We start from the raw sequence: 56,753 nt of genomic DNA, 5'->3' as shown, positions 1-56,753 counted from the left end.
AGTTTTAAAAATCGAATCAGAAAGTTTGAGGACTATCATCTAATTCGTTCAGAACATTATTCTAAGGGTTTTGAAGGGGAACGTTTTAAATTCTTGGCAATCGGAAGTAAGGCTGTTGATGTATTAATAGAAAGTGGACTTCTAGACGAATCATACAACAAACCAAAAATATATAAATTTAATCAAAAGAAAAACTTGTTGCACTTTATTGCAACACAACAAGCAGCACTAAATATATTAACAACCTTTAATAAGAAAGCTATTAAAGATCCAAATACAAATAAAACAAAGTATCCAATCATTTATAATCAAACTTCATTTTCCTATTCACCAGCAATGTATCCATATACCGAATGGGTAAGAAAACATAAAAATCTACATCGACAAAATAACGGAGCATTTCATGCGGAAATAGCAAAATATATGACTACAGGAAGTAAAGCTGGTAATAAATTAAATGGAGCTACGATGACAATAGTAAAACCAGACTGGATTATTAAACTAAAAGGAACACCAGAAGTAAGGGACGCTATAATAAATATTGAGATGGATATGGGAACGGAGCCTATCGAAACCCTAGCTCAAAAGTTATTTAAATACGCAATCCTTGCCGAAAAGAATCCAGAAGTTCTTCATATCATGGATATTGTTATTGTCGATAACAGCTTATCAAATCGTTCTAGTTTTAGTGATGGAATTGGCAGAACGAAAAATATACTACAACGATTTAAGTCAGACTCAGCAGTTATAAAGAGATTAAAAGAATCTGGATTAAAACTTATCGTTCACCCTTTAGGACTAAATGTAAATCAATTATATAAAACACTACGTAAATACTGATTATCACTTTTCACGCACAGTCATTCATTTGGAATGACTGATACATAAAACATCATTGGTAACCATTATTGGATACTATAAATAAAGACTATCATATCAACACTTTCCCTTCAGTTACATCTCTCACCTTGCTATTCACTTTTACTATTAGTTACGATTAATAGTAACCATTATCCAGAGTAATACACTCATTTGATAATCGTTAACATCAAAATAGCCATTAACATATGAATGGTAACCATTAATAGAAACCAAATCAAACATTGACTGGCACTGTATTTCACTAATTTTATTGCTCTATTACTCTGCATAGTATCTTTTATTGGTAACTAATAATAGTTACCATATATTATATTATCTTTAATAAACCACTGTATTAAATTCTAATGTTGTACATAAAAGTTACCCATGTTAGAAGAATATTAAAGCTAGAATAAAAAAAACAGTAAAGAATGTTTATATCCTTACTGTCTTTACGTATTCGTAGTAGTACGAGATCATTTAATCAATATCTTTAACATTCTCTCCGGATCAAACCCGCTTATCCACTCTCCATTTATATTGGTTTGCGGAACCGTCAATCTTTTCGTTTTTCCTATTACTTTCATCCTTGCTATAGGATTTAAGTCTACAATTACTTCTTTATAAGTGATATCAAAGGAGTCTAGAAAGCTTTTTACCATTCCACAGACAGGGCAGAAGCTTGATGTATATACCGTGACAGTTTGATTCATTTGAACATAACCTCTTTTACTAAATGAAAATCCTGTTGAACTTCACTTGATTACTTACTTTTATCAATACAGGCAATCAGTCTTTCTTCAATGTCGGTTGCAATTTCCTTTAATTCTTCATCTTCTACCATTTGAATTAGAGCAGTTGGTTTTGGTAGCCCTATGTTAGTTTTCCCTTCATTATCCTCGTAAACAACGATTTTACATGGAAGGAAATATCCAATTAGCTGATTCGTTGACAACACACGCTGCGCTTCTATAGGATTACATACTTCTAAAACAGTAAATGGATGGTCTAGTTCATATCCTTTCTTTTGCAATGTTTCCTTAATGTCAAACTGCCACTGAACACCAAACTTTTCTTCCTTTAAATTTACTTCCAATGACTTAATGGCATCTTCTATAGATTTGTGTGTCTCTATTGTGTAATGAAACATCTTTTGATTTCACTCCTATCTACTTAGTTTTTATTCACTGTTTCCATTCCAATTATTCATTCCACCGACCATATCTTCAACTTTGAAACCTAATGCCTCTAGTATTCCACAGGCAGCTTTACTTCGATTACCTGATTGACAAACAACCACATAGCTCTTTTCCTTGTCCAGTTCACCTTTTCGTAATGCAAGCTGACCTAAAGGAATGTTGTTGGCACTTGGGATTTTACCACTAGCTACTTCTCCATTTTCACGAACATCAATTATGAATACTTCTTCACTATTTTGAAGACGTTTAGCTACTTCTTCTGGTGCTATTTGTTTTGCCATCACTTGTCATCCTTTCTAATACCAAGCACTCATTCCACCTTTTACATTGTAAATATTTTCGAATCCTTGTTTTTTCAGGATATTTGCTGCTTTTGCACTTCTCATTCCGCTTTGACATATAACAACAACTTCTTTATGTTTTTCCAATTTGTCTACTTGGCTAGGCAAGTTGGAAAGTGGGATATTTTTAAACGGTTTGCGATGATTTGCTTTATATTCACCCGGTGTACGGACATCTATAAATTGAACACTTTTATCCTTAAATTTATCTTTTGCTTCTTGAACAGTTATATTCGTAATGCCCTTTTTGGGAATAATACGATTGATCACAAAGAGTGCGATCAAAATAATAAAAATCCATTGTATAATATCCACTCTACCTTCACCTTCTCTTTTCTTAATTTTTATCTGATGTCATTTTACCTTCTGTTCTAATTGTTTCATTCGGTTACTTCCATTAGACTAGACTTAACCATATACCCATCGGGGTATGTTTTATTTAAAAAGAAAAAGGTTGTTAAATTTCCTTTTAGTAAGAAAATTTTTAGAACCCTTATCTACTTTTCACTAATAAATTTACTGCTTCTTTTACAAGTTCTTTCGTATCTTCATCATTTTCAATATTCTCTCGAACACATTGTTCTAAATTCATACTTACAATTAATCCAATTGTACGATCAATACCAGTACGAGATGCTGATAATTGAGTAATTACTTCCCTACAATCTTTATTTTGCTCAATCATATTTAATACGCCTCTAATTTGACCTTCAATACGTTTTAAACGATTTATAACAGATTTATCATACTCCATCTATTATTCCTCCTTTACATGCACAACCTATAATCTCGAAACTACTAACACTATATCCTTTTCTTAATAAAAATCTCACCCCTAGATTAATATCCATTCGATCATTCGCTACAACATGAAGTGACTGATCCGGAATCTCACTGTAGTGTCTTCTCAAATAAGCGTAAGGTATCTGCATTGCCACATTTTTTAAAGTTCCTTTTTCGTTGTAATCTCTTAAATCTAATATAACGATATCCTTTTCGCCAATTCTATTCTTACAAGTTATTCCCATAATTGGGAAATACCTTCTATATAATTCGTAACATAATAAAACAAAAACTACACATAGCAAATATATAATCATAATTGATCACCTTTTAATAAGGAATACATAAATAATAATATACCCCATAAGGTATATTGTCAAGATTTCAATATTATTTTCTATTAGTCGCTTTTGATTTCTTTAACAAAACTTATACACATCTTGAGATTAGAAAATAAATGGAGGATACACCAAATAATGTACCTCCGTTTCATACTGTTAAATAATATTCTTCAGATTTTAAGTCTACTTAAAATTATATTCAGTTACTATTCTTTCTCTACCAGTAACTAAATCATTAAAATATTCATAAAGGTTTACACCCAAATAGGAACCAGAAATGTTGTATACATTCTCATATCCTAAATTTTGTAATGCCATTACCATATTATAACTTCTTTGACCTGAACGACAGTGAATGTATACGGGCTGACCTTTTGGAATTTCATCAAGTCTCTGTCTAAACTCACTTAAAGGAATATTAACTGCGTTTTTAAAATGACCTGCATTATATTCACCTTTTTCTCGTGCATCAATAATAAAAGCATTACTTTCTACTAGTTCTCGAACTTGGGAAACTTTTACTTCTTTGTATCTGCCTTGTAGTAGGTTTAGCCCTACTAAAGCGGCATGATTAACGACATCTTTAGCTGTTCCTAGCATTGGGGAGTAGGTCAATTCTAGGTCTTTCAAATCTTCCAACGTTCCATTCATTGTAATCATGGTTGCAATAATATCAATTCGTTTATCTACATTTCCTTTACCAATTGCCTGCGCACCTAAAATTCGACCTGTTGGATATTCATAAACCAATTTAAAATGCATCGGATTGCTGTCTGGCATGAGTCCCACTTTATCTCCCGGCATTAAGTAAACATAATCGTACATCATTCCTGCTTGCTCAGCTGTTCTTGCATTAAGTCCAGTAGATGCTGCATTTAGATCAAAGAGATGGATGGATGATGATCCTATTACACCGATATTTCTATTTGGAATTCCATACATATGATCTGCAGCCGCTCTGGCTTGTTTTTGGGCTGGCCCAGCTAGTGCTAGTCTTGTTTGTTTTTGTAACAAACGATGATACACTTCAATGGCATCCCCAACTGCATAAATATCTCTATCACTTGTTAAGTAATTGGAGTCGACCTTAATAGCTCCTGTTTCTCCAATCTCAAGACCTGCCTCCTTAGCCAAGTTGGTTTCAGGTCTTACACCAATCGCTAATACCACTGCCTGCGCATCAATTTTCCTACCGGAGTTTGTTGTAATATATCCATCAGAAATTTTAGATAACCCATCATCTAGAATAAGTTCAACTCCGTGATCCACCATTTCTTTATGAAGGATTTGAGCCATATCGTAATCAAATGGTGCCATTACTTGATTTGCAAACTCAACTAATGTTACATTATAGTTCGCAAGTTTAAGATTTTCTGCAACCTCTACTCCAATAAAGCCACCACCGATGACCGCGATATCCTTCATACCTTTTTGCTTGATATATGAATTGATATTCTCAATATCGACTACGTTTCGTACTGTAAAAACATTAGAATTGTCTATGCCTTCTAAATTTGGTCGAATAGGTGAAGCACCGGGAGAAAGCACCAATTTATCATAGCCCTCTTCGTATGTTTTATCTGAGATCAAATCTTTTACAGTGATTGTTTTCTTATCCCGATTAATTTGAATAACTTCCTGTTGTACCCTAGCTTCAATATTGTAGCGACTCTTAAAGATATCGGGAGACATTAAAACAAGCTTTTCGCTATCTTCTACAATACCGCTTAAATGATAAGGTAACGAACAGTTCGAAAAGGATACGTGAGGACCTTTTTCAAACATAATAATCTCTGCACTTTCATCTAATCTTCTGACTCGTGCAGCGACAGAAGCTCCACCAGCAACTCCACCAACAATCAGTACTTTCTTTCCCATATTTAAGCCTCCTATTCTATTTCACCAACCCACGCTAACATTCCGCCAGTCATATTCGTAACATTATATCCTTGATTGATTAAAAATTCACATGCTCTTGAACTTCTTCCACCAGAACGACAAACCATGTAATAATGTTTATTTTTATCTATTTTGTCTAAAGAATTTGGGATGTCCCCCAAAGGAATATGTTTAGCTTCAGGAATTTTCCCCTCTGCAACTTCAACGTCTTCCCGGACATCAATAATATGGACGTTTTCTCCATTTTTTATTTTCTCATGTAACTCTACTGCTGATATACTTTTCATCAGTCTGCATCTCCTTTATTATTGTCTATTTTCGTATCTAGAAGGTTTAAAATATTATTTAAGTCAAAATATCTATCCAAATTTTAATAGCAGTACCCGCAATCAAAAGTGCTAATATCACTTGTAAAATTCGGGTATTCATTCTCTTTCCTACTTTTGCTCCAAGTGGTGCCGCTAATAAACTTGCTACAATCATAATAGCAGCTGGCCAATAATCTACTTGTCCAGTAGCAATTTTACCAACACTTCCCCCGATAGAAGAAATGAACGTTACTGCTAAACTTGTTGCAATCGTCATTCGTGTTGGAATGTGCAAAACCGTAAGCATGATTGGTACAAGTAAAAAGCCTCCTGCCGCACCGACTATACCAGATGCTATTCCCACAATTAATGCTAATATTGCCGCTAGCGGCTTGTTGAAGGTAACTTCATTTAATGGTACATCGTCCATTTTTTTCTTTGGTACAAACATCATTACAGCTGCAATCACAGCTAGAATACCATACACAACATTTACTGCTTGCTCGGATAAGAAACTCGATCCATAACTACCAATTAAACTTCCTATTAGGATAGCTCCACCCATATAAATGATGAGCTGCTTGTTTAGGTATCCACCTTTTCGATATGCCCATACACCTGCAATGGAAGCAAACAGTACTTGTACTGCACTTATTCCAGAAACCTCATGGGCTGTAAATGCTACTAGACCAAATAAAGGGGGAATATAAAGTAGCATTGGGTATTTAATAATGGAACCCCCAACACCTAACATACCGGATAAAAAGGAACCAATAAACCCAATTGCAAACACAACGATGATAAAAGTTAAATCCATTACTAAACCTTCTTTCTTATTTAGAAAAGCGAGTAGTTCACGCTACTCGCTATTTGGTTTTCTTTATCCTTTTTGAATATAGAAGTACAGAACATCCTCTTCTGTTTTTTGTTCTAATACGGTATGGCCACCTGATTTAGCCCATGCTGGGATATCATTTAAAGCACCCTTATCTGTTAAAAGTACTTCAAGTACTTCACCAGAGTTAATCGTATCCATTGCTTTTTTAGTTTTTACAATTGGCATAGGACATGCTAAGCCTTTTGCATCTAATGTTTTTGTAATGTTCATTTAATTTACCCCCATTTTTTTCTATTGATTAATTAGCGAACTGCACAACGGTTTGGACCGATTTCCATTTCTGTTTGTTCGTCATTATTAGGTGTGATTTTCCCCATATTTACCTGACGAATTTGTTCATACGCATTTGGCTGTGGTGGTAGGTTATCTGTAACAGTACGACGGAATTCCGCTTCATCCTCGATGTTTAATCCATGATTCTCTTTAAACAAATCACCTAATCTTCTAGCCACTGTACCATCTTCATTTAACTCATCAATAATCATGAAATGTGCAGGTAACACCACTAGGTCTTCAGCTAGTTCACGATAACGGGAATATAATGTTTCTCGTAAGTCACCTACCCAATCTTCCGCAAGTCCTGCTAAATCGGGACGACCAATGGAGTCGATAAATAAAATATCACCTGTTAACAAGAACTGATTGTCGATAACAAATGAAGTAGAACCAATGGTATGACCCGGTGAATAAAGTGCATTTACATCAATTTGAGATGCACCAATTTTTACATTTAATCCTTCTGTAAGTGGCGTGTAATCAAACACTACCTCTGTCGCATCTTTTGGTGGTAGATAGTAAGTTGCTCCTGTATTTGCTGCAATATGACGTCCACCTGAAATATGATCTGCGTGTAGGTGTGTATCAAATACGTGCTTGATTTCTACTCCTTTTTCTTTCGCAAAGTTTGTGAATACATCCGTGAAACGCACTGCATCAATAATAGCTGCTTCGCCTTCAGAAATTACCATATAAGATAAACAACCTTTTCCTAAACGAACAAATTGGTATAGCTCCCCACCATTTTCTAAATCGGAAACTTTAATTGGTTCTAGATAACTACTCCAAGATTTCATTCCACCTTCAAGATATGCAACTTCACGACCAGCTTCAGAAAGCATTTCTGCTACCATAACGGAAGATCCTTCCTTAGCACATACTACTAATACTTCCTTATCTGTTGGAAGTTTAGGCAAAATCTCTTCTACACCATCTAATAATTCGAAGTAAGGGATATTTAAATACTCGAATTTATGTCCTTCAATTTTCCAATCCTCAAATGCATCATGATTACGAACATCTAAAATAAATAATTCTTCGTTATCAATTACTTTTCGAGCAACTTCTGCTGCAGTCCATTTATTTACTGTCATTATTGAATTACCCCCCTAGGTATATTTTAAATTATTTTTTAGCAGTGGAGAATTTCTCCACTGCATAAAGATTGATCATCTAATTAGAAAGTTAATGTTGGTGATGCATCTTTTGCATATTCTAGGAATGTTACTGCTCCACCAACTTCTATACCATCAACGAAATCTTCTTTCGTAAGTCCCATAACATCCATTGTCATTTGACATGCTATAAATTTAACACCTAGTTCCTGTGCCATCCCAACTAGTTGTGGGATAGTAGGAACATTTGCCTTTTCAAACCCTTCAGCAAAATGTTCCTTTCCTGCTGGCATTTCTAAAGCGTGCATTGCTTGTTTATGAATTAAGTTTAGTCCTTCAAAAGTGAAGAAGATTTGTACCTCTTTTTCTGAAGCTGCTGCTGCTGTTGCGATATTGAATACTTTGTATGCATCAAACATTCCACCGTTTGCTGCGATAATAGCTACTTTTTCTGACATAATAAATTCCTCCTAGATTTCTTTTGTTATTTTTCCGTTCCACTCATTCATACCCGGTAGAACGTTATAAACTTTTTTATAACCATTGTTTGCTAATAGTTGTGCTGCCAAATCAGAACGTTTCCCTGTACGGCAGATTACATAGATTTCTTTTTCTTTATCCAATTCTTCAAGGCGTGATTCTAATTCACCCATTGGAATGGACTTTGCACCTTGAATATGACCAAATGCATATTCTGCTGCTTCACGCACATCTAAAATTAAACCGTCACCTGATTCAATTTCATCAAGTGAAACAGTGTGTTCAAATGTTTTTTCCACTTCTGGTTCATTAGAGCCTTTGCGAATGTAATGATAAAGAACATCGCCTTCTTCCAATGTTCCTAGATATTGGTGTCCAACAGTGCTTGCCCATGCTGCTAAATCGGCTTTAGATCCTTTGTCTGTAGCTTGAACTTCCAATACTTGACCATCTTCAAGATCCGTAATTGCTTTTTTAGTTTTCACAATTGGCATTGGACAAGCTAAGCCTTTTGCATCTAATTGGTGATTTGCTTGAATCATACATTTACCCCCCACGGTATTGTTTTTAACAAAAAAATTTACGATTTGGTATTTATTATACCTCTATGGGTATAATATTTAGCAATAAATTAGTCGTTATTGATAACGACGTTTGCAGTATACCTTTTATAGATCTCCATTGATTTAGCTTGTTGAAAATCAATTACAAGACCAATAATATACCCCCTAGGGTAAAATGTCAACCCTTTGATTTCTATTTTTTTGGATGGTTCTAGAATGAGACAGGTTTTGATTGTTTAGATTTAGATTAATCTTCCCACGCTCATTAATATGGTAGAACCTTTCCAACACCTTCCTTTTACCAACAATGCTCACCCGACCTACTTTTCTCTAACTTCTATTGTTTCAACAACTTCAATAGCACTATTAACAGACTGAATCATGGCACAGTTTTTGATTGCAAGGTCAAGCGATTTTTGGACTTTTGAAATACTTAAATTCTTACCAAAAACAATGAAATGTAACACTATTTTTGTAACTTTATTCGCTTCTTCCTCATTACGTTCGATTTCTACCTCCATTTTAATTGTATCAAAAGCAATACGTTTCTTTTCCATTACCTTCTTTAATAATCCCCCACTACACCCCACAAGTGACGAAACGAGTAGCTGTACTGGTCGAAAGCCAAGTTCCGAATTACTCGAAATATCAAGTTTACCATATTCAAATTCTGCTTCTAACGCTCCTGAGTCCTTAAAATTAAACTTCATTTTATTCGCCTCTCTTATTTTTTAATAATGCCCTCATGAGATAGCTAAAAGTCAATACTTATCCTTTAGGCAGACTAAACCAAAAGGTATGCACATTCTCTTCTGAAATAACACCTATCTTTCCTCGGTGATGTTCAATAATCTCTTTTGAAATAGCAAGCCCTAAACCAGAACCGCCATATTCTCGTGATCTCGAATGGTCAACACGATAAAACCGTTCAAAAATTCGTTCCTGCTCATCAATCGAAAGAGATTTTCCGGGTCCAGCTATACTAAGCCTATACTCTGATTGAGAATCTATTCCCTTGATTGTTATTGACCCACTACCCTCATAGTAGCGAATGGCATTATCAAGTAAATTACTAATGACTTGTGAGATTGCACCACTATTTAGTTTAATAATACTCGGTGCAACGTCTACTTGCATGTTAATGTCTTCCTGTTCTATTGCCCAGCGAAACATTTCTATCGATTGTTCCACTATCTTTTCAATTTGAACAAGTGATTTTTCTGAAAAACTCTGGGTTGATACGTGATCCCATTCTTTCAGTTGTTCCATCTGCTCTACCAAATGAATAAGCCGCTTTGATTCATTGAATAAAGATTGGTATAGCTTTTCGTCTCCTTGAATCACTCCACTTTGTAATGCACGGAGATACCCTTTTAAGTTGGATAGAGGAGTACGAAACTCATGGGATAAATCAGAAACTAGTTTTTGTCGATGAAGTTCATTATCCTCAAGCTGTTTAATTAAATCATTAAAATGACTAATTAATTCGCCTATTTCACCATCTGATTTAGCTTGAATAGGATTAGGATATTCACCCTGTTTCATCCTTTTAGTAGAGGAAATTAGTTCTTTTAATGGATGAATCAACTTTTTGGTTAAATAGAAATGAATAAGACTACCAATAATAATGGTAGAAATACTGAATATCCACAAGTATTGAAATAATGTCGTCTCGAATTGAGCTTGTTTTTGATTACTCATTGAAGTTAATCCATCCGCAAGAACACATGCAGTATTATAAATTGCCCAACTACTTAAACCTACAAATGCAGCAATCACTAATATGTTAATAAACGTTAATCGAAAAAGAAATTGTTTGGGAACAAGCACCTTTCTTATTTTATTCCGTAACAAATTTATACCCCATTCCTCGGACCGTAATAATTCGTTTAGGTACAGCTGGATTTTCTTCGATTTTTTTCCTTAGTTTCTTTATATGTGCATCTATTGTCCGGTCTAGTATTAATTTGTCCGCATAAGGATATAGTTGATTCAAAAGGCTTTCTCTAGAGATAACCGTATTCGGATTCTCCATAAAATAATATAATAGATTGAACTCATGCTTCGTTAGTTTTACTTCTTGATCCAAAAGTAAAACTTCCCCTTTTCGAGGTTTAATACATAATCCATCATAAGTAATCTTCTGGCAAAATTGCCCTGTTCGCCGTAGTACAGCTTCAATATGAGCTAGAAGTTCCTCTGGTTCAAATGGTTTCACTATATAATCATCTGCCCCAATCTTTAACCCATTAATTTTATCCTCTATACGTGATTTAGCAGATAGCATAATGATCGATACTTCATTTCTCTCTTGTTCCCGAACCCACGTACAAAATTCTTCTCCACTAAGTTTAGGGAGCATTAGATCTAGTATGATAAGACAAGGATGTTTCGATAGAAATACTTCCTTTGCTTCCTCTCCATCTACAGCCTCCACAACATCATAGCCTGATTTTTTCAAATAAATGCTGATTAAATCACGTATCATTTTATCGTCTTCAACAACTAATATGGTTTGTTTCATTCTCTCACCTCTTTGCCCATCATATGTAATTTACTCCATCTTCTCAAATTCCTGCACCATCAAATCGTAATTCATTGCACCATATGCCTTGTAACTAATCAATCCGTTGGAATCAACCATATAAGTAGTTGGAATTGGTTGGATTGCATAGAGATTTGCTACGTCTAAATTGGAATCCATTAAAACTGGAAAAGTTAGTTTATATTCGTCAGCAAAGTTCTCTATATCTTCTACACTAGATTCCGAATTGGTTAGATTAACTGCTAAAATAACAATATCCTTATCTTGATGGAACTTTTCCATATCAGGCATTTCTGCTCGACATGGTGGACACCATGTTGCCCAAAAATTAATCATTACACGGTGTCCACGAAAGTCCGATAATTTTACACTGTCCCCACTTAACGTATCTAGTTGAAAATCTGGTGCCTTGTTCCCAACTTCCAAACCAATAACAGGCTTCTGATTTTCTTCTACTCCTTCATCTGTAGCTTCAGCCTCTACTTCTTGTAGCTCCTCTACATTTTCAAAATGGACCGCAGACTTTTTGTTTGAGTCGAGGAAATCATAGACTGCCCAGCCTACCATACCTATCACTACAACTAAAAGAATCCATTTTTTCATCACAAACACCTCCTAAGTTTACCCTAATCTTGATAACCAAGTATCTTGTACTAAATCTAGTAAGAATCCTGAAATACGTGGCATTAATCCGAAGAATAGAACGAATCCCATCAAAATCATCATGATGGCACCTATCTTCATTATGATGTTGCTATGCCGTACTATCCATTTCGTTTTCCCAATAAAGAATGTTAAGACCAGAAATGGTAATGCAAATCCAAATACATACATAATCGTATAAAACATTCCTTGACCGGGATTACTAGCAGCTAAGAGTAGAATGGAACCGAAAATTGGTCCGATGCAAGGTGTCCATCCAGCAGCAAACCCAAGCCCAATAAAGAATGTCCCAACATATCCAGCTGGTTTTTTCGTATAATGAAACCGCCGTTCCTTCATTAGAGACGGTATTTGGATCCAACCCGCTATAAATAACCCCATTATAATAATAAAAACTCCTGCTATCCGCTGAATGAGTAGTCCAGAATCACCAACCAAGAGTTTTTGCGCCCATTGTCCTAAAAACGAAGCACTGGCACCTAAACTAAGGAATACTAGGGAAACTGCTAAAAGGAAGAAGAACGAATGAGCGAATAACTGGCGAACTATTTTTCTATTCTTATTACCTTGTAATTCCTTTACACTAATGCCCGTTATATACGACATATAGGCTGGGAAAATTGGCAAAACACATGGCGATAAAAATGATAAAGCACCAGCTCCTATTGCTAATAGCATTCCTACCAGTAGCATCGTATCAGTCTCAATAATACCCATTATGTAGCCCCCCTTCTTATTTTATAAGTTAAAATACCGACGCTCATTACTAAAAACAATCCAACAAACCATGGTGCCATGATATAACCAAAGACCGTCACAAAAGGCTGAACAAATCCTAAAATAAGCATACCAATCGACCAAACTATAACAATGACCGTCAACATCTTCAAAGTAGTAAAACGCTCCCGTAACAAAAAGAATATAGCGATTAAAATGGATAATAAAATTAAATATCCCAATGCATAGAAATTATCCACTACAACGAATTGAATAAACTCATATACAAACGAACTAATAAGAAATAGATGGACAAAAGAATCCAATAAGGGAATTACTTGCATGTTTTTTTGTTTCGATTTATATAGAAGCATTAATGCTATTGATACAATAGCAAAATAAAATGATTTTGAGTCACTCGGATAAGCCAAAATGGATAAAGGATCCGATATAAAAGTGGAAAGGTTTATTAAGATTTTCCCAATCCAAATAAAGATTACAAAATTGAATAATTGCGATATTATTTCCTCTACCTGTAATTTCTTTTGCTCTCTAGTTAAGTCACTTAACAGATAGAAGGATAGAAAGCCTACTGCGAAACTTAGAGCAATTATACCAATTGCTGTTAACTTACTTGCTATAGCCATCGTATTTCCTCACTTTCAAACTCCGTCTAATGTACCTTACCCTTCCAATGTGAAAATTTGATGAAAGTTACATTTAACATTTCATAAAAATAAAAAAAGGAGTTTTGTCAAAATGACAAACCCCATTTAATACTAGACTATCCCTACATATTTTTACTTTGCGGAAGAAGTTTTGATTCTCCCGTACGTTCCCATTCTTCTACAGTCTCATATGCTCTTTTAGGAGAATAGCCTTTTCCAACGAGAACTCCCATGAGAATAAACTCTTGAAGGATATGTGTAGCATTTATTCCTCTCTTAACGTCTTCTAATCCTTCTTTCACTAAAAACTCTGTATACTGTACCCATTCATCTGGAGTTCTACCGAAATAAGTTGGATTGGCCGAATTACCGCCTTCTTCCGCAGCCATTGCATCTGCTTTCGTTTGGTGAATCGTTCCAAATGGATGTTCTGGAGGTGCATAAATGGTATATAACTTTAATGGCTTATTTCCAGTGTTTGTTAAATTATGCCATTTACCAGTAGGAACCATGATAGCATAATCTTCAGAAACCCTTCTTTCATAGTTCAAATTATTTTCGGTGTCACCCATTTGAACAAGCCCCTGACCTTCTTCAATACGTAGAAATTGATCTACATCTGGATGGACTTCCAAACCAATGTCTTCTCCAACACCAATACTCATCAATGTAACCTGTAAATGATTTCCGGTCCATATTGCCGTGCGAAAGTTTCGATTCCTTTCCGCAGCTTCCTCTATATTTATTACGAATGGCTGTTTCCCTTGATCTTTAAATGCCATATTTTTTGCTCTATCTTCTATTTGCGTTGGTTGATACATGCTCCCCATATTTGTTTCTTGTGGGTAACCCCAATATATAGGCTGTTGGCGAACATGGTGCATTGGAACACTTACATAGTAATTTGGATACATATATGGTGAATAATACATCTTCTCACTCCTCCATTATTGTCATATGTATCCTATGTATCATTCTTAATAAATGTACTTTTGTATATTGACGTTTATAGAAGTTTATCTGCAGTTTTTTAATATTATTCATTAAAGGGGCAAACAAAAATAATGGCTTCCTGTTTCCCAGTGTTGTAAATCGAACAACAACCCAACATATAGCATAAGATAAATAAAATTTAGATACTGGGAGGAGAACTATTTGTATTATTCTAATCGATTACGACAAATTGATAATTTCGGTGCAACTGGGGCATTAAATGCCTCCACATTAACCTTGCCTCAAATGTTGACTTATGCCCTCCAAGACGAGTATTTAGCTCAAGCAAGATACAATAATATTTTGGAAATCTTTGGATATATTCGTCCATTTGCGCAAATAAGGGATGCTGAATTAAGACATATCAATGCACTATTACCCCTTTTTTATCGCTATCAGATTCCTCTACCTGAAGATATATCGTACACATTCATTACTACTCCGGAAAACATTAAAGCAGCATACGCTGCTTGTGTACAAGGTGAGATAGACAATATTTCGATGTATGAAAAATTTTTAGTCCTTAATATTCCAAATGATGTTCGATTAGTCTTTACCCAACTGCGCAATGCTTCTATAAATCATCTAGCGGCATTTGAAAGAGGCCTTGCACGAAACTAAATTGTGTCTGCCCCCTACCATCGTAAGTAGGATACCCATCTCTTCTGTTTAATGAACCACAAGTTAGTTTTGATGTGACTAAAAATTTCCATCTACCTCTGATAGAACTTAACAAATTATTTTAATATAAATTTTCTTGAATAAACTATGGCAATGAATATATGCTAATATCTCAAATTGCAAATTCAATTAGTGATATGTTATATAAGTTACTTTGATCATAAAACAACATTGATTTTCAATAAAAATAAACAGTTCAATTTACACGCGAATGAATTGAACTGCTTATTTTTTATTTATACTCATATATCGAATTAGTTATTATAAACAAGTTAGAAGCCCGTTGTTATTACTATAAGCACACTTTTCTAGCAATAGTAAATCCCCTTGTTCATTTACGTCAAGAAGTCTATCTTCAATCTTCTTCATAAACTGAATAACTAAAATCGATGAAATCCTCCAGTTTTACACTGTTAGGCTGATTCGTCCCCCAACCATACCGCTGATAATCCTTGCCTCCATCTAAAAATATAGATCCACATTTACATCGTTTAAAATCATGACTATGTATTGATTCAATAATATCGTCACACTTTTTACAACGAACCTTGTTCACTAATACCCTTCTCATTAGATAAAATTCCTTTCTAACTACTATGTGCGTGCGTTCAACTGGTCTTGTAATTAACAATAATTATCAAAAAAAGAAGTTCCCCTTTTGGATACTTCTTTTTAATTAATACTTTACAAAGTATTTTATATAATGATCATGCTTTTTTATCCATCTTTTGTATCTGTCCATATTAGATAAAGTTAAACTAAATCGCTGGGCAGTGTTACGAGTTCGGATCTCATCCCAATTCCCCGTTATACATTCGAAAACTTCATCCATTCGAATACTTTTGCGATTACTTGTAGAAGCAACATAGTAACAAGCAAATAGGAATGTCAAATCTGCTAAGGGCATTGTTCCTCTTCTTATTTCCACCATGATACTTTGGGGTACTGCATAATATCCATATTGTTTAATCAACATAGCCGGAACTTCTTTACCATCATCAATCATGTAACGAATAATGTATTCACCACGATTAATGCTTACTTCCCTATCTTCAAATAAAGCTTTTGGTATTTCTGATAAACTTGTGCTTTTAACCATTACTGTCTTGATATCCCCTTAGTCTAATTTAATAGTTATACGATTTGCCTTATTATAAACTGATTCAGCTCTTCTAGAAGATTCCTGCTTTTCCTTTTCAATTAGTTCCAACTCAACATCATATGCTACACCTTTATTTTCTAATGTAACTCCAAACGTTTGACAGATATAACCTTTTGCACCCAAGAGAGCCATGATTTCATTCGTTAGTTCAGGCGTAAATCCTTCATGGGCTTCATCTGTCATAGTTTTTTCATCGCTAGTTTTTACAGCTGCTACAATATCTATAACCAATTTTCCTTTGAAGAGATTCATTGAAGACATAATTCGCAACAACTCCTTTATCTTTTAGGTATTAATAATGTATCAACAAAAAATGAAAGTGCATCTTTAAACGCCACACGGTAGGTCAACTTACTTTTCTGGAATACCTGTTGAAAAATATTTGATTTAAGATCTTCAATAAGATTATTCTTTGCCTCTTCATCAAGATCTTTAATGCTTGACGATAGCTTCTGTTCCAAATCCTTATAAATCCCTTCCATAAACATCTCATATTCTTCACTAGTAATGATATCCTCCAAACGACTTTCAATCAGTTGATTAACCAATCTTGGGAAACCATCAATCATCTAAAATCACCCTTTTATTCATATTATGAATATATTTATATTATGAATATAACATGATATCTATTGATTGTAAAACTAGAAAATAATACGATAAAGGAAATAGAATGAGAAGGGAAATTAAAATGGACGATTTACAGGCTGGTAAGTTGATACGTAGGTTAAGAAGAGAAAGTAAATTAACAATGGTTGATTTTGCAAAACAAATCGGTCTTTCTCAACCTTCTTTATCACGAATAGAAAGCGGCAATCAAGAGATCACCTTCTCCTTATTAGAAAAAATATGTAAGGCACTTAATATATCGATGGGTGATTTTCTGTATGCACTTGAAGGGGAAAGCAAACTACAAAATATCGAATTAAGTGAAGAAGATGATGCAAATACAGAAGAAGAACTTGATGCTAAATTAAATAAAATGATTTCGTCGTTATCGCTCGAACAGAAGAAAGGGCTATATACGCTGTTGCTGCCATTTGCTAAAGACTAGAGGGGAAATATCTTTGTATAAGTTGTTGTAGATGATCCACACTTTTATTTTAGTCTATTGGATTTATCTGGTTGCTTAATCATGGTCTGGTGACATATACTAAATATGTCTATTAATACTACAAGATTGATTAACGCTACGATGAATATTTCTGGTGTTAGTGCAATTTGTAGGTCTAGAAAACGGAGATGTCATAAAAGGCATTTCCGTTTTCTTTATTCGTAAATTCCATTTACTTTTATCTGTACTGGATTACTCCAATTCATTTCGTCTTCAATTTAGTCATTATCTTTCTTCTACCTATTGCAGTTCCTTAATCTGCCGTGGCAAGAAAAAATAGGTTAAAGACTATTTATAGTCCTTTTCCTGACCATCAGCCATCCTTTGCAGGAATTCTACCCACTTGTCATCCTCCAAGTAGAAAAAGTCCAAATAAGAAGATTTTACTTCTTCCCCAAATGGTCCTTTTTCTATCACCATTCTTTGACCATATCCTTCGTTTTGGGAAGAGAATACATATGCTGCAGGTTAGAAATCAATTTGTTAAATCGCATATCAGATTGCTGCTCCCAAATTCTTTGTAAGAGAACATAATTCTATTTATCCGTTCCTTCTCTCGCATTATTCCACCCTTGCTTTCTCCTGAATCCATTCTTTGGATTGTACCATCGTAAAACTCCTTTACCTTACTCATCTTCGTGTTATATACAATAGCAGTCTTATGTACTTTCGCATCGATCCTTGCACGTTCACCCGTCATCTTCGCCCAGTCATCCACCCATCCAAATTTCCTCTCACTATCTGTCATAAAATCACTTTATCCTTTCCTATCTAGCGCTTATACTTCGTTCAACCACACTAAATGAAATCAGTAATAGCAAGTGTAACTAACTCGTTCCAATACAAATTGCCATGATGTTTTGCAATTGAAGAGGTTACGAATTAATGCGATAATGTGCAATTTCAAGAGGAGTTAATTACTTTTTACCACGTTTAAATAATACATTCCAACCGCTATAGCAAGATGAGTAATTTTTCACTTCCTCAAAATGACGATTTATGACCACTATCTGACCTGTTATGACTACGAATCGACCTGTTGCAGAAAAGGTATATAAATTTTCCGAGGTAATCGTTATAATAGCATTAACTAGTAAAGCAAGGGCCGATATAGTGCAATGGGAAATTCATTTATTGAGGAGGGACACAATTGGGAGCATTCTACATTCTCGGTATTGTAAATAAATTCGAAGCAAAATTTACTAACCCACTAGATCAAGTTCATTGGGAACAATATATAAATGAACGACTCGACCTAGAACAATATACTGCAACTTTGACTGACTTTACTGTAAAGGGGAAATTAAAAGAAGGAATCTTTAAAGAAAATATCAAGGACTTTTATAAAAAGCTTGTCGAGATCACTGAAGACGATAACATAGCCACTTATTTCGAGGACTCTTAAACAGACATAAATAATTATCAAAGTCGACATACAGTGATGACTTTTCAGTTTCCTGATACACGGATAACCATAACGGCTGAAATTGCCATATTATTTATCCAAGGAAAAGTATTTGTTGAAGAATTTAGCTTTGAACCGAAGATAATTAATTGGTTATTCCGTCATATTGATATTTCAAATTCGCTTGCAGGCTGTGTTATGAGTGATGTGCTTAGTTAAAAGGTTTAAATAACTAAAAGCATTTATAAGACTAATCAAAGTAGGGTGAACTACGTAGATTTCTTTAAACTTGCTTATATCATAAATGCATTGGCAATCAGCTTTAATGTTGCAGCAACATATACAGTCATAGTAAATCTTCTCTTTAACCAGCCTATTTATCCCGGTCTGATTGTTAGTCTAGTCATAGGATATGGAGTAATGATTAAATATAACTTTTTATTCCATGAACTATGGGATAAATGGTTTAAGAAATAATAAATGAACGATAACATAACATAAATTATTTCCCGAAAAGTAATTCCCACTAGATTGTACATGCAAATGGAGGAAAGAGTATGAAAAGTCATGTCGTAATTGGCTTTGATGCTAGGGATCATATTGTAATCGGTAAGGTATTTGAAGATCTAAGTGCAGCAAATGAATATCATCATTATTTAAATACCAAGATGATTGGGAAAATCATAGGAAGAGAGAATCGTCAATTGGATTATGCAGATATATTTGAGATGGATTACGTTTCAATAAAATAATAACAGTAGATTAATCGTTAGTAGCTTACTGTTATTTGGGAAAAGGGGTTTACTTAATGAATTTATTAGACAGTACAGGTTTTGAAATCTATCAAACAACTAAGGTTCGAATACGTAATTTTACTAGTAAAGGAATAGCAGTGTATACATATTCCAAAGATGGTAGCTTGGGTTTTATTTCATATTGTAATTTGCTATCCGAAACAGATAGTTTATATGAAGGAAAATCACTTTATGTCCATTATCTTGGATATAAAGAACATTACCTTATTTTTGCTGAAGAAGAAATTTTCATTTTACCTGATATGCCGCCAAAGTTTATCCAGTGAGAATAGGCTAAAGAAATAGACAGGAGTATCACTCTGGTCTATTTTTTATAAGATTGAAAAGAAGTATATCGAAATATAAGCTGATAAAGAAATCAGAGTAAAAATAACACTCCATCTAAAACGATAAAATTTATTGTAAACTATTACTGAATTCGTATGAATTTGATTATAAATATCGCTTTTTAATTCTTCCTCACTTTGTTGTTCCTTAAACCTTTTAAAGGTCTCGTAGTCCTTAAACTCCTTTACATGACCCCAAAACAATAATGTCTTTTTGCTATTATTAGTTTTAGCCATTAATCCTCTTATACACATAAATATTGACAACAATAGAGATATACTAGTTAAATAAATTAATAAGATTACTACAAATTGTTCCACCTTTGTACCACTATCAAGTAAATTCCCAACATTTCGGTTTAATCTATCATTTGATATTATAAAACCTGAGAAGACACCTATAAAAGCTAACACAACTCCTAGCTTTGTATCAGCATTATTTATCCAGTCATCAACTTTATCAAGTTGTTTATATAAATCCTCTTTGTCCATAACTCTCACCTTATAATATTAGTTTGTATAATATCATTATACCGTTTAAAGGAGTAATGTTAATATGGATATTTTTGATTTAAAAAAATTATTAGAAGAAGAAATGAAAAATATATTATCTTCTGACTTTAGCATTACTATCACAGATACAAGTACTGTTCCATCAATAACCGATTCTGACATAACTTTTCCAAACCTAGATACCAAATCTCAAAAAGCTAAACGTATTGAAACTTGTATCCTATATATAGACATTCGTAAATCAACCGAACTAAATTTATCTCATAAACCTATAACATTGACAAGATTATATAGTTCTTTTGTTCGTTCTATGGCTAAAGCTGCCGAGTTCTATGGTGGCAAGGTAAGAAATATTATTGGTGACCGTTTAATGGTTGTTTTTGATAGAGAAAATTGTTATAAAAACGCTGTAAATACTGCAATTCTGCTAAACTCATTAGCAACCCGAATACTTAACAAGCATTTTAAAAACAATGAAGTTAAATGTGGAATTGGAATAGATTATGGAAAAATGTTGGTTTCTAAAGCTGGAATTAGAAAAAACGGTGCGGATAATACACCATATAAATCATTAGTTTGGCTAGGACGACCTGCAAATATTGCTTCTAAATTAACTGATCTGGCAAATAAAACAATTATAAATGAAATTTCTTATCAATATCCATATATTGTTGAAGGTTACTATTACAGGCGTTTAAAAGAATGGGGTTGGTATGACGTTGAAATTGAACAGTTTCTTAATAAGAATCTAAAAAAGGAATTAGAAACAAGAACAGAACAATATGATTATAGACCGGTTTACCGTCATAGTGACGATAATTTTCAAACCTTTTTTCTCAATACCAAAACTAAAAGTGAAAGTTCATCTATTGAAACATCACCAATATTAATGACAAAAGAAGTGTACGATGGTTTTGTAAGAGAAAATCCAGATGCAGATTCTATAAAAAATGGCTGGTGGAAAAAGCAAGATGATAGCCTTTTAGAAGGCTATGATATTTATGGTGGTGATGTGTATTTTAAGGCGTTCGATTAAATTTTACTATTAAAGACAAAGGATGATACATAACTTTCAACCAACGAGTCAAATTTGTTAAGTATACGAACCTTTTGAAAAAGCAATATTTAAAATTTCCATTGTTGTATAATAGCATAAACAACTAATTTAGAGGTGTTGCTATGAGTGAAAAAGTAATTATTGACGAAACCTTAATAAAACTCAAGGAAAACAATTATGACCTATCCGAATTAACCTCGACAGAACTTGAAACCTTACTAAAATATTCTCCTGAAATCATAAAAGCAATAAACAATATGGGAGAAGTAGGTTCGAAATCTCAAGAAAAAGTTTATAGTACAATTGATAAAGCAATAGAGATATTTTCTGAGCAACTAAAAGACCCAAATCTTAGTGAAGAAGCTAGAGACAAACTTAATGACCGTATTGAGCGTATGGTTGAAAAATCTTATCAAAAAGACTCTGAATTCAAAAGATGGATGGTTGCTTCGGTCTGGGTAGGAGTAGGTGGAACTGCTTTAGCTTTAGCAGGGAAAAACCCCGAAATAAGAAAGTCTGCATTAAAGTTACTAACCAAAGGTAAACCAAACTAACATTAATACTTTTTGTACTGTTTATTGAATAGTTTCCTTTATCTACTAGCCTCCTCAAATCTAGCAGTCAATCTAATAGGGGACTTTTCCATGAAATACGAAGATTTGGTTTAAAGATAACGAAAATGTTTTTTATTAAGCTAATGAGTGCTTTCACACAATAAGAATAAATAACGAGTCTATAATACGCAAGTTTTTATGAACTATATGCGTTTTATAGACTCTTTTTGCATTCATAAAAGATACTGTCATTTATAGATTTGGTGGTTGCCATAAAAAGCACTAGTCCAGACCTTCAAATTGAATTTGGGGTATTTTATTCCAATATACAAATAAAATAAAAATATTTTTGATTCTCTCTTAAAATATCATTTTTTCGCTGTTATCATGTTTCAGCAAATGACGAGCCGGCTGTTATTTGTGTCTTAAAATCACAAATAGATAAGGGGAGATCATTAAACTATGACGAAAAATGAAATATTAGATTACGATAAAGATTACAGACTTAGACTTGCAACAAGTAAAGAGTTAACAAAAATAAAAGGCTATGACTTTCTAAATTACCTAACAGATCTAATGGTTAAATACTCTGATTCTATAGGAAAGGGATTTTCTATTGAAATGGAGGGGGGAAGATGACAGCAAATATTGAAATGTCAGGTATACAAGTTAATATGCCAGTAAAATATGTTAGAGCTTATGCATACGTTCGTGTTAGCACAAATAAACAATTAGATAACACTTCTATTGAACAACAAATTGAGGCAATAGAAAAGTATTGTAGGGAAAATAATATTATTCTTGTAAAAATATTTGTAGAGGAACCTGCTTCCGGGGAAAGCTTTTCAAATAGATCTGAGTTTAAAAAAATGTTTTATGATGTTTTCCAAGAGGAGAATAATATTGATTCCATCATCGTATTTAAACAAGATCGCATATCACGTAATTCTTTAGATTCCCAATATATCTTTAATCGTCTAAAGAAAGCTAACAAGAACTTAATTTCTATCGCTGATAATATCGACACAAACGACCCTAATTCAAAACTAATCTATCAGATATTAGGTATTATAGCAGAAGTCGAAAAAGATCTAATCGCCTTTCGTACATCATTAGGTATGGAGAAGACATTTGAAAATGGTGACTTCAACGGTGGAAGAGTATTTGGCTACAATTTAATAAATAAGAAATTAGTAATTGACAAAGATGAAGCAAGAGTAGTTAAATACATTTTTGATTGTTACTCCAATAAAATGTGGGGTTATCGAAAAATAGCTACTAATTTAAATATGCAAGGTATTAAAACCAAAAAAGATAATCATTGGTCAATTACCGCAGTCAGAACTATTCTCAATAATAAAATCTACAATGGTTATGTTAAATGGAAAGGTAAATATAAAAAAGGTAACCATTATCCTATTATCAGTGAAGAGCTTTGGGAAAGAACCCAAAAACTCTTATCACTACGTAGTTATACCCAAGAAAAAATACACAACGGCTCCTTTCCATTATCGGGTATATTAAAGTGTCCTACTTGTGGAGGCGCAATGGTACAAGGGAATGCAAACAAAAAGTACAAATATTACGTGTGTGGCCGTTTTAAAAACAGTGGTTCTAAAGCATGTAAGTCGAACCTTGTAAAAAAGGAGTATGCAGAACAAGAGGTCTTATCACAGGTTATGAATTACCTAAATGATTTAAACCTCTCTGTACCATTACAAAGAGTTGTTATTGATAATCTAAAAAGTGAACTTGAACCAATTGAAGAGGAACTTAAATTACTAGAAAAAAATTTAACTGAATTAAAAAGAGAGAAGCAGGATCTCTTGCAACTTTATACGAAAAGAATAATCGACATAGATACACTTAGTGAAGAAATGAAAAGGGTTCAGAATCAAGAAAGTGAACAAAAGGAGTTCATAACACTACTAACAAGGCAGGTAGAGTTAAAGAATAACAATGACTTATTACCGGTAATTAAGCGTATTGCTAATGATTTTAATTCATTTTATAACCTATTAGATGACTATGATAGAAAAGAATTACTCCGGTTTCTTATCAAAGAAATTCAAGTAAATACTGGAGAAAAGCCTAAAGATCGAACGATCAAGAATATAGTTTACGAGTTTGATCAAGAGTTATTTGAGGAGATTAGTCATGAACTTATTTAATCACTTGTGTTATATTACAGTGCATAATTCTTTGTCTGGAACAAAAAATATAGCAGTCTATTTTCAAACGAATAGACTGCTAATTTTAACCTTTGATCTGCTAGAATCAAAATAAGGGTAAGGGTTCGCAACTGTACAAAGCATATTACATTTTCTTTGTCCAGAGGAAATCCCACCTGAACTCTTTATCATGCTGACCGAAAATGCTCACAACATTCTCGGTTTTTATTATGCTTATTTTCTAATATTATTATACATCTCATTGAGATTAGGTTCAATTACTGTTTTTGGTGATAGCCCTTATTTTTATATTAATATGCAATAGTATGCATTGATTGTTAGAAACAGTTATAGGTTCCTTAATTTCATTAAGATAGAATAAGAAAAGTAGGAAGGTTTTATTCCCTCCTACTATTTCTTATTCTCCTGTTTCTGCAAATCGTTTAATCCGTTCTCCTATTTCATCACGAACTCGCTGAAACACTTTCCAAACTTCTTCTTCCGTACCTTCAGCCTTGGCTGGGTCATCAAATCCCCAATGTTCCCTTTTAACATGAGGCGGTGTTACTGGACAGCGGTCTTTGGCATCTCCACATAACGTTACCGCCAATGTTGCCTTATTCAGAAACTCTACATCAATTGTTTCTGATCTTTGGTTAGAAATGTCAAGTCCAACTTCATTCATGGCTTTTATCGCATTGGGATTTAACCCATGCGCTTCAATCCCTGCACTTCTAACTTCCCAATCATCTCCAAGGTACTTTTTTGCCCAGCCTTCAGCCATTTGGCTTCTGCATGAGTTCCCTGTACATAAGAAATATATTGATTTTTTAGCCATATTTCATTCTCCTTTTTAAAATAATATAAGTGTTAGATAAAGACCTACTAAAGTAATAAATAGAATTGGGATAGTTAAAACAATCCCCGTTTTAAAATAGGTTCCCCATGAAATTTTAATTCCTTTTTGGGAAAGTACATGGAGCCACACTAAGGTTGCTAGTGAACCAATTGGCGTAATTTTTGGTCCTAAATCCGAACCAACTACGTTAGCATAAACAAGCGCTTCTCTTAATACACCAGAAGTATTCGTTTCAGCAATGGCTAATGCATCAATCATTACGGTTGGCATATTATTCATAATCGATGACAGGAAAGCAGCTATAAAACCCATTCCAACTGTAGCAACGAATAATCCTTGTTCAGCCACAGTTTGAAGAACACTTGCGAGCGCAGAGGTCAGCCCGGCATTTCCCAATCCATATACGACGACATACATTCCAATTGAAAAAATAACGATATTCCACGGAGCGCCTTTAATAACTTTTTTCGTATTAACAGCGGCACTACGTCTGGCCATTATGATAAAGAATATAGCTATGGCCCCAGCAATAATAGATACTGGTAAATTTATGAATTCGCTACTAAAATAGCCAATTACTAATAATCCGAGAACATACCAAGAAAGGCGAAACATCTTTATATCGTTTATTGCTTCTTTCGGTTCCCTAAGTTTCGATAAATCATAATTCTTAGGGATACTTTTTCTAAAGTAGATTAGTAATACCGAAATGGTTGCAATTAGTGAAAATAAGTTCGGAATAATCATCCGCGAAGCATATTCAACAAATCCAATGCCAAAGAAGTCTGCAGAAACGATATTTACTAAGTTACTTACAATAAATGGTAATGAAGTTGTATCCGCAATAAATCCACTTGCCATAATGAAAGGGAATATCATTTTTTCTTTAAAATTCAAATTTCGCACCATTGCAAGAACAATCGGTGTTAGGATAAGTGCCGCTCCGTCATTCGCAAATAATGCTGCAACAACTGCACCTAAAATACTAATGTAAACAAACATTTTTATTCCATGACCTTTTGCTACCCGTGCCATGTGCAGTGCTGCCCATTCGAATAATCCAATCTCATCTAGTATTAAAGAAATAAGGATAATTGCGACAAAGGATAGCGTTGCATTCCATGTGATGTCAATTACTTCAAGAACATCACTGAATCCTACTACCCCTACTAATAAGGCAATTACAGCTCCACCCATTGCGGACCAGCCAATGTTTAAGCCCTTTGGCTGCCATATTACTAGTACTAGGGTTGCAATAAAAATTAATATTGCGAGTATAAGCGTTGTAGACAAAATAATACCTCCAATTTAACAACAAGAAATTCGTGTACCATTTTCTTCAAGTTCTTTTAATTTGTAATCTTGATTAGGTAATTGATCAAGAATAGGTTTAATAAATGAATAATATTCATTTTCCTTATCTACGGAGTAAAATATCCATTGCCCTTTTCTTTCTTCCTTAACCAATCCTAAGTCTTTCAACTTACGTAAATGCTGACTAATCGATGGCTGACTGACTTGAAATATTTCAACAAATTCACAGACACAACAAGCTTGATTATCAATTAATTTCATAATCGTTAATCTTGTTTTATCACCCAATAATTTTAAAATAACTGCAGCCTTTTCCATTTCAATGGTTGTTTGCAGCACATCATCTCCTCCTTATAATTTCATTACAACATTAGCATATAACTATTTGCTTATATATACAATAAAATATTTCATTAAAATGTGACATTTAAAATAATGTTTTATTCAACAACCTGTATCAATAATACATAAAGCACGTTTAGCAATAATGCATGTATAATTATTGATGTCTATTTTACTTTATGTATTAAAGTTACAAACCAATAATATTTCTCAGTTACTAAAAAACTTAAAGTCGTTACTCTGTGGTAAAATGGCGTGAATAACAGTTATCTTGTCGTTGGGGTGATTATGAAATGGGTTTATTCGAAAAGATGTATACATTTATTATTTTCTTAGCAGTAATCATAGGCATAAGTCTAGGACAATTAGAACCAATAAGAACGAGTGCAGAGAGTTTTATTGTACCGTTATTAATATCAATGCTTTATATTACCTTCTTACAAATTCCTTTTGAAGAAATAAGAAAGTCTTTTAAAAACTTAAAGTTCACATCTACTACAGTCATCATGAATTTTCTCTGGACACCTCTTTTAGCGTGGCTATTAGCTTTACTATTTTTAGGTGATAACCCTGCATTATATATTGGTTTTATCATGTTAATGGTTACTCCTTGTACTGATTGGTACATAATCTTTACAGGTTTAGCAAAGGGAAATGTTGCTTTATCAACTGCTATTTTGCCTTTAAATTTACTATTACAGGTTTTCTTACTACCCGTTTATCTTCTAATTTTCGGTGGAACTACAGGATTTATTGAACTTTCCTTTTTGGTTGAAAGTATACTGATTGTATTATTCATCCCATTAGCTTTATCAGTCTTAACAAAAGCATTATTGAAAAGTAAACAACAGTTCGCTAAAAATCTATTATCGAAATTAAGTGCGCTACCAATTATTTCTCTAAGCCTTGCAATCGTTGCAATGTTTGCTTCTCAAGGACAATTACTACTTGATAACCTAAATTTATTGTGGAAGTTAACAATCCCTATTCTTCTATATTTTGTAATAAACTTTATCGTTGGCCGGAAAATTGGGCAGCTTCTGAAATTCTCGCAATCTGATAAAGTCAGTTTGAATATGACCACTTTAGCTAGAAATTCACCTATAGCTTTAGCAATTGCTATGACAGCATTTCCGGATCAACCTTTAATTGCTTTAACATTAGTTATAGGTCCATTATTGGAATTACCTATACTTGCTATTATCACTCAGATTTTATTGTTTATCTCTAAAGGTAAGACCACATAAGAGAAAAAAAGAACACATCAAATTTTAGCTTATGATGCGTTCTTTCTATTCTATCCTGTGTCTCCATATTAAATAAATTGGTTTACATCTTCTTTAAAGATTCTCCCTTTAATTATCGGATATATTTTAAAGAAGTGAAAATAAGTCGTTGAATGTACCATTAACTGTTCAACACATTAAAATCTGTTACAACAGGAATCCCTTTTGTTAATGCACCAGTTTTGTCAAAAGCAATCGCTTTTAAGGCACCCATTTCTCCTAGATAAATTCCGCCTTTGATAAGCACACCTTTTTTAGCTGCATTTCCAATTGCTGAAACAATTGAAATAACTAATGCACAAGGACAACCAACGACAAGAACAGCTTGCCCTTGATAAGCCCAAGTTCCCCAGCTCCCACCAAATAATAATAGGTGTATAATATTTTGCAAATTTATCTACAAACGCTTGAGATGGTGTGCGTTCATCTTGTGTTTCTTCTACAAGGTGAATAATTTTGGAGTTTGTTGTATTTCTAACTAGCTCTGTTACTTAAATTCTTTTTGTATTCTTTCTTTTATTCTCTACTCTCTCCTTCTAGGTCAACTTTGTAGTTCTCCTTCCCTTTTCATTAAAATTTCAGAAGTGCATTAATCTTGGTGATTATTCCATAGTAGTAGCAACGAATGTTTATTGTGTCAGATAGAGTTATACAACTTACCTATATATATGTAAATAATAGCAAGTACCTCTCCCAATTCAACTACTAAAAAAGAACCTACCCGATTTGGATAAGTCCCTAATTTAATAATTATTCTACTGATGACAATTCACTTTCCGTTACCCACTTGTGGTTTTTTACTTCATCTCCTGTATCAGTTGTTACAAAATCAACCATATATACCGTTGTTTCTTCGGCAGAATCAATAACTGCATCAGCCCCGTTCATTCCTTCCATATGATCCGTATTTAAGGTCACCTCAGTACCCGGTTCAAATGGTTCTTCCCCGGCTCCTTCAATCTCCTCGTGGATGACCCATTTGTGATTTTCTACCGGTTCCCCACTGGTTGTAGGCGTGTAGGAAACAGTATATACCGTGGTATCATATGCTCCAACGATTGTTGCCTCTGCACCTTTCATTCCCGGCATATGATCAGATTCAATTATAGCTTGGCTGCCAACCTCATAAGTTGGGTTATCCGATTTTTGTAAGCCTTCTGGGACTTCGCCAGTGCTAGAATGGTTCATACCAGAATGATCCATGCCTTCCATATCTTCGTTGGTATCAGATTCTTCCATATCCATTTCATTATTATTGGATTTCATGTCCATATTTTCTTCAGTACCTGATTCGGTTTCTGTATTTTCTTCTTCATTTGCACCTGTACATGCAGATAAGATAAGTACTGTGAATATAGTAATTATCCCTATTACGATTTTTCTACTTTGCATTTAAACAATCCCTCCTAATAAAATAAAGCTTGCTTATATTCTAACCAGTAAATTTGCAGATTATATGCAGACCTTGCAAAACGTAAATTACGAATATTTCCAAAATAAATCTCCATTCCTTTTCCAAGTGGATTACAAAAGGTTATAAAAATACAATGTCATTTAATATCAATGACATTTCAGTAGAATAATCCATTTATACTCAACATCTAAATTTAATAGTGATTAGTTTTTACTCCAATTATGCATTATTTCTCGATATTTGTTCGGTATGATAATTGCGACGATAGATTGAATGGCAAGGGAAGGAGGAAAATGTATTAAAGGTAATTTTCTAACTCGTGGTGATTACAACTAAATAACTCATCAGAAATCTAAAATGCAAAAACCGAAATGATATTTTCAACAACTTATACTTGACGAATAAAGGAGCGAACAAATGAAAAAAAGTATATTGACAGGTGCAGGCTTGTTGCTAATATTGACGGGTTGCACAAACATCACAACAGAACAACAGTCTGTAGAACAAACTATGGAATCTGGAGAAATGCAACATGAAGAAAATATGGATATGAACCACGGGGACATGGAAGGTATGGAAGAACACATGGACCATGATAATATCCCCCCTCTTCAAGCCTCCAAAGGAACTCAGGAGTTAGTAATACCACCCCTGCTAGAAAAACAGAAGGAATCAGATTTCGATTATGAGGTGGTCGCACAAGAAGGCACGACGCAATTCTTTGATGGCTCTCCAACCAATACTTACGGATATAATGGGAATTTGTTGGGTCCGACTTTACAGTTGAAAGAGGGGGAAACCGTTAAAGTGAAGGTCCGGAATGAATTAAACGAACCAACAACCTTTCACTGGCACGGTCTTGAAGTACCGGGAACTGAGGATGGTGGTCCGAGTGATGTAATTCAGCCGGGGGAAAGTAAAATCGTCACCTTAAAAGCCGATCAGCCGGCAGCGACATTGTGGTATCACCCACATCCACACAAATCGACTGCTGAACAAGTTTTCAAAGGGCTTGCAGGAATGCTCTACGTGGAGGAGACGGATGAAGAAGCTCCTGCTTTGCCACATACTTATGGTGTAGATGATATCCCTCTCATTTTTCAGGATCGTCTCTTTGACGAAAACAAGCAACTGGATTATAAAAATCTAATGAACAGTGATGGAACAATCGGAGATGTATCGCTCGTTAACGGTACGATTAATCCGAAACTGACTGTGACAAAACCGCTGATGCGTTTTCGAATCCTAAACGGCGCGAACGCCCGAAATTACACGTTCCGTTTAAGCAATGGGGCCACATTTACTCAGATTGCTTCAGATGGCGGGTTATTGCATGAACCGGTTGAAATGGATGAGATTACGCTGTCCCCATCGGAGCGCGCTGAAATCCTAATTGATTTTTCAGCGATGGAATCCGATGAGCCAATTGCCATTACTGATGAAGAAGGTAATGCTCTGTTGCCTTTTGATTTGGATATCGACGGCGGAACGGAAGAAATGGAATCCATATCTTGGACCGATGACACTACCTTCCTTAAAGAAGAAGAAAAATCCTTACCGGTCTCCAAGAAGATCGAACTGTTTGGAATGATGGATAAGGTCACCATAAACGGCAAGAAATTCGATCCTGAACGGATTGACTTGCGGCAAAAGAAAGGAGTTTCGGAAGTTTGGGAAGTTTATAACAAGCCAGACGAAATGGGGGGAATGATACATCCATTCCATATTCATGGTACTCAGTTCAAAATCATATCGCGTGATGGAAGGGAACCAGCTCCGAATGAACAAGGGCTGAAAGATAGTGTTCTTATTGAACCGGGCGAACGAGTAAGACTGCTCGTCACCTTTCCAGAAGAGGGAATCTATATGTACCATTGCCATATTCTAGAGCATGAGGATAACGGTATGATGGGGCAAGTAGAAGTATACTAATTTTACGGAATAAACATTAAGAAGGGCTGTACCGATTGTTTTGGATTACGTACAGCCCCTTTTTATTTTGCTGACAATTCATCCTAAAACGTTGGTTAATGCCAAGAGATTTTAGGTATCCTTGAAATAATCTACTGTTGCCTTCGAAAAGTTCCACTAAAAATATTTATATAACAATTTTAATTAACCGTTTATAATATTTTCATATGATATAGTAAAAGTAAATTGGTACTTAAATCACTTTTTTGGTTCAGAGAAAAAGTGAAGTCGAGGTGAGATATTTTGTGTTTTTCCTATAGTTTTATTGAACAACAAACTCATGAAATGTCCAAAAAGATATGGGAAAGCTCCTTATACAAATTAATTAGGGTTGACTTTGCAGGTGGCAACTGTTTTGAAGTCCAAAGTAGATTAAATGATTGGGTAAGTCTTGAAACGGAAATGGGGAACAAGTCCGCTTTAATTACAAAAGTTATTTTGGAGGACTTAGAAGGAAAGCATTATTCTATTGAACCGAATGACAATGGGGTAAGATTTGCAAAAGGAGAAATCACTTATAAAGAGTATAAAATTCTTCAAAAGAAAGGGAATGCTCTTTGGATTACAATTTTTATTGTTGGGATTTTAGTATTTTTTACGTTGATGTCAGTGTTGGTAAAGTTTGTTCTTTAATACTATCTAATTTCTAATGGTTAACATATTGGTTCCCTTAGTGAAAGTAACATTATTTATCCAAATTTGAAACCACCCTCACACCTTATTAAATGTATATTAAAAGGCTGGTCTTCTCTATGAAAACCAGCCTATTTCGTATATTTAGGCAACATCATAGCCTTGTTCTTCAATTGCATCTTTCATGGCATCAACATTTACCTTTGATTCATCAAAAGTAACATCTACTTTTCCAGCTTCTAAATTAACCTCAGCTGCTGATACGCCATCTAATTTTTTCAATGCACCTTCAACTGACATTTTGCAGTGACCACAAGACATGCCTTGTACGTCTAATGTTTTCTTTTCCATTATATTTTCACCTCCTTTAAATAAATTTAATATATTTTATAACTTCACTCTTTTTAGTCGAAGTGAGTTAGTAACAACACTTACTGAACTTAACGCCATTGCTGCGCCAGCAATCCACGGCGCAAGTAATCCAATTGCTGCAACTGGTATTCCGGCTGTATTATATCCGAATGCCCAGAATAGATTTTGTCGGATATTTCTAATCGTTGCATGACTGATTTTAATTGCCTTCGGTATAAGCAATAGCTCACCACCAAGAATCGTAACATCAGCAGCCTCAATTGCTACTTCTGTACCAGTTCCAATGGCAATCCCAATATCCGCTGTAACAAGTGCAGGTGCATCATTAACACCATCCCCAACCATTGCAACTTTCTTACCTTGTTCTTGGATTGCTTTTACTTTAGCTGCTTTTTCTTCGGGTAATACTTCAGCGATTACCTGATCAATTCCAACTTGTTTTGCTATTGCTTTGGCTGTTCTTTCATTATCACCTGTTAACATAAACACTTCTATTCCTAAATCTTTCAATTGCTTAATAGCCTCTGGAGCCGTTTCTTTTATAGTATCTGCAACAGCAACTGTTCCCCGGTACTCACCATCAATGGCAATCAACATCGCTGTTTTACCATCAGTTTCATAATTAACTAATTTTTCTTCATAACCTGCTGTATTAATTTGATGATCATTCATTAACTTTCTATTACCAACAAGAATGTTTTTTCCGGAAATTTTTGCTTCAATACCATGACCCGGTACTGCCTCAAAATGTTCTACTTCCAAAAAGTCGATATTATTCTCTGTAGCATATGCCACAATTGCTTCTGCAAGTGGATGTTCAGACCCTTTTTCTGCACTAGCCAATAATTGTAATGTCTCTTCATCACCTGAAAAATCAATTACTTCTGGTTTTCCTTTTGTGATTGTACCCGTCTTATCAAGTACGATTGCTTCTAACTCATGTGTTCCCTCTAGGTGTTCCCCACCTTTAAATAAGATTCCACTTTCTGCAGCTTTTCCTGTTCCAACCATAATGGATGTTGGTGTTGCAAGTCCTAAAGCACATGGACAGGCAATAACAAGTACAGCAATTGCTGCAACTAAAGCAGGTTCTAACTGACCCGGCTCGACTAAAGTAATCCATATAATAAAAGTAAGGATAGCAATACCGACCACTATTGGAACGAAATAACCTGAAATAACATCTGCCAATCGTTGAATTGGCGCCTTTGATCCTTGAGCTTCCTCCACAACCTTGACAATAGATGCAAGGGCCGTATCTTTTCCTACTTTTGTTGCTTCCATTTCAATGGAGCCATTTTTATTAATAGTAGATCCAATTAATTTTGCCTCTGAATCCTTTTCAATTGGAATTGATTCTCCTGTAAGCATGGATTCATCTACCGAAGTTCTACCTTTTACAACCATACCATCTACCGGTATCTTTTCTCCCGGTTTGACAATTAAGCGATCTCCAACGACAACTTCTTCTACAGGAATCATTAATTCTTTACCATCTCTAATTACACGAGCTTCTTTTGCTTGTAAATTAAGCAATTTGGATAAAGCATTTGTTGTTTGACTTTTCGCTCTCGTTTCCAAATATTTACCAAACAAAATTAACGTAATCAAAACAGCACTGGTTTCAAAGTATAAATGTGGCATATATTCTGGATTGCCAATAGTCTTAAATGCTTCGTATAAACTATAGAAATAAGCCGCACTTGTACCTAAAGCAACAAGTACATCCATGTTTGCCCCACCATTACGTAGGTTCTTATATGCACCTTCATAAAATTGCCATCCGATGATAAATTGAACGGGTGTTGCTAAAGCAAATTGGAACCAAGGATTCATGAATATATCTGGTATACTCATTCCTAATAAATGAACAAGCATCGTTAATAATAATGGTGCAGATAGGACAGCAGAAATAATTAATTTCTTCTTCATATTTTTTAATTCTTTTTCTTTATATGTTTGTTTGTCTTCGGCTTTTGCCTTTGGTTTTGCATCATAACCAATATTTTTAATTTTATCAATTAGGTCTTTTACATCAACGATTCCGGGATTATATTCAATAGCCGCACTTTCTGTCGTTAAGTTTACAGTTGCAAGTTTCACTCCTTCTTGTTTATTTAATACCTTTTCAATACGGTTAGAGCAAGCTGCACAAGTCATCCGAAAGACATCTAGTTCTGTTTTCTCCGTTAGAACACCATAACCAACATTCTCTATTTTTTTCGATATGTCTTCAATAGAGGTTTTCTCTGGATCATAATCTATCGATGCCTTTTCTGTTGTTAAATTAACTTGAGCCTTGACCCCATCCATTTTATTCAAAACCTTTTCAACACGATTAGAACAGGCTGCACAGGTCATCCCTGTTACACCAAGTGTTGTATGATTTGTTTCACTCATAATAATTCCCTCCTTACTTAGAAAACTGCTTCATGACATTCAATAATTCTTCAATGGTTTCCTTACCTTCACCTTGTTTGATAGCATCACTAACACAATGTTTAATATGTCGTTCCGTGATAGAAAATCCTACATTTTTTAATGCCGATTGAATGGCACTTATTTGTACTAAAATATCTACACAATAACGATCATCTTCCACCATTTTCTGTATTCCACGAACTTGACCCTCAATTCGTTTTAAACGATTAATTATTTTTTGCATTTCATCTTTTGTTCTTGGTTTACTCGGATGATCATGTAAGAATTTTTCCTCCAAATGAATCACTTCCTTATCTTTATATATTTACGATACCCCCGTATAGTATTATTGTCAATGGATAAACTTTATATTTTGTTATATTTCCCCTATTATTTAACAATCACATTAAAACGCACTTTCTATTAATATTTTGAGATTCTCTTTCTTCATTATTACCTTTGATTAATATTTGCTGAAATCTGCACAAAAAATGGACATTTTTTTTATATGTTATTTAATGGATAAGACTATTAAAGGCAAAGTGAGTGAATTGATATGTTCGAACTTTTTAACGAAATAGGCATCATGTTAAATGAGCCACTTCAACAAATTGCATATGGATATGAACATATACCGCTGTTATTTGCATTTTTTCTTGGTTTAATTGGCGCAGTTGCTCCCTGTCAACTTACAGGTAATATTAGTGCAATGACTATTTATGGGAATAAATCATTAATTGAAAAAGTCCCTTGGTTACACGTATTTCTATTTGTTTTAGGTAAAATAGTCGTTTTTTCAATTATTGGTTTAGTGATTTGGTTACTCGGAAAGGAAGTACACAGTACTCTTACACAAATGTTCCCGATTCTAAGGAAATTAATAGGGCCATTACTTATACTAGTTGGTATATTTATGCTCGGATTATTTAGTTGGAGGAAAACCGGAAAAATGTTTAAAATCCCTACTAGGCTTAGAGACAGCTATCTAGGAAGCTTTTTAATGGGTGCGAGTTTTACGTTAGCATTTTGCCCTACTATGTTTGTATTATTTATACTAACCTTAATGCCAGTTGTATTAGAAACATCATATGGATTTGTATTACCTTCTGTATTTGGAATTGGAACCTCACTTCCACTTTTTTTAATTATTTTTCTTATTTGGTATTTTGGGGCAAGTGGCATTATATTAAAGAGAAGCAGAAGAATAGGATCACTAGTACAAAAACTTGCAGGAGTTATCATTCTTGTTATAGGTATTCTGGATACTTTAACTTACTGGTAAAAGAGGTCAATTATGTTTAATAAATTATCCTTAAAAATTGGACTATTATTCTTTGTGTTCATGTTAATTATCGAGGTTTTTGTTTATTTTATTCTATATACAAATATAGCAAATGAACGTATTGATGAAGTGATGGATAGTTTATTAGCTCGTGCCAATACACATAGTGCTGTCTTGGAAAATAATTTTGATTCATCAACGTTAGAGCATGTTGCTATCATGGAGTCAGAATCGGAATTTGCTGTTATTATTACCGATGCCAATGGTAACATCATCATTAATTCCGATCCTGTTGAAAAGGAAATGTTTGAAGTAATTGTTCATACGGATTATAAGGATATACCCAGTGTAGGAAAAGTAGTAGAACAACGTTGGTCGGAAAAACAATATATAGCGGTTGATAGCCCCATTACTATTGATGAGGAACATCAAGGGCATGTCTTTATGTTTGCTAATACCAATATTGTAAAAAATATGGTTAATTATTTGAGTGATCAATTTGTCATAGTTGGACTAATCACCATTGTTCTAACCATCTTTACCGTTTTTATTCTTTCTCGTTTTATTACGTTACCATTAATGAAAATGAAAGAAGCCACCGAACAACTAAGCGAGGGGAAAAATAAGGTGCAATTACATATGGAACGAAAAGATGAACTAGGTGAATTAGCCGGTTCTATCATGTGGTTATCTAGTGATCTAGAACGATTAAAAAATGACAGAAATGAATTTTTGGCAAGTATCTCTCACGAACTTAGAACGCCATTAACCTACATAAAAGGGTATGCGGATATCATCAGTAAGCAAGACATAACGGACGAAGAAAGAAAAGAATATCTGGATATCATACGGGAAGAAACGGAGCATTTGACAGTTCTGGTTAAGAATTTATTTGACCTAGCTAAAATGGATGAGAATAAGTTTGTAATTAATCGAAAAAGTGTTAGTTTAAGACAACTAATCCAAACGATTGAAGAACGAATTGCTCCAGTAATGGAAGAAAAAAATATTACACTTTCTACTTCATGCCCAGTAAATATCATAGGTAATATTGATCCCGATAGAATCCAACAGGTTTTATTAAATATACTGGATAATGCCAGAAAACATACACCCGATGGAAAGTCTATATCATTAGAAGTAACCCAGAATGATAGGGAAATTACTATAACTATTTCAGATGAAGGGGAAGGAATTCCAAAAGAGGAATTACCATATCTATTTGAACGGTTATACCGTGTAGAAAAATCGCGTTCCAGAGAAAGTGGTGGAACGGGATTAGGATTAGCTATTGCAAAAGAAATTATAGAATCTCACGGAGGTACGATTGAAATCGAAAGTGAACTTGGTAAGGGTACAAGGGTTATTATTCATTTAACAAGAGGTGAATATAATGGTTAAAGCTCTATTAGTAGATGATGAAAAACGAATGTTAGATTTATTAGCATTATATTTGAGACCGCATAATTTTATATGTAAAAAAGCTATTAGTGCTAAAGAAGCATTATCTTTATTAAAAGAAGAAACCTTTGACATAGTACTTATAGATATTATGATGCCTGAAATGAACGGCTGGGAATTATGCCAAGAGATTAGAAAAGATTCGGACATCCCTATCATTATGGTATCTGCTCGTGAACAGAAAGAGGATATTATAAAAGGGTTAAAATTAGGTGCAGATGATTATGTGACGAAACCCTTTGATGAAGATGAGCTATTAGCAAGAATAGAAGCGGTATTACGTAGAATGAAACCTGCGAGGAAGATTGAAGTAAATGGTCTCTTATGGAATGAGGATGAGTTTGAGTTATCATATAAAAATAATACATTAAAGTTAACGCCAAAGGAATTTACCATGCTAGGTTATTTTATGAGAAAACCAAACCAAGTGTATACTAGAGAACAATTAATTGAATTAATTTGGGGATACGATTCGCACACAGAAGGAAGAACAGTTGATTCGCATGTACGGAACATGCGAGATAAAATTCGTCAATCTGGATTTCCCATAGATGATTATTTAATAACTGTTTGGGGTATTGGATATAAATGGGTAAACAAGCCTTCATTATAGGTATAAAAAGGTCTTTAATACAATTATAAAAGAAGACCTTTTGTTTTGACACAAATCTTTTACATAAAATCATAGCCTAATTAATACTGTACAGGGGTATAGTATGATATAGTATGGATAGAAGGATGAATAATACAGAAAATAATAGGAAATTCATCTAAATATCCATACCAAAGGAGGAGTAATAATGAATAACAAAGGAAATGAAGAGAATCAACACAACCACAATAAGCATAAAGAACATGACCATCATAATCATAATCAACATGAGGAACAAAAACATCACAGTCATCAACATCATAATCATGAACATGAAGATATGCATGGTCATCACAAACATGGACATGAAGAATACAAAAATCACGACCACAGTCATGGACATAGTGGGCATCATGGTGGACACGGCGGACATCACGAACATATGGTAGAAGATTTTAAGAAACGTTTTTGGATATCCCTAGTTTTATCAATTCCTATTTTATACTTGTCTCCAATGATTCAAATGCTGATTGGATATGAAGTAAATTTCACAGGTGATACCCTCTTACTTTTCTTGCTTTCCACGATTGTCTTTTTCTATGGTGGAAAACCATTTTTACTTGGTGCATGGGATGAGTTAAAAGAGAAATCGCCTGCAATGATGATGTTAATTTCTTTAGCTATCATCGCCGCTTATGTATATAGCACACTGACAGCATTCTTTATCGAAGGCAGCGACTTCTTCTTTGAACTAGCTACTCTTATTGTAATTATGTTGTTAGGACATTGGATAGAAATGAAATCCCTGATGGGTGCTTCAAAGGCACTGGAAGAGCTAATCAAGTTAATGCCAAAAGAAGCCCATAAACTGGACAAATCCGGAAATATTGTTGAGGTAACAGTCGAAGATTTACAACCGGGTGACCTGATTTTAGTTAAATCGGGTGAAAAGATTCCAATTGATGGTGAAATTTACGAAGGAGAATCTACCGTCGATGAGTCTATGCTTACAGGAGAATCTGTCCCTGTTGAAAAAGGACCCGGAATGGAAGCGATAGGTGGTTCCGTCAATGGTGATGGTGTATTAAAAGTTAAGGTAAGTAAAACAGGAAATGACACCTACCTATCCCAAGTTATTAAATTGGTAAGCGATGCAGAAAAATCGAAATCAAAGGCCCAAGGCTTTGCGGATATTGCTGCTAAATGGTTATTCTATGTTGCTCTTGTAGTAGGGATTATAACCTTTGCAGTTTGGTGGACTAACGGGGATTTAGATTTTGCTTTGGAACGAATGGTTACCGTTTTAATTATTGCTTGTCCACATGCACTTGGTTTGGCAACACCACTAGTAACATCTAGATCTACTTCCATTGCAGCTAAAAACGGCTTGTTAATTCGAAATAGAGTAGCATTTGAAAGTGCATTTAAATTGGATCGCGTGGTGTTTGACAAAACAGGAACACTTACGGAAGGTAATTTTGGTGTTACAGATATCCATCCAAGTGAGGGAATTAGTGAAGAAGAATTATTGAAATTAGCTTATTCTGTTGAAACACAATCAGACCATCCAATTGCTAAAGGAATTGTGAAAGAAGGAAATGATCGTAATTTAAAACCCCTTGATGTAAAGGATTATCAGAATTTAACTGGGAAAGGGTTAGTAGCTAAAATCGGTGATGCAGAAATTGCTGTTATTAGTCCCGGTGCTATGAAAGCAAATAAAATTTCTTTTGATGAAAAAATTTATGACCAACTGGCTTTACAAGGGAAAACAGTCGTATTTGTTCTTAAAGATAATGTCTTACAAGGAATGATAGCCCTAGCTGATATCATCCGTGAATCTTCTTATAAAGTTATTAAAGAATTAAATGACCGTGGCATAGAGACGGTTATGATGACTGGTGACAACACACGTGTAGCAAATTATGTAGGAGAAAAATTAGGTATTTCCAAAGTCATCGCTGAAGTACTTCCCCATGAGAAATCAAATAATGTGAAGTATTTAAAACAAAATGGAAAAAAAGTGGCGATGATTGGAGATGGAATTAATGATGCCCCCGCCTTAGCGGAAGCTGATTTGGGAATTGCTATTGGTGCAGGTACAGACGTTGCGATTGAAACAGCTGATGTCATACTAGTTAACAGTAATCCAGTAGACATTTTAAATATCATTAAATTGTCTAAGGCAAGTCGCAGGAAAATGGTTCAAAATTTAGGATGGGCTGCTGGGTATAACATTGTTGCTATTCCTTTAGCTGCAGGTGTATTGTACAATGTTGGGTTTGTCATAACCCCTGCCGTCGGAGCCGCAGTTATGTCACTCAGTACCATTATTTGTGCAATAAACGCTCAATTATTAAAAATCGATTAATAGAAACAAATAGTTTATGTTTGGCTAAGCATGTATGGTATTGCTTAGCCTTTTATTTTTCTGTAGGTAAATTTCTGTTCATAAATAGTACAAAGAATCTGCTTAATTTCTGCAAACTTGTAACGTAATCTAACAGAGAGTGTCTTTAGATAATACCACCGTTATACTATATTTCTATAAGGAGTGATACATACTTATGAGTTTGGAGGAAACAAAAAAGAAGAAGAAAAATAAAAGGAAAAACAGATTAATTTTTAGAACTTCTATATTAATTGTAATGGTTGGAGCTATTATATTTGCATTAGTGTCCAATATACAAGCGGATAAAACCATTTATCAAGTCGGAGATGAAGCACCTGACTTTGAATTAAAGCAAATTAATAAAAATAATGAATTAGAAACTATACGACTAAGTGATTTTAAAGGGCAAGGTATTATGCTGAACTTTTGGGGTACTTGGTGTAAACCGTGTGAAGAAGAAATGCCTTACATGCAAGAGCTTTATCCCGTATATAAAGAAAAAGGAATTGAAATCATTGCAGTTAGTTTGGATAATACAGAATTGGTTGTAGATCGATTTATTGATAAATATGATCTAACCTTTCCAATTCCCCATGATAAAACAGGAGAAGTCAGGGATTTATACAAAATAGGACCAATTCCAAGTTCCATATTCATTAATCCGGATGGGGAAATTCAAAGGATTGTAAATGGGGCCTTATCATTAGAAAGTTTGGAGAGTTACTTTAAAGAAATATTACCAAAACAATAGACTACGATTTTCTAATAAAGGGGGATAAAATTTTTGAATGAAATAAATATATTTCTAGCTTTTGGTGCTGGTTTCCTTTCTTTTATTTCACCGTGTGTATTACCACTATATCCGGCATTTTTATCTTATATTACCGGAATGAGCGTAAGTGAGATAAATGAAGAAAATAAAAAAATGAATAAAAAAGCTCTTTTACATACCGTTCTATTTTTACTAGGGTTCTCAAGCATTTTTATTATGATTGGTTTTACCACCTCTTATATATCGGAATTCCTATTAACCTACCAAGATGCCATTAGACAAATTGGTGCTATTTTAATTATTTTCTTTGGACTAGTAATTGTTGGAGTATTTAATTTTAAATTTCTAATGAAGGACAAAAAAATAACATTCAAAAATCGCCCCGGAGGTTATGTTGGTTCTTTTATAATAGGAATGGCATTCTCTCTTGGATGGACTCCTTGTACCGGTCCAATATTAGCTATTGTGTTATCATTAGCTGCAACCAACCCCGATGTTGGTATGATTATGATGATTAGCTATGTTTTAGGCTTCTCTATTCCGTTTCTTTTATTGGCATTCTTTATTGGTAAATTAAAGTGGATTAGAAAACATAGCCTTAAATTAGTTAAAATAGGCGGATACGTTATGATCTTTATGGGTGTAGCACTGTTCTTTGACTGGATGACTAAATTAACTTCATTTTTGGCTGGTTGGTTTGGTTTTTATGGATTTTAAATATACTTTCCATAATTTCTCTATTACATTTGCACAAATAATGCACATTTGAGTATTATAATACGTTTTATAGATTTTGTTATAATGTAGAAAATCGTTTAACATAGTAATTGATAATAGCATTTAACTAATTAGATGAAAGAGGAGTCGAATAATATGAAAAAAGGATTATTGGCAGTAATTGGATTATTACTTATTTTAATAGTTGCTGCTTGTAGCGAAAGTGAAAGTACATCAAACGAAAACGAACCACAAGATATCAAGAAAGTGGTCCAAGAATACAGCATCGGGGATACTGATGATGTGTCTGCTTCTATTACTTCTGACGAGCTTATTGTAACTGATAGTGATAATAAAGAGACTACCTACAATCTTCCCGAAGACGAGTTCTTTGTTTCCATCGCACCATTTGTTGAGACAACACACCCTTGTACTAATCATAGCTTAACTGGTTGCCAAGGAGAATTAGTAGAAAAGGAATTTGATGTTTATATTGAAGACGAAGAAGGCAATGTTATTGTTGATGAAACCATGACTTCATTAAAAAATGGATTTATTGATTTTTGGTTACCACGTGACAAAACATATAACGTGAAGATTCAATATGATGGAAAAACAGCTGAATCTGAGATTTCTACATTTGAAGGGGACAATACTTGCATAACAACAATGCAGTTAATTTAGTCTGGTTCCTCACAAATCCTTTTAACACAAAATATAATCATTTAAAGCAAATAGGAAAATGGATATAAACTTTTATAATAATATTTCTAACAGAACCGAGTCTTATCAAAGATAAGCCACTCGGTTCTGTTTTCTTAATTTACTATTTAATGTCTAATTAAATATTGAATATTAAAATCAAGTGGATCAATATAACTTAATATCAGAAATAATATTGCAATGGTAAAAATCAATAAGAATGGATGTTTAAAAAAGGAAAAGGTTTCTTGGTTAGCTTGTTTACGAATTGATTCTTCTGCTGTATATAAAACAAGTAATAAAATCATTGTTATCATCAAAGCCATTATATTGATGATTGCATTTGGCCTTGTCATAGCTACCATGTCTCCTAGCATTGCTCCCATCATTCCCCCATTAGTCCAGATAGTATTCCGTCAATGACAGCAGGTAGACCAATAGGTATTCCTGCAAGAAACCCAACAACCACTCCAATTAATATAGAGTAAACTGTTGATTGAAACAAATCACCATGAAAAGCCACTCCTAGAATGGTTCCTATTAAAATCCCCACCGACATCCCTAATGACATAGAAATCAACATCCCGTTCATTTTTGTTAGCCATTTTCGGTGATTCGTCACATATATTATGGTTGTTACAACTTGGGTGGTACACAACAAAAGTATAAAAAGTAAAGAAATTGACATTATTACAACTCCAATCATAGTATGTATGTCCACTTTTATTGTATTCACTGTTGGATTGCAATATGATATACCCCTATAGGGTAGAAGGATTAACCTTATGAAACAGTATATAGAAGGTTTGATTTAGTTAGCCAAGCCTAGTTCCTAATTAGCAGAACAAACACCATGATCAGTTTTAGGTCATTTTTAGATCGGGTAAATATTTCAGATGAAATATTATACTTTAAGTTAGATTAGCTTCCTATTATCCTGTTAAATTTAAAATCACCCCTTCTAAATGTTCTCCATAAAATCTCGATAATTTTTAGGTATGATTTATTTAAGAAAGGAGATGTAATAAATGAAAAAATTATTAATAGGTATTTTAACCGGAGCCGTACTATTAGGAAGTGCTTCATTTGTTGCGGCCGAATCAAATGGAAGTGGAATCTTAAACTTTGAGGAGATGAAACCACATATTGAAGAAATGCATCCTAATTTATCACCAGAACAGCAGGAAGAAATGTTCAACAACTGTCATGGCGAAAATGGTATGATGCAAAACAATACTGAATTCCGTGATACGATGCATGATTTATAGTTTAAAGAGGTGTTCCCGTATGGTTGGGATGATGAGTATGAAGGTTCATGGGTTACTGGGATGGATACTTAACCTTGCATCCATCGGTATTGTTGTGTATTATGCCACCAAATTAGCATTGAAAAATAATCATAAAAATTAATAGTAACTTACAATCCCTTTTAAGTGGTAAATGTCCCCTTAGTTGGACGACAACTAATTGACCATTTAGATAATAATAAAGAAGCCGCCACCCTTTGATCTGCTAAATCAAAATAAGGGTGACGGTTCGCTATGCAAAGTAAATACATTTTTGTTTATCCAGAAATAATTCATTCAGAACAACATTATCATGCTAACTAAAAATGCCAGCAGCATTCTCGGTATTTTTAAGATGATTGATTTCTAGGATTAAAATTTGCCCCATTTGTTAAATTAGGAATGAAAATAAAGCGTTGAATGTACCATTCTCAAACATGATATAAATCCCTAGCCCTATAAATACAATAGGGACAATCCAACGTTCATATTTCTCAATTTTTTCTGATACAAAATCCAAAGAAGCTAAGCGATAGCTGACATAACATAGAACCCCAACCATAATGAAAAAGACAATACTAGCAATAAGGATTTCAACCGCATTTAATGCTGTGAAATATGGTATATAAATAGAGAAGTCATCTGCACTGGAGGACAGCACAATAAATATAACCGTTAAATATAATTGATTAAAACGATTAGATGAAAATAAAGTTAAAATATTGCCTCCATCTTCATCCTCCTCACCCTTAATCCAAATCTTAATCCCCAGATAAAGCGGTATAAGCCCAAGAAGACCTAAAACCCATTGCTGAGGAATTAACCATGTAATACCTAGAGCGACTAAAAGACTTGCTGCTATAATAATTGCTGTACCTATGTATTGTCCTATCCATATATGTTTTGCTTGACCTTTTTTTATTTGCGAAAACAAGAGGGTCAATATAATAAGATAATCAATTCCTGTTGCTACATAAACTGCAGCTGATGTAAGTGCCGTTGTAATCATTTTTTCATCTCCAAGTTTTGGGGTAGGGCTTTTCAATGAGAAGAAAAGCCCTTAGATTATATGTTAATATTTATTTCTCTTTTACTCGCATAAGTCGTAAACCATTTAACGCAACTAAAAGAGTTGCTCCCATATCAGAAAGGATGGCAATCCAAAGTGTTAACCAACCGGGGATAACCAATAACAAAGCAATGAATTTGATAGCGAGTGCAAAGGTAATGTTTTGCTTAATTATGGTAAGAGCTTTTCGACTTAATTTAATGGAGAATGGAAGTTTTCTTAAATCGTCTCCCATTAAAGCAACGTCTGCCGTTTCTAGTGCTGTGTCTGTACCAGCCCCACCCATCGCAATTCCAACGGTAGAAGCAGCTAATGCAGGAGCATCATTGACACCATCTCCAACCATTGCTACGTTTCCGTATTTAGATCTCAATTTTTTGATAAATTCTAATTTGTCTTGTGGCAATAGTTCTGCCTGAATATCCGTTACCCCAACATGACCTCCAATAGCATCTGCCGTTCCTTTGTTGTCTCCCGTAAGCATAATGGTTTTTTTAATTCCAAGTTGATGTAACTTTTGAATAACTTCTTTACTTGATTCACGTACTTCATCAGCTACTGCAATGACAGCAAGTATTTCTTTTTCAGTTCCAACCACCATTGCAGTTTTACCTTGATTTTGAAGGGCTGTAACTAGTTGATCTTGTTCGTTATTAAAATCAACTGATAGATTCTCAAATAATTTTGGATTTCCAATGTAGTAAGTCGTACCGTTGATAGTCCCCTTAATTCCTTTTCCTGTGATAGAAGAGAAATCATCCACGATTACATGAGTGTAGGAAATGTTCTCCTCATCTGCTTTTTTCATAATAGCTGAAGCTAGAGGATGCCCGGAACGATATTCTAATGCAGTAATGATAGACAACATATCTTCTGCATTTACCTGATTGTTCAACATTTTAAAATCTGTTACAACTGGAACTCCTTTTGTAAGTGTACCCGTTTTATCAAAAGCTATTGCTTTTAAAGCACCCATTTCTTCTAGATAAATTCCGCCTTTGATAAGCACACCTTTTTTAGCTGCATTTCCAATTGCTGAAACAATAGAAATAGGAGTTGAAATAACTAATGCACAGGGACAACCAACGACCAATACTGCTAGCCCTTGATAAACCCAAGTTCCCCAGCTGCCACCAAATAATAATGGTGGTACTACAGCTACCAGCCCTGCGATAATCATAATAATAGGCGTATAATATTTTGCAAATTTATCTACAAACGCTTGAGAAGGCGCGCGTTCCCCTTGAGCTTCTTCAACAAGGTGAATGATTTTGGAAATTGTTGTATCTTCAACAAGCTTTGTTACTTTAACCTCAAGTATTCCCTCTTCGTTTAATGTACCTGCAAAAACTTCATCATCCACTGTTTTCTCAACTGGGACTGACTCGCCTGTAATAGTTGCTTGATTAACAGCCGAGTAGCCATTTACTACTACACCATCCATAGCAAGCTTTTGACCGGGTTTCACAATCATAATATCGCCAACAGCAATATCATCAACATGAATCATCATTTCTTGCCCATTTCTTCTAACAAGCGCCTCTTTCGGAGCAATATCCATTAAAGATCGAATTGATTGTCTTGCTCGGTCCATAGAGAAACGTTCTAAAGCTTCACTAATTGCAAAGAGAATAACAACAATTGCACCTTCTGCCCATTCTCCAATAATAGCTGCTCCAATAATAGCCACTGTCATAAGAGTTTTCATGTCAAATTCAAAATGTAGTAAGTTTTGAAACCCGACTTTAAAGAGTGAATATCCCCCAATAACGATGGCTGCTGCAAACAATAGGGAGGTAATAATATTTTCTTCCCCATTAACAAACTGAGAGATATAACCAAAAACGATTAATAAAGAAGCGTATAGTAATGTGCTGTGTTTTTTATAAAATGGCTCTTTCCCTTCTTTAACCTCTTGTTTCTCTTCCCTTAATGGTTTATCTGGAGCGACTTTAAGGTTTTCAAAAGCACCAGCTTTTTCTAATTCCTCGATAGTTGTATTCCCATATACCTCAATTTTAGATGCACCAAAATTTACTTTTGCATCATGAACCCCTGATAATTTTTTTACATTCTTTTCGAATTTACCCGCACAATTGGCACACGAAAAGCCTTGTACTCGGTAGGAAGTCATGTCAACTTCAGACCGTTCAGCTTGTTCAAACATTTACCTCCACCTCTTTCTTATGTGTTAATGCAATCATCATAATTTGTTTGATATGTTCGTCGTTTAATGAGTAAAAGGAAAGCTTTCCTTCTTTTCTATAGTTGACAATCCTTTGCTTATAAAGTGTTCGTAAATGATGAGAAGCATTAGCAACTGTAACGCCTAAGATATTAGCTATATCACAAACACATAGTTCATCTTCCTGACACAAAGCATAGGTGATTTTTGCTCTATTTTCGTCGGCAATTGCTTTTAACATTTGAGAAACACCTGAAATATCTACTGTTTGTAGATCACCCTGTATTCGATTAACCTTTTCCTCGTCATAACAAAAAATTTCACAAGTATCTTTCTTATTCAATTCATCACCTCATTCAAGTATTTGCTTGATTATATAATAACTTTTTCCAGAGCAACATTCAAGCATATACTTGAATGAAATAAAAAAGAAATGGGTATTTCCAATTCTAAAAAGTACTTCTTCAATTTCCCATTTAAGTCAAACAATCACATAAGGTCCCATTTCTCTTATCTAGTATTTCATTGTAATATCAGTATGAAGGAGGATTAGATATGGATATATCAAGAGTTGCAATTTATGCTCGTGTAAGCACAGAAGAACAGGCAAAAGAAGGTTTTAGTATAGCCGCGCAACTTCAAACACTTCGGCAATATGCTCAAATTTATAACTGGGAGGTGATTGATGAATATGTCGATGAAGGAATTAGTGGTAAATCCGTAAAAGGACGGCCTGAAATGAAAAGACTAATTAAAGATGTAGAGAATGAGAGATTTGATGCTGTAATAGTTTGGAAAATTTCCCGACTTTCAAGAAATATGCTAGAAACACTCATGATTCTAGATAAGTTTGAAAAATACAACGTGAAATTTATATCCTACTCAGAAAACTTTGATACCAGTAGTCCTATAGGTCGTTTAGTACTTCAAATTATGGCCTCAATCGCTGAAATGGAGCGAAATACATTAGCGGAAAACGTTAAGCTTGGGATGAAACAGAGAGCTTTGGAAGGGAGATGGAACGGCGGGGTTGTATTTGGATATGACACTGTTAAGAAGGAGCTAGTTATCAATGAAAAGGAAGCTGAAGTAGTACAGTTAATCTATCATATGTATGCAAATGGCAAAGGGCTAAGAGCGATTTCTAACCACTTAAATAAAGCTGGATATAAAACCAAGCGTAATCGTTATTTCTCCATCAATGGAGTAGCACAAATCCTAGACAATGTAATATATAACGGTAAAATCAGTTGGCTAAAATTTGAAAATTGGGATTCCAAACGAAGAAAAGGGAAAAATCCAAATCCTATTCTTGTAGAAGGAAAACATGAACCTATTATTTCGGACGAACTATGGAGCGTTGTACGAGCAAGGAGAAAAAGTAAATCATTTAAGCAGCGTCAATCAAACGAACCATTTTTACTTAGTGGCCTTTTACGCTGTCCTGATTGTGGTCAAGGAATGGTTCCGTCAATTACAACACATACACGAAAAGATGGGACGAAACGAAAACATCGTTATTACGTCTGTAGCGATTTTCATAACAAAGGATCTGCTGCTTGTAAAGCTAATTCCATTAAGGCATATAAAGCAGAAGAAACGGTTATCAAGAAAATTGAACAACTTAGTTCTAATAAGAAGAGGTTATATAAGATTCTCACAGACATTAGTTCTAATTCCGCTCATTCGATAAGCCAACTTAATAAAGAACTAGTAGAGATTGAAAAGCGGTTAAAGGAAATTGAACAATTACAGGCAAGGTATATGGAAGCCTTTGAGAAAAACACTCTTCCTGTGGATATACTGCAAGAAAGTTTACAAAAGGTTTCCAATGAAAAAAGAGAATTAGAATCAGAGAAAAATGAGATTGCAATCCAATTAAGTTCTATAGATTCAAAGGTAATTCAACCAGATTTGATTGAAAAATTACTAGAAAAGTTCCTATCGGTTTATAAGAAGTCATCTAGAGAAAACCAAAAGCAATTACTACAGTTATTAATTGATAATATTACAATCAAACAAAAAGATAGATCCAGAACAATTAAAAACATAGAACTTGAATTTGATTTTACTGAAATGAATATATCCAAAACCTTTATACTTATCCATTTGTTATATCGTGAAACGGATAATGAAAACACATTTTCAATACCCGCTTCCGACAAAGAATTACCACCTTACCTACAACAATTTTTGCCTCTATTTGTGGTACGGTTCCCCCCTATTTATCCGATACCCCCGATACACCTGCTCCAATAAAATCAACCTCATTACCTGATGCGGAAACGTCATTTTTGAGAAGGATATCGCCATGTCGCTTCTGGATTGCACTTCTTTACTAATGCCAAGCGACCCACCAATGATAAATGCAATTTTGCTTTTACCGTATGTCGCTAGGTCGTCTAATTTTTTTGCGAACTCTTCAGAAGTTAGCATCTTTCCTTTAATTTCAAGCGTAAATACATATGTATCTTCCCCGACATGGGACAGGATACGCTCTCCCTCTTTCCGTTTTACTTCTTCCATTTCCGCTTCACTCAAGTTTTCTGGTGCCTTCTCATCTGCTACTTCGATAATATCGACCTTTGCATAGGCTGATAACCTTTTTAAATATTCTTGGATTCCCTGTTTTAAATATTTTTCTTTTAGTTTTCCCACCGATACAACAGTAATTTTCATTTCCTTCGTCCCTTCGCCTAAAAAAACCCCACTTTTATATAAAATGGGGTTCTCTACTTATTTTATAATTTGTACTTTTTTAATCGTGCGGTTATCGATTTCCATAATCTTAAAGGTTAAATTCTCCCGCTCAATGACTTCATCTTCCTCAGGGAATTCATTTAATTCCTTTAGTAAGTAACCGGCTAACACATCTTCTTCTTCGGGAATATCTGTATGAAAGATGGAATTTAACCGATGAAGCGTGATTTTACCGTCACAAACAATTTCGGTTTCTGTTAGCTTTTCAACTAAAGCATCGGTATCTAAATCCATTTCATCCGAAATTTCTAATCCAATCATGGATTCAATCACATCTTCATGTGTCAATATTCCCTCTGTACCACCATATTCATCTAATACAACCGCCATATGTTTCTTTTCCTTTGTCATTTTGAGAAACACCCATTCCACCGAATGAAATTCATAGACGAGTAATGGATCAATATCGCTAAATTGCTTAAGTGGTTTTTCGGGTTCTAATGACCATTGGATTAAATATTTAGAATGAAATACCCCGATAATATTATCGATATCTTCTTTATAAATGGGATATCTTGTAAATGGGTTTTCGACAACTACCTTTCTTACCTCTTCATATGTAGCGTTGATTGGTAGTGCCACTAGGTCTACTCGAGGTGTTTTTAACACATCTTTTACATTCAAATTTTGAAAATCAAGGACGCCACGTATACGATACGATTCCGCTTTACCGAATGTCCCTTCCGAATCAGCTATATCAACCATCGTTCGAAATTCTTCTTTTGAAATAGAAACATCTTCCGGGTTCCCTTTTGATAGGGCTCTAGTGATGAATCCCGTTAAACTATTTAAAATAAACGTGATTGGTTTAAAAATAGTGACAAAGAAGCGAATAACCGGATACACAATTGCTGCAATTTTATCAGGAAATGCAGCCGCTATCGATTTCGGGAGTACTTCTGAAAAAACGATAATGGTAATAGTCAGAATAGCGGATGCCAATCCAATATTAAATCCGTATTCAATCGCTATCGTTGTAACTAAAGTTGGTAAAAGTATATTCGCAATATTATTCCCTATAAGAATCGAAGTTATAAATTCACTAGGTTTGGAAACCAAGTCTAAAAGCTTTTCTGACTTTCTATCACCGTTATTCGCTTTTGTCTGTAATTTCATTTTATTTGTTGCTGTTAATGCCGTTTCACTTCCTGAAAAGAAAAATGAAACAAATAATAAAAAAATGATCGCAATGATCACGGGCCTATTTCCTCCTTAAGCTCCATAAAAACTTATATTTATTTTTATATGATTTATTGGGCGCTATGAATAGTATTCCTTACCTATTCCAATTTAAAACAAATTATCTAAGAATAGTCGTACAACATCAAATCCCCCAACAAACGTACCAATAGAGCTACCAATGTTTGCCAAAACAACAACTAATAATACTCGTGATACTTTGTTTTGCCAAAATCCCTTAACCGTAAATACATCCTCAGCTAGATTTTCAAAATCCCGTACAGTTGGTCTACTAAAATAAGCTTGGACAATTCCAGCGAACCAACCAGCTGCCAGTAGTGGATTTAATGAAGTAATAGGAGCAGCGATAAAGGATGTGACAATGGCCAAAGGATGTCCTAATGCAAAAAGAGTTCCTAATGCGGAAAAGGAACCATTCCATAAAACCCAACTAATGGTCTGTTGCCAACCTGCTGCTGGATTTGAGATAAATGTGTAAGCTATCATGGCAATAATTAGAATTGGTATGGACCATCCAATAATTTTTGGTACATTCGACTTTGGCGGTCGTATGGACAACTTTTCTAAATCATGATTTTTTTCTATTTCCTTCGTTATGCCGGGAACATGCGCTGCACCTAATACAGCTACTACCTTGTCGCCAGGAGCTGTTTTTATCTTTTGGGATAAAAATTGATCTCGTTCATCAATTAATGGTTTTTTGAGTCTTGGGAAGTGTTCTGTAAATTCCTGAAGCATCGCATTAATTGTATCTTGTTGCTTCATTTTTTCTAATTCTGCTTCGGAAATTTCTTCTTTACTAAAAATACTAGCCATTATTTGCGTTAAAAGAATAGATTTGCCTTTCAATCCTAGGTTTCCCCATATTCTTGCAAACGTAATTTGAATATTACGATCTGCGAGAACCAATTCCGCACCAATTTCCTCAGCCGATTCCATCCCTTGTATCATTTCTTGACCAGCATTGATTCCAAATTGCTTAGCCATTCTTTTTTGGAAGGAAGATATGGCAAGGTTCATCAATAAAAGCGTTGCACGTTTCTCTTTTATCACTTTAAAAATGTCCATATCCTTCCAAGAGTTACCTTCTTTAATTGATTGGTACCGCGCTTCATCTAATTCAATACAAACTGAATCTGGCTTTTCTGCTTCGATGACTTCTTTTACTTGTTCCGCACTTTGCTTGGAAACATGTGCCGTTCCAATAAGAATAATTTCCTTATCATTCATATGTAAACGAGTTATATTCTCTTCCGTCATACGTACCTTCCTTTTTCATTTAAACATAGTTTTATTTTAAACTATATAAGCTAAAATTAATAATTTTATTACTCTGGGAATTACATAAATTGGTAAGGGGGAATAATTTTAGTCCGTAAAAAAAGGAACAAAGGCGCAAGCGCCCGTTTAGTGACGTATAGACTGGACTGAGCCGTAGGAGATAAAGGAAACACGGTGAGCGTAAGCGAGCCGATGTTGACTTATCGTACGGAGGTGAAGGAAGTCTACTAGTCACTGGGCGCTGGAGCCAGACGTGGCTAATTCGGTATCTAAGTTATCCACAGCCATACAAATTTTATAATTTCCTAGAAAGCGAAAAAGGGAATCCTGTTAGATTCCCTTTTAATTTAAATTATGTGTTGCAAGAATAGTGACCATTGTATCTTGAATGGCTGACATGGAATCTTCTATATAATTATTATTTAATATAGAGAAGATTAGTTTTTCACCATTTATATTCGTAACATAACCAGATAAGGTTTGTACACCGGTAATGGATCCTGTTTTAGCTCTTACATTCCCCTTTAGATTGTCCATTCTGCTTCGAAGTGTTCCACCTACTAATTTTTCCGACTCACCTGCTACGGGAAGTGAATTTTCAAACACTGTGAACCAATCTTTTTGTTGAATCTCATAAAGAAGCTTCGTTAATTCGCTGGAAGAAACAAAGTTTTTATGGGACATTCCTGAGCCGTCACGAAGTAGAAAAAGATTCGGATCCATACCAAGATTTATTATAGACTCTTCCATGACTGCAAGCCCCTTCTCCCAACTCCCTTCCCCATGAACGGCCTTACCCATCTCCTTAACTAACACTTCACCAATCGTATTATTACTTAATTTCATAAAGGGAAGTAACAATTCCTTTAAGGGCATGGACTGATTTTCTACTAATAACGTTGCGTCCTTAGGAACCGCATCCAATCGTTGTTCCAATTCCGATGAAAAAGAGATCCCATTACTTTTAAGTGACGATGCAAAAATATTTAATACATAACTAGTAGGGTCCCATACAGCCACCCAAGTTTTTTCTTTAGATGTCCCAATAGGTATATCACCTTCTACTATGATTGTATTCTCTCCGTGTACTCTATCTATTGTTAGTTGTTTTTTCTCATCTTTATGAACTGTTCTTGTCTGATTCAAAACTTTCACATAATCTGTATTAGGAATGACATTTACTTGGGCAACATCCCCTTGTCGTTTCCCAGGAATTATTTCTAACATTACTGTTCCCGCATCATAGTCCTTATCCGGCGAAAGCGTTAAGGCCGAAATCTGCGCCCCCGTATGAAATGGTTCGTCCGACCAATTCAGATCCTGGGATAGTCGAATATTATCATACCAAGTGTCATCTGCAACCAAATCCCCTTCAACTTTCCGAACCTCTAATTTCTTTAAATGGTTAACAAGTTCATCTATATCTTCCTTTAGTAACGTTGGGTCGCCTCCGCCTTGTATATATAGATTTCCTTTTAGAACCCCACCAACTAGCTCACCGTCCGTGTAAACCTTTGTCTTGAATTTATGGTCTGGTCCTAGAACTTCTAAGGCAGTGGACGCTGTTAATATTTTCATATTAGAAGCAGGATGCAAACGTATATTTCCATGGTGAGAGTATATTTCCTCCCCAGTATCTGCTTTCCTCACGCTTATACCAGTTATAGAACCTTGTAGTCGCTCATCCTCAAATATTTTATTTAGCTTTTCTTCCAATGACCATGATGGATTTATTTCTGAGGTGATACTTTCAGAAGCATGAATCAATTCAATATTAAAAAGTGGAGCAAAAAATATAGCGAAGAGAAAAACTTTTATGTACTTTTTAATAAACATTTTGAACACCTACAATATTATGTGATGATAGTCGGAGGGTGAATGCTGATATAGCGTTACGTGTGCTGATATCTCGAGTGTGAGCGCTGATATTTGATGCGTGAGTACTGATATCCTGGGTGTGAGTGCTGATATAGTGTACGTGTGCTGATATCTCGAGTGTGAGTGCTGATATATGCTGCGTGAGTACTGATATCTCGAGCGTGAATGCTGATATAGCGGACGTGTGCTGATATCTCGAGTGTGAGCGCTGATATTTGATGCGTGAGTACTGATATCCTGGCTGTGAATGCTGATATAGCGGACGTGTGCTGATATCCCGGGTGTGAATGCTGATATAGCGGACATGTGCTGATATCTCGAGTGTGAGCGCTGATATTTGATGCGTGAGTACTGATATCCTGGCTGTGAGTGCTGATATAGTGTACGTGTGCTGATATCTCGAGCGTGAGCGCTGATATTTGATGCGTGAGTACCGATATCCTGGCTGTGAGTGCTGATATAGTGTACGTGTGCTGATATCTCGAGCGTGAGCGCTGATATATGCCGCGTAAGTACTGATATCTAGTACACCAATGCTAAATCCCGACATTGTGGATTTTTATAAGTCCCCTGGCAAGCAATAAGAATAAACCGACCGCTTTATTGATTAACCTCTTTAAAATTTACAGATATGACTTCATCTGTATCGGGATGAAATTCAATATCAATCAACACACCAAATTCCCTGTTATTTTCCTTTAACCATAGTTTAAATTGTTCTACTGCGTTGTCACCGTTCGTCTTCTTCCCAACATGTAAATAATCAATAATTTGTGCATTTGGATATTTCTTAGTCGTTTCTTTCATTGCCATTCTGCCCCATTTTGCATAGGAAGGAATCGCCTCTTCCTGTGCTTGAATTGGCTCCCATAATGAAAAAAACGAAATAGATCCAATCATTAAAATACATATAACTGTAATTGCTGAAATAACCTTTCTCATTACTTCATCCTCCTCCCAATTTTATATTTTGCAATTCAACCATTTACTATGTAGCGTTTCGGAAATATTTTTCATTTCCCGGGGAATATCGACATATTTCTTGTAAGTTCTGTCGAAAAATAGCCTTTATGAAATAAGAATATTTGATTACAATACCTACTGAAATCCACGCCCACGATTTTTTTCTTATGCCCTACAAGTTATAATGATGATAGTAATCAAAATTACGATTTACCTTATCAGAGTCAAAACTTTTCCCTTATAGAAAGGAACTATAAATACAATGGCATCACATGAACCAATTAATAAAGAAACATTAGATGAATTACGCATTAAGATTACAAGATTTGGCATGGCTTATAAATTTGCATTAGATGAAATTAGTACGAAAGTGAATATATTGAAAGAGGAATTTCGTTTAGTACATGATTACAATCCTATTGAGCACGTAAATACACGTGTGAAATCAGCCGAGAGTCTTATCAAAAAAGTACAAAGGAAAAGCTTACCTTTATCATTAGAGGCCATTCAAGAAAATATTAAGGATATCGCAGGAATCCGAATTATTTGTTCGTTTGCATCTGATATTTATCGGATTAGCAAGATGATACAAGCACAATCTGATATTGAAGTAATAGAAGTGAAGGACTATATTCAACATCCAAAATCGAATGGTTATCAAAGCCTCCATATTATCATGAAGATTCCCGTTTTCATGTCAGACCGTAAAATACATGTGTATGTAGAAATGCAAATACGTACGATTGCAATGGATTTCTGGGCGAGTTTAGAACATAAGATTTACTATAAGTACAATAAGCAAGTGCCTGAGCATTTAACTAGGCAATTAAAAGAAGCTGCAGATACTGTAGCTGAGCTTGATCGCAAAATGGAGCATATTAATAATGAAATTAATATTTTGAAGGGAAATGATACATCAACTGATACGGAAGAACTGTTATTTAATCCGAGGGAAATGATGATACAGATGTTGAAAGATATGGATGTATCCGAACAGTGAAGATGAATTAAGAAGGATATCTATATAAATTTTTCCTATAGTAAAAACTAAATACTTTAAACACCCTAGCCAAAAACTATCTATGTGTAAAATAGTTCTCGGGGATTTGAAACAAAATTCTAGAAAAAAAAGAAAAGGCGCTCTATCATAAAT

The 56,753-nt window shown here is 34.6% G+C and carries 68 protein-coding genes and 2 pseudogenes (1 of these 70 running past the window's edge); 25 read left to right on the top strand and 45 right to left on the bottom strand.

What is annotated here, in order from left to right:
• Positions 1-840, top strand: the 3' portion of a protein-coding gene (locus KM885_RS11430; protein WP_204798061.1) for a replication-relaxation family protein. It extends 162 nt beyond the left edge of the window; the window shows 840 of its 1,002 coding nt (coding positions 163-1,002); its start codon lies off the left edge, out of view; it ends in the stop codon at positions 838-840.
• 497 nt (positions 841-1,337) lie between these two features.
• Here KM885_RS11430 and KM885_RS11425 read toward each other — a convergent pair whose 3' ends face one another.
• The 20 genes from KM885_RS11425 to KM885_RS11330 form a co-directional block, all read right to left on the bottom strand.
• Complete coding sequence (locus KM885_RS11425; protein WP_010648781.1) at positions 1,338-1,574, bottom strand: glutaredoxin family protein; 237 nt, start codon at positions 1,572-1,574, stop codon at positions 1,338-1,340.
• A gap of 50 nt (positions 1,575-1,624) precedes the next feature.
• Positions 1,625-2,011, bottom strand: coding sequence for a DUF302 domain-containing protein (locus KM885_RS11420; protein WP_060669097.1), 387 nt, complete (start codon positions 2,009-2,011; stop codon positions 1,625-1,627).
• Between the two features lie 30 nt (positions 2,012-2,041).
• Positions 2,042-2,341, bottom strand: coding sequence for a rhodanese-like domain-containing protein (locus tag KM885_RS11415; RefSeq protein WP_010648785.1), 300 nt, complete (start codon positions 2,339-2,341; stop codon positions 2,042-2,044).
• Positions 2,342-2,356: 15 nt separating this feature from the next.
• The gene (locus KM885_RS11410; protein WP_216883992.1) at positions 2,357-2,716 is read right to left on the bottom strand and encodes a rhodanese-like domain-containing protein; all 360 of its coding nucleotides are present in this window, start codon (positions 2,714-2,716) and stop codon (positions 2,357-2,359) included.
• Between the two features lie 178 nt (positions 2,717-2,894).
• Entirely contained in the window at positions 2,895-3,155 is a 261-nt protein-coding gene (locus KM885_RS11405) for a metal-sensitive transcriptional regulator (protein ID WP_010648789.1), read from the bottom strand.
• The gene (locus KM885_RS11400) at positions 3,145-3,429 is read right to left on the bottom strand and encodes a rhodanese-like domain-containing protein (RefSeq protein ID WP_225344181.1); all 285 of its coding nucleotides are present in this window, start codon (positions 3,427-3,429) and stop codon (positions 3,145-3,147) included. Before KM885_RS11400 ends, KM885_RS11405 begins: the two co-directional genes overlap by 11 nt.
• Positions 3,430-3,708: 279 nt before the next feature.
• A complete protein-coding gene (locus tag KM885_RS11395; RefSeq protein ID WP_010648793.1) occupies positions 3,709-5,403 on the bottom strand; it encodes an FAD-dependent oxidoreductase in 1,695 nt (564 codons plus the stop codon).
• Between the two features lie 11 nt (positions 5,404-5,414).
• Positions 5,415-5,711: a rhodanese-like domain-containing protein gene (locus KM885_RS11390; protein WP_010648794.1), complete on the bottom strand. Its 297-nt coding sequence runs from the start codon at positions 5,709-5,711 to the stop codon at positions 5,415-5,417.
• Between the two features lie 58 nt (positions 5,712-5,769).
• Positions 5,770-6,549: a sulfite exporter TauE/SafE family protein gene (locus KM885_RS11385; RefSeq protein ID WP_010648795.1), complete on the bottom strand. Its 780-nt coding sequence runs from the start codon at positions 6,547-6,549 to the stop codon at positions 5,770-5,772.
• Between the two features lie 63 nt (positions 6,550-6,612).
• A complete protein-coding gene (locus KM885_RS11380) occupies positions 6,613-6,840 on the bottom strand; it encodes a sulfurtransferase TusA family protein (RefSeq protein WP_151025989.1) in 228 nt (75 codons plus the stop codon).
• Positions 6,841-6,872: 32 nt separating this feature from the next.
• Entirely contained in the window at positions 6,873-8,000 is a 1,128-nt protein-coding gene (locus KM885_RS11375; protein ID WP_010648797.1) for an MBL fold metallo-hydrolase, read from the bottom strand.
• A gap of 83 nt (positions 8,001-8,083) precedes the next feature.
• Complete coding sequence (locus KM885_RS11370) at positions 8,084-8,479, bottom strand: DsrE/DsrF/DrsH-like family protein (RefSeq protein ID WP_060669093.1); 396 nt, start codon at positions 8,477-8,479, stop codon at positions 8,084-8,086.
• 12 nt (positions 8,480-8,491) lie between these two features.
• Positions 8,492-9,043: a sulfurtransferase TusA family protein gene (locus KM885_RS11365; protein ID WP_010648799.1), complete on the bottom strand. Its 552-nt coding sequence runs from the start codon at positions 9,041-9,043 to the stop codon at positions 8,492-8,494.
• Positions 9,044-9,384: 341 nt separating this feature from the next.
• Positions 9,385-9,774, bottom strand: a complete 390-nt coding sequence (locus KM885_RS11360; RefSeq protein ID WP_010648801.1) for an OsmC family protein — start codon at positions 9,772-9,774, stop codon at positions 9,385-9,387.
• Positions 9,775-9,832: 58 nt separating this feature from the next.
• A complete protein-coding gene (locus tag KM885_RS11355; RefSeq protein ID WP_010648802.1) occupies positions 9,833-10,918 on the bottom strand; it encodes a sensor histidine kinase in 1,086 nt (361 codons plus the stop codon).
• Positions 10,905-11,588, bottom strand: a complete 684-nt coding sequence (locus tag KM885_RS11350; protein WP_060669092.1) for a response regulator transcription factor — start codon at positions 11,586-11,588, stop codon at positions 10,905-10,907. The genes KM885_RS11355 and KM885_RS11350 overlap by 14 nt, the downstream gene beginning before the upstream one ends.
• 30 nt (positions 11,589-11,618) lie before the next feature.
• Entirely contained in the window at positions 11,619-12,212 is a 594-nt protein-coding gene (locus KM885_RS11345; RefSeq protein ID WP_060669091.1) for a peroxiredoxin family protein, read from the bottom strand.
• 18 nt (positions 12,213-12,230) lie between these two features.
• A complete protein-coding gene (locus tag KM885_RS11340) occupies positions 12,231-12,989 on the bottom strand; it encodes a cytochrome c biogenesis CcdA family protein (protein WP_010648805.1) in 759 nt (252 codons plus the stop codon).
• Positions 12,989-13,636, bottom strand: coding sequence for a hypothetical protein (locus tag KM885_RS11335; RefSeq protein ID WP_145524155.1), 648 nt, complete (start codon positions 13,634-13,636; stop codon positions 12,989-12,991). Before KM885_RS11335 ends, KM885_RS11340 begins: the two co-directional genes overlap by 1 nt.
• Before the next feature lie 143 nt (positions 13,637-13,779).
• Entirely contained in the window at positions 13,780-14,589 is an 810-nt protein-coding gene (locus KM885_RS11330; protein WP_216883991.1) for a cupin domain-containing protein, read from the bottom strand.
• Positions 14,590-14,833: 244 nt separating this feature from the next.
• Here KM885_RS11330 and KM885_RS11325 point away from each other — a divergent pair.
• Positions 14,834-15,271: pseudogene (locus tag KM885_RS11325) on the top strand (ferritin-like domain-containing protein); the annotation flags it as partial.
• Between the two features lie 415 nt (positions 15,272-15,686).
• Here KM885_RS11325 and KM885_RS11320 read toward each other — a convergent pair.
• The 4 genes from KM885_RS11320 to KM885_RS11305 all read right to left on the bottom strand — a co-directional run bounded on the left by KM885_RS11320 (position 15,687) and on the right by KM885_RS11305 (position 17,062).
• Entirely contained in the window at positions 15,687-15,887 is a 201-nt protein-coding gene (locus KM885_RS11320) for a DUF7695 domain-containing protein (protein ID WP_225310793.1), read from the bottom strand.
• A gap of 120 nt (positions 15,888-16,007) precedes the next feature.
• A complete protein-coding gene (locus tag KM885_RS11315) occupies positions 16,008-16,430 on the bottom strand; it encodes a hypothetical protein (protein WP_010648810.1) in 423 nt (140 codons plus the stop codon).
• Between the two features lie 18 nt (positions 16,431-16,448).
• The gene (locus KM885_RS11310) at positions 16,449-16,754 is read right to left on the bottom strand and encodes a hypothetical protein (protein ID WP_010648811.1); all 306 of its coding nucleotides are present in this window, start codon (positions 16,752-16,754) and stop codon (positions 16,449-16,451) included.
• Positions 16,755-16,771: 17 nt separating this feature from the next.
• Complete coding sequence (locus KM885_RS11305) at positions 16,772-17,062, bottom strand: hypothetical protein (RefSeq protein WP_010648812.1); 291 nt, start codon at positions 17,060-17,062, stop codon at positions 16,772-16,774.
• Between the two features lie 122 nt (positions 17,063-17,184).
• On the opposite strand from KM885_RS11305, the gene KM885_RS11300 reads away from it, so the two are divergent.
• The gene (locus KM885_RS11300) at positions 17,185-17,547 is read left to right on the top strand and encodes a helix-turn-helix domain-containing protein (protein WP_060669336.1); all 363 of its coding nucleotides are present in this window, start codon (positions 17,185-17,187) and stop codon (positions 17,545-17,547) included.
• A gap of 348 nt (positions 17,548-17,895) precedes the next feature.
• On the opposite strand, the gene KM885_RS18095 is transcribed toward KM885_RS11300, so the two are convergent.
• Together KM885_RS18095 and KM885_RS11295 are read right to left on the bottom strand one after the other, a co-directional pair.
• A complete protein-coding gene (locus KM885_RS18095) occupies positions 17,896-18,027 on the bottom strand; it encodes a hypothetical protein (RefSeq protein WP_255449140.1) in 132 nt (43 codons plus the stop codon).
• 55 nt (positions 18,028-18,082) lie between these two features.
• Positions 18,083-18,355 carry a hypothetical protein gene (locus KM885_RS11295; RefSeq protein WP_060669337.1) on the bottom strand — a complete coding sequence of 91 codons (273 nt, stop codon included), beginning with the start codon at positions 18,353-18,355 and terminating at the stop codon, positions 18,083-18,085.
• A 402-nt stretch (positions 18,356-18,757) separates the two neighbouring features.
• Between KM885_RS11295 and KM885_RS11290 the strand changes: the two genes are divergently transcribed.
• From KM885_RS11290 to KM885_RS11275, 4 genes are all read left to right on the top strand, one after another.
• Complete coding sequence (locus tag KM885_RS11290; RefSeq protein ID WP_060669338.1) at positions 18,758-19,012, top strand: hypothetical protein; 255 nt, start codon at positions 18,758-18,760, stop codon at positions 19,010-19,012.
• 33 nt (positions 19,013-19,045) lie between these two features.
• A complete protein-coding gene (locus KM885_RS11285; RefSeq protein ID WP_158324162.1) occupies positions 19,046-19,231 on the top strand; it encodes a hypothetical protein in 186 nt (61 codons plus the stop codon).
• 338 nt (positions 19,232-19,569) lie between these two features.
• On the top strand, positions 19,570-19,764 hold the full coding sequence (locus tag KM885_RS11280) for a hypothetical protein (RefSeq protein ID WP_216883990.1): 195 nt from the start codon (positions 19,570-19,572) through the stop codon (positions 19,762-19,764).
• A 56-nt stretch (positions 19,765-19,820) separates the two neighbouring features.
• Positions 19,821-20,093, top strand: a complete 273-nt coding sequence (locus KM885_RS11275; protein WP_204798071.1) for a hypothetical protein — start codon at positions 19,821-19,823, stop codon at positions 20,091-20,093.
• Positions 20,094-20,138: 45 nt separating this feature from the next.
• Here the strand turns inward: KM885_RS11275 and KM885_RS11270 are convergent, their stop codons facing one another.
• The gene (locus KM885_RS11270; RefSeq protein ID WP_204798072.1) at positions 20,139-20,645 is read right to left on the bottom strand and encodes a Pycsar system effector family protein; all 507 of its coding nucleotides are present in this window, start codon (positions 20,643-20,645) and stop codon (positions 20,139-20,141) included.
• Positions 20,646-20,709: 64 nt separating this feature from the next.
• On the opposite strand from KM885_RS11270, the gene KM885_RS11265 reads away from it, so the two are divergent.
• The 4 genes from KM885_RS11265 (at position 20,710) to KM885_RS11250 (ending at position 24,448) form a co-directional block, all read left to right on the top strand.
• The gene (locus KM885_RS11265) at positions 20,710-21,702 is read left to right on the top strand and encodes an adenylate/guanylate cyclase domain-containing protein (protein WP_204798073.1); all 993 of its coding nucleotides are present in this window, start codon (positions 20,710-20,712) and stop codon (positions 21,700-21,702) included.
• A 143-nt stretch (positions 21,703-21,845) separates the two neighbouring features.
• Positions 21,846-22,277, top strand: coding sequence for a RidA family protein (locus KM885_RS11260; RefSeq protein ID WP_204798074.1), 432 nt, complete (start codon positions 21,846-21,848; stop codon positions 22,275-22,277).
• Between the two features lie 462 nt (positions 22,278-22,739).
• Positions 22,740-22,916 (top strand): hypothetical protein, encoded by a 177-nt coding sequence (locus tag KM885_RS11255; protein ID WP_204798075.1) that lies wholly within the window; start codon positions 22,740-22,742, stop codon positions 22,914-22,916.
• Entirely contained in the window at positions 22,913-24,448 is a 1,536-nt protein-coding gene (locus tag KM885_RS11250; protein WP_204798076.1) for a recombinase family protein, read from the top strand. The genes KM885_RS11255 and KM885_RS11250 overlap by 4 nt, the downstream gene beginning before the upstream one ends.
• A 418-nt stretch (positions 24,449-24,866) precedes the next feature.
• On the opposite strand, the gene arsC is transcribed toward KM885_RS11250, so the two are convergent.
• The 3 genes from arsC to KM885_RS11235 are packed head-to-tail and all read right to left on the bottom strand — an operon-like array spanning position 24,867 to position 26,960.
• Positions 24,867-25,286, bottom strand: a complete 420-nt coding sequence (arsC, locus tag KM885_RS11245; protein ID WP_204798077.1) for an arsenate reductase (thioredoxin) — start codon at positions 25,284-25,286, stop codon at positions 24,867-24,869.
• Positions 25,287-25,301: 15 nt separating this feature from the next.
• Positions 25,302-26,600, bottom strand: a complete 1,299-nt coding sequence (locus tag KM885_RS11240) for an arsenic transporter (RefSeq protein ID WP_204798078.1) — start codon at positions 26,598-26,600, stop codon at positions 25,302-25,304.
• Between the two features lie 15 nt (positions 26,601-26,615).
• Positions 26,616-26,960, bottom strand: coding sequence for an ArsR/SmtB family transcription factor (locus tag KM885_RS11235; RefSeq protein WP_087941717.1), 345 nt, complete (start codon positions 26,958-26,960; stop codon positions 26,616-26,618).
• Between the two features lie 296 nt (positions 26,961-27,256).
• Here KM885_RS11235 and KM885_RS11230 point away from each other — a divergent pair, with 296 nt between their 5' ends.
• A complete protein-coding gene (locus tag KM885_RS11230; RefSeq protein WP_040037801.1) occupies positions 27,257-28,210 on the top strand; it encodes an arsenic resistance protein in 954 nt (317 codons plus the stop codon).
• Positions 28,211-28,376: 166 nt separating this feature from the next.
• On the opposite strand, the pseudogene KM885_RS11225 reads toward KM885_RS11230, so the two are convergent.
• Positions 28,377-28,728: pseudogene (locus tag KM885_RS11225) on the bottom strand (cation-transporting P-type ATPase); the annotation flags it as partial.
• 271 nt (positions 28,729-28,999) lie between these two features.
• Entirely contained in the window at positions 29,000-29,641 is a 642-nt protein-coding gene (locus KM885_RS11220) for a YdhK family protein (RefSeq protein ID WP_204798079.1), read from the bottom strand.
• 439 nt (positions 29,642-30,080) lie between these two features.
• On the opposite strand from KM885_RS11220, the gene KM885_RS11215 reads away from it, so the two are divergent.
• Positions 30,081-31,595, top strand: coding sequence for a multicopper oxidase domain-containing protein (locus KM885_RS11215; RefSeq protein WP_204798080.1), 1,515 nt, complete (start codon positions 30,081-30,083; stop codon positions 31,593-31,595).
• A 282-nt stretch (positions 31,596-31,877) separates the two neighbouring features.
• On the top strand, positions 31,878-32,267 hold the full coding sequence (locus KM885_RS11210) for a hypothetical protein (RefSeq protein WP_040037995.1): 390 nt from the start codon (positions 31,878-31,880) through the stop codon (positions 32,265-32,267).
• Between the two features lie 144 nt (positions 32,268-32,411).
• Here the strand turns inward: KM885_RS11210 and copZ are convergent, their stop codons facing one another.
• From copZ to KM885_RS11195, 3 genes are read right to left on the bottom strand one after another with little or no spacing between them, the layout of a single operon-like run.
• Complete coding sequence (copZ, locus tag KM885_RS11205; RefSeq protein WP_040037994.1) at positions 32,412-32,618, bottom strand: copper chaperone CopZ; 207 nt, start codon at positions 32,616-32,618, stop codon at positions 32,412-32,414.
• Positions 32,619-32,654: 36 nt separating this feature from the next.
• On the bottom strand, positions 32,655-35,039 hold the full coding sequence (locus KM885_RS11200; RefSeq protein WP_216883989.1) for a heavy metal translocating P-type ATPase: 2,385 nt from the start codon (positions 35,037-35,039) through the stop codon (positions 32,655-32,657).
• Positions 35,040-35,052: 13 nt separating this feature from the next.
• On the bottom strand, positions 35,053-35,304 hold the full coding sequence (locus KM885_RS11195; protein ID WP_046128617.1) for a metal-sensing transcriptional repressor: 252 nt from the start codon (positions 35,302-35,304) through the stop codon (positions 35,053-35,055).
• Positions 35,305-35,616: 312 nt separating this feature from the next.
• Here KM885_RS11195 and KM885_RS11190 point away from each other — a divergent pair, with 312 nt between their 5' ends.
• From KM885_RS11190 to KM885_RS11160, 7 genes are all read left to right on the top strand, one after another.
• A complete protein-coding gene (locus KM885_RS11190) occupies positions 35,617-36,342 on the top strand; it encodes a cytochrome c biogenesis CcdA family protein (RefSeq protein WP_216883988.1) in 726 nt (241 codons plus the stop codon).
• Between the two features lie 12 nt (positions 36,343-36,354).
• On the top strand, positions 36,355-37,743 hold the full coding sequence (locus KM885_RS11185; protein ID WP_204798083.1) for a HAMP domain-containing sensor histidine kinase: 1,389 nt from the start codon (positions 36,355-36,357) through the stop codon (positions 37,741-37,743).
• Positions 37,736-38,416: a response regulator transcription factor gene (locus KM885_RS11180; protein ID WP_204798084.1), complete on the top strand. Its 681-nt coding sequence runs from the start codon at positions 37,736-37,738 to the stop codon at positions 38,414-38,416. Before KM885_RS11185 ends, KM885_RS11180 begins: the two co-directional genes overlap by 8 nt.
• Before the next feature lie 187 nt (positions 38,417-38,603).
• Positions 38,604-40,766, top strand: a complete 2,163-nt coding sequence (locus tag KM885_RS11175) for a copper-translocating P-type ATPase (protein WP_216883987.1) — start codon at positions 38,604-38,606, stop codon at positions 40,764-40,766.
• Between the two features lie 196 nt (positions 40,767-40,962).
• The gene (gene resA / locus KM885_RS11170) at positions 40,963-41,538 is read left to right on the top strand and encodes a thiol-disulfide oxidoreductase ResA (protein ID WP_040047918.1); all 576 of its coding nucleotides are present in this window, start codon (positions 40,963-40,965) and stop codon (positions 41,536-41,538) included.
• Between the two features lie 33 nt (positions 41,539-41,571).
• Entirely contained in the window at positions 41,572-42,276 is a 705-nt protein-coding gene (locus KM885_RS11165; protein ID WP_040037827.1) for a cytochrome c biogenesis CcdA family protein, read from the top strand.
• Positions 42,277-42,432: 156 nt separating this feature from the next.
• Positions 42,433-42,960, top strand: coding sequence for a CueP family metal-binding protein (locus KM885_RS11160; RefSeq protein WP_216883986.1), 528 nt, complete (start codon positions 42,433-42,435; stop codon positions 42,958-42,960).
• Between the two features lie 146 nt (positions 42,961-43,106).
• Here KM885_RS11160 and KM885_RS11155 read toward each other — a convergent pair whose 3' ends face one another.
• Complete coding sequence (locus KM885_RS11155; protein ID WP_125444174.1) at positions 43,107-43,367, bottom strand: hypothetical protein; 261 nt, start codon at positions 43,365-43,367, stop codon at positions 43,107-43,109.
• On the bottom strand, positions 43,364-43,666 hold the full coding sequence (locus tag KM885_RS11150; RefSeq protein WP_125444175.1) for a hypothetical protein: 303 nt from the start codon (positions 43,664-43,666) through the stop codon (positions 43,364-43,366). The genes KM885_RS11155 and KM885_RS11150 overlap by 4 nt, the downstream gene beginning before the upstream one ends.
• Before the next feature lie 340 nt (positions 43,667-44,006).
• On the opposite strand from KM885_RS11150, the gene KM885_RS11145 reads away from it, so the two are divergent.
• Both KM885_RS11145 and KM885_RS18090 read left to right on the top strand, forming a co-directional pair.
• A complete protein-coding gene (locus KM885_RS11145) occupies positions 44,007-44,246 on the top strand; it encodes a hypothetical protein (protein ID WP_040036846.1) in 240 nt (79 codons plus the stop codon).
• 19 nt (positions 44,247-44,265) lie between these two features.
• Positions 44,266-44,388 carry a hypothetical protein gene (locus KM885_RS18090; RefSeq protein ID WP_276516078.1) on the top strand — a complete coding sequence of 41 codons (123 nt, stop codon included), beginning with the start codon at positions 44,266-44,268 and terminating at the stop codon, positions 44,386-44,388.
• Between the two features lie 267 nt (positions 44,389-44,655).
• Here KM885_RS18090 and KM885_RS11140 read toward each other — a convergent pair whose 3' ends face one another.
• The 3 genes from KM885_RS11140 to KM885_RS11130 all read right to left on the bottom strand — a co-directional run bounded on the left by KM885_RS11140 (position 44,656) and on the right by KM885_RS11130 (position 47,861).
• Complete coding sequence (locus KM885_RS11140; RefSeq protein ID WP_216883985.1) at positions 44,656-45,273, bottom strand: CadD family cadmium resistance transporter; 618 nt, start codon at positions 45,271-45,273, stop codon at positions 44,656-44,658.
• A 70-nt stretch (positions 45,274-45,343) separates the two neighbouring features.
• Positions 45,344-47,500, bottom strand: a complete 2,157-nt coding sequence (locus KM885_RS11135) for a heavy metal translocating P-type ATPase (RefSeq protein ID WP_216883984.1) — start codon at positions 47,498-47,500, stop codon at positions 45,344-45,346.
• Entirely contained in the window at positions 47,493-47,861 is a 369-nt protein-coding gene (locus tag KM885_RS11130) for an ArsR/SmtB family transcription factor (protein ID WP_040047916.1), read from the bottom strand. Before KM885_RS11130 ends, KM885_RS11135 begins: the two co-directional genes overlap by 8 nt.
• A 212-nt stretch (positions 47,862-48,073) precedes the next feature.
• On the opposite strand from KM885_RS11130, the gene KM885_RS11125 reads away from it, so the two are divergent.
• Positions 48,074-49,777, top strand: a complete 1,704-nt coding sequence (locus tag KM885_RS11125; protein ID WP_216883983.1) for a recombinase family protein — start codon at positions 48,074-48,076, stop codon at positions 49,775-49,777.
• Here the strand turns inward: KM885_RS11125 and rlmH are convergent.
• The 5 genes from rlmH to KM885_RS11100 form a co-directional block, all read right to left on the bottom strand.
• Complete coding sequence (gene rlmH / locus KM885_RS11120; RefSeq protein WP_216883982.1) at positions 49,718-50,197, bottom strand: 23S rRNA (pseudouridine(1915)-N(3))-methyltransferase RlmH; 480 nt, start codon at positions 50,195-50,197, stop codon at positions 49,718-49,720. The two genes, KM885_RS11125 and rlmH, sit on opposite strands and share 60 nt — an antisense overlap.
• 57 nt (positions 50,198-50,254) lie before the next feature.
• Positions 50,255-51,475: a hemolysin family protein gene (locus KM885_RS11115; protein WP_047186164.1), complete on the bottom strand. Its 1,221-nt coding sequence runs from the start codon at positions 51,473-51,475 to the stop codon at positions 50,255-50,257.
• 93 nt (positions 51,476-51,568) lie between these two features.
• The gene (locus KM885_RS11110) at positions 51,569-52,738 is read right to left on the bottom strand and encodes a TraB/GumN family protein (RefSeq protein WP_060668631.1); all 1,170 of its coding nucleotides are present in this window, start codon (positions 52,736-52,738) and stop codon (positions 51,569-51,571) included.
• 363 nt (positions 52,739-53,101) lie between these two features.
• Positions 53,102-54,595, bottom strand: a complete 1,494-nt coding sequence (dacB, locus tag KM885_RS11105; protein ID WP_216883981.1) for a D-alanyl-D-alanine carboxypeptidase/D-alanyl-D-alanine endopeptidase — start codon at positions 54,593-54,595, stop codon at positions 53,102-53,104.
• A 642-nt stretch (positions 54,596-55,237) separates the two neighbouring features.
• Positions 55,238-55,579 (bottom strand): YqzG/YhdC family protein, encoded by a 342-nt coding sequence (locus KM885_RS11100; protein WP_244986994.1) that lies wholly within the window; start codon positions 55,577-55,579, stop codon positions 55,238-55,240.
• Between the two features lie 283 nt (positions 55,580-55,862).
• Here KM885_RS11100 and KM885_RS11095 point away from each other — a divergent pair, with 283 nt between their 5' ends.
• Positions 55,863-56,600, top strand: coding sequence for a GTP pyrophosphokinase (locus KM885_RS11095; protein ID WP_216883980.1), 738 nt, complete (start codon positions 55,863-55,865; stop codon positions 56,598-56,600).
• The last annotated feature ends 153 nt before the right edge of the window (positions 56,601-56,753 follow it).

Origin of the sequence: Oceanobacillus caeni, from assembly GCF_019037185.1 — a bacterium.
GTDB classification, from domain to species: Bacteria; Bacillota; Bacilli; order Bacillales; family Amphibacillaceae; genus Oceanobacillus; species Oceanobacillus caeni.
The sequence above is the reverse complement of the archived record's forward strand: the minus strand, read 5'-3'. Positions and strand labels throughout refer to the sequence as shown.

What these genes read in the sequence shown, in the direction of transcription:
- KM885_RS11350 (WP_060669092.1), bottom strand. Translation starts at nt 11,588, where the DNA reads ATGAAACAAACCATATTAGTTGTTGAAGACGATAAAATGATACGTGAT.
- KM885_RS11390 (WP_010648794.1), bottom strand. Translation starts at nt 5,711, where the DNA reads ATGAAAAGTATATCAGCAGTAGAGTTACATGAGAAAATAAAAAATGGA.
- KM885_RS11340 (WP_010648805.1), bottom strand. Translation starts at nt 12,989, where the DNA reads ATGGGTATTATTGAGACTGATACGATGCTACTGGTAGGAATGCTATTA.
- KM885_RS11140 (WP_216883985.1), bottom strand. Translation starts at nt 45,273, where the DNA reads ATGATTACAACGGCACTTACATCAGCTGCAGTTTATGTAGCAACAGGA.
- KM885_RS11415 (WP_010648785.1), bottom strand. Translation starts at nt 2,341, where the DNA reads ATGGCAAAACAAATAGCACCAGAAGAAGTAGCTAAACGTCTTCAAAAT.
- KM885_RS11295 (WP_060669337.1), bottom strand. Translation starts at nt 18,355, where the DNA reads ATGACAGATAGTGAGAGGAAATTTGGATGGGTGGATGACTGGGCGAAG.
- KM885_RS11145 (WP_040036846.1), top strand. Translation starts at nt 44,007, where the DNA reads ATGAAAAAATTATTAATAGGTATTTTAACCGGAGCCGTACTATTAGGA.
- KM885_RS11220 (WP_204798079.1), bottom strand. Translation starts at nt 29,641, where the DNA reads ATGCAAAGTAGAAAAATCGTAATAGGGATAATTACTATATTCACAGTA.
- KM885_RS11200 (WP_216883989.1), bottom strand. Translation starts at nt 35,039, where the DNA reads ATGAGTGAAACAAATCATACAACACTTGGTGTAACAGGGATGACCTGT.
- KM885_RS18095 (WP_255449140.1), bottom strand. Translation starts at nt 18,027, where the DNA reads ATGGTGATAGAAAAAGGACCATTTGGGGAAGAAGTAAAATCTTCTTAT.
- KM885_RS11315 (WP_010648810.1), bottom strand. Translation starts at nt 16,430, where the DNA reads ATGGTTAAAAGCACAAGTTTATCAGAAATACCAAAAGCTTTATTTGAA.
- KM885_RS11185 (WP_204798083.1), top strand. Translation starts at nt 36,355, where the DNA reads ATGTTTAATAAATTATCCTTAAAAATTGGACTATTATTCTTTGTGTTC.
- KM885_RS11230 (WP_040037801.1), top strand. Translation starts at nt 27,257, where the DNA reads ATGGGTTTATTCGAAAAGATGTATACATTTATTATTTTCTTAGCAGTA.
- resA (WP_040047918.1), top strand. Translation starts at nt 40,963, where the DNA reads ATGAGTTTGGAGGAAACAAAAAAGAAGAAGAAAAATAAAAGGAAAAAC.
- KM885_RS11330 (WP_216883991.1), bottom strand. Translation starts at nt 14,589, where the DNA reads ATGTATTATTCACCATATATGTATCCAAATTACTATGTAAGTGTTCCA.
- KM885_RS11215 (WP_204798080.1), top strand. Translation starts at nt 30,081, where the DNA reads ATGAAAAAAAGTATATTGACAGGTGCAGGCTTGTTGCTAATATTGACG.
- KM885_RS11300 (WP_060669336.1), top strand. Translation starts at nt 17,185, where the DNA reads ATGGACGATTTACAGGCTGGTAAGTTGATACGTAGGTTAAGAAGAGAA.
- KM885_RS11370 (WP_060669093.1), bottom strand. Translation starts at nt 8,479, where the DNA reads ATGTCAGAAAAAGTAGCTATTATCGCAGCAAACGGTGGAATGTTTGAT.
- rlmH (WP_216883982.1), bottom strand. Translation starts at nt 50,197, where the DNA reads ATGAAAATTACTGTTGTATCGGTGGGAAAACTAAAAGAAAAATATTTA.
- KM885_RS11265 (WP_204798073.1), top strand. Translation starts at nt 20,710, where the DNA reads ATGGATATTTTTGATTTAAAAAAATTATTAGAAGAAGAAATGAAAAAT.
- KM885_RS11420 (WP_060669097.1), bottom strand. Translation starts at nt 2,011, where the DNA reads ATGTTTCATTACACAATAGAGACACACAAATCTATAGAAGATGCCATT.
- KM885_RS11400 (WP_225344181.1), bottom strand. Translation starts at nt 3,429, where the DNA reads ATGGGAATAACTTGTAAGAATAGAATTGGCGAAAAGGATATCGTTATA.
- KM885_RS11270 (WP_204798072.1), bottom strand. Translation starts at nt 20,645, where the DNA reads ATGGACAAAGAGGATTTATATAAACAACTTGATAAAGTTGATGACTGG.
- KM885_RS11150 (WP_125444175.1), bottom strand. Translation starts at nt 43,666, where the DNA reads ATGTCAATTTCTTTACTTTTTATACTTTTGTTGTGTACCACCCAAGTT.
- KM885_RS11305 (WP_010648812.1), bottom strand. Translation starts at nt 17,062, where the DNA reads ATGATTGATGGTTTCCCAAGATTGGTTAATCAACTGATTGAAAGTCGT.
- dacB (WP_216883981.1), bottom strand. Translation starts at nt 54,595, where the DNA reads ATGTTTATTAAAAAGTACATAAAAGTTTTTCTCTTCGCTATATTTTTT.
- KM885_RS11345 (WP_060669091.1), bottom strand. Translation starts at nt 12,212, where the DNA reads ATGAAAAAATGGATTCTTTTAGTTGTAGTGATAGGTATGGTAGGCTGG.
- KM885_RS11095 (WP_216883980.1), top strand. Translation starts at nt 55,863, where the DNA reads ATGGCATCACATGAACCAATTAATAAAGAAACATTAGATGAATTACGC.
- KM885_RS11195 (WP_046128617.1), bottom strand. Translation starts at nt 35,304, where the DNA reads ATGCAAAAAATAATTAATCGTTTAAAACGAATTGAGGGTCAAGTTCGT.
- KM885_RS11260 (WP_204798074.1), top strand. Translation starts at nt 21,846, where the DNA reads ATGAGTGAAAAAGTAATTATTGACGAAACCTTAATAAAACTCAAGGAA.
- KM885_RS11110 (WP_060668631.1), bottom strand. Translation starts at nt 52,738, where the DNA reads ATGACGGAAGAGAATATAACTCGTTTACATATGAATGATAAGGAAATT.
- KM885_RS11100 (WP_244986994.1), bottom strand. Translation starts at nt 55,579, where the DNA reads ATGAGAAAGGTTATTTCAGCAATTACAGTTATATGTATTTTAATGATT.
- KM885_RS18090 (WP_276516078.1), top strand. Translation starts at nt 44,266, where the DNA reads ATGGTTGGGATGATGAGTATGAAGGTTCATGGGTTACTGGGATGGATA.
- arsC (WP_204798077.1), bottom strand. Translation starts at nt 25,286, where the DNA reads ATGGCTAAAAAATCAATATATTTCTTATGTACAGGGAACTCATGCAGA.
- KM885_RS11380 (WP_151025989.1), bottom strand. Translation starts at nt 6,840, where the DNA reads ATGAACATTACAAAAACATTAGATGCAAAAGGCTTAGCATGTCCTATG.
- KM885_RS11365 (WP_010648799.1), bottom strand. Translation starts at nt 9,043, where the DNA reads ATGATTCAAGCAAATCACCAATTAGATGCAAAAGGCTTAGCTTGTCCA.
- copZ (WP_040037994.1), bottom strand. Translation starts at nt 32,618, where the DNA reads ATGGAAAAGAAAACATTAGACGTACAAGGCATGTCTTGTGGTCACTGC.
- KM885_RS11255 (WP_204798075.1), top strand. Translation starts at nt 22,740, where the DNA reads ATGACGAAAAATGAAATATTAGATTACGATAAAGATTACAGACTTAGA.
- KM885_RS11335 (WP_145524155.1), bottom strand. Translation starts at nt 13,636, where the DNA reads ATGGCTATAGCAAGTAAGTTAACAGCAATTGGTATAATTGCTCTAAGT.
- KM885_RS11125 (WP_216883983.1), top strand. Translation starts at nt 48,074, where the DNA reads ATGGATATATCAAGAGTTGCAATTTATGCTCGTGTAAGCACAGAAGAA.
- KM885_RS11250 (WP_204798076.1), top strand. Translation starts at nt 22,913, where the DNA reads ATGACAGCAAATATTGAAATGTCAGGTATACAAGTTAATATGCCAGTA.
- KM885_RS11405 (WP_010648789.1), bottom strand. Translation starts at nt 3,155, where the DNA reads ATGGAGTATGATAAATCTGTTATAAATCGTTTAAAACGTATTGAAGGT.
- KM885_RS11155 (WP_125444174.1), bottom strand. Translation starts at nt 43,367, where the DNA reads ATGATGGGAGCAATGCTAGGAGACATGGTAGCTATGACAAGGCCAAAT.
- KM885_RS11395 (WP_010648793.1), bottom strand. Translation starts at nt 5,403, where the DNA reads ATGGGAAAGAAAGTACTGATTGTTGGTGGAGTTGCTGGTGGAGCTTCT.
- KM885_RS11175 (WP_216883987.1), top strand. Translation starts at nt 38,604, where the DNA reads ATGAATAACAAAGGAAATGAAGAGAATCAACACAACCACAATAAGCAT.
- KM885_RS11160 (WP_216883986.1), top strand. Translation starts at nt 42,433, where the DNA reads ATGAAAAAAGGATTATTGGCAGTAATTGGATTATTACTTATTTTAATA.
- KM885_RS11190 (WP_216883988.1), top strand. Translation starts at nt 35,617, where the DNA reads ATGTTCGAACTTTTTAACGAAATAGGCATCATGTTAAATGAGCCACTT.
- KM885_RS11280 (WP_216883990.1), top strand. Translation starts at nt 19,570, where the DNA reads ATGAAAAGTCATGTCGTAATTGGCTTTGATGCTAGGGATCATATTGTA.
- KM885_RS11360 (WP_010648801.1), bottom strand. Translation starts at nt 9,774, where the DNA reads ATGAAGTTTAATTTTAAGGACTCAGGAGCGTTAGAAGCAGAATTTGAA.
- KM885_RS11275 (WP_204798071.1), top strand. Translation starts at nt 19,821, where the DNA reads ATGAATTTATTAGACAGTACAGGTTTTGAAATCTATCAAACAACTAAG.
- KM885_RS11385 (WP_010648795.1), bottom strand. Translation starts at nt 6,549, where the DNA reads ATGGATTTAACTTTTATCATCGTTGTGTTTGCAATTGGGTTTATTGGT.
- KM885_RS11310 (WP_010648811.1), bottom strand. Translation starts at nt 16,754, where the DNA reads ATGTCTTCAATGAATCTCTTCAAAGGAAAATTGGTTATAGATATTGTA.
- KM885_RS11135 (WP_216883984.1), bottom strand. Translation starts at nt 47,500, where the DNA reads ATGTTTGAACAAGCTGAACGGTCTGAAGTTGACATGACTTCCTACCGA.
- KM885_RS11425 (WP_010648781.1), bottom strand. Translation starts at nt 1,574, where the DNA reads ATGAATCAAACTGTCACGGTATATACATCAAGCTTCTGCCCTGTCTGT.
- KM885_RS11375 (WP_010648797.1), bottom strand. Translation starts at nt 8,000, where the DNA reads ATGACAGTAAATAAATGGACTGCAGCAGAAGTTGCTCGAAAAGTAATT.
- KM885_RS11180 (WP_204798084.1), top strand. Translation starts at nt 37,736, where the DNA reads ATGGTTAAAGCTCTATTAGTAGATGATGAAAAACGAATGTTAGATTTA.